Source organism: Streptomyces sp. NPDC047017 (assembly GCF_040644175.1).
Lineage (GTDB): Bacteria > Actinomycetota > Actinomycetes > Streptomycetales > Streptomycetaceae > Streptomyces.
This window is the reverse complement of sequence record NZ_JBEYVW010000012.1, coordinates 228,001-273,104: the sequence shown is the minus strand read 5'-3', so window position 1 is coordinate 273,104 and position 45,104 is coordinate 228,001. Positions and strand designations below refer to the sequence as shown.

General features: G+C 71.8%; 47 protein-coding genes and 1 pseudogene (1 of these 48 running past the window's edge). 35 read left to right on the top strand and 13 right to left on the bottom strand.

Going from position 1 to position 45,104, the window contains the following annotated elements:
- Positions 1–267: 267 nt before the first annotated feature.
- Together ABZ858_RS21640 and ABZ858_RS21635 are read right to left on the bottom strand one after the other, a co-directional pair.
- Positions 268–1,287 (bottom strand): hypothetical protein, encoded by a 1,020-nt coding sequence (locus ABZ858_RS21640; protein WP_361380830.1) that lies wholly within the window; start codon positions 1,285–1,287, stop codon positions 268–270.
- 311 nt (positions 1,288–1,598) lie between these two features.
- The gene (locus tag ABZ858_RS21635) at positions 1,599–2,264 is read right to left on the bottom strand and encodes a TetR/AcrR family transcriptional regulator (protein WP_361380827.1); all 666 of its coding nucleotides are present in this window, start codon (positions 2,262–2,264) and stop codon (positions 1,599–1,601) included.
- Between the two features lie 70 nt (positions 2,265–2,334).
- Between ABZ858_RS21635 and ABZ858_RS21630 the strand changes: the two genes are divergently transcribed.
- On the top strand, positions 2,335–2,997 hold the full coding sequence (locus ABZ858_RS21630) for a class I SAM-dependent methyltransferase (protein ID WP_361380824.1): 663 nt from the start codon (positions 2,335–2,337) through the stop codon (positions 2,995–2,997).
- Between the two features lie 197 nt (positions 2,998–3,194).
- Positions 3,195–3,338, top strand: coding sequence for a hypothetical protein (locus tag ABZ858_RS21625; protein ID WP_361380821.1), 144 nt, complete (start codon positions 3,195–3,197; stop codon positions 3,336–3,338).
- A gap of 427 nt (positions 3,339–3,765) precedes the next feature.
- Here the strand turns inward: ABZ858_RS21625 and ABZ858_RS21620 are convergent, their stop codons facing one another.
- Both ABZ858_RS21620 and ABZ858_RS21615 read right to left on the bottom strand, forming a co-directional pair.
- Entirely contained in the window at positions 3,766–5,022 is a 1,257-nt protein-coding gene (locus ABZ858_RS21620) for an acyltransferase (protein WP_361380813.1), read from the bottom strand.
- Positions 5,023–5,213: 191 nt separating this feature from the next.
- Positions 5,214–6,131 (bottom strand): LysR substrate-binding domain-containing protein, encoded by a 918-nt coding sequence (locus ABZ858_RS21615; protein WP_361380810.1) that lies wholly within the window; start codon positions 6,129–6,131, stop codon positions 5,214–5,216.
- A 207-nt stretch (positions 6,132–6,338) separates the two neighbouring features.
- Here ABZ858_RS21615 and ABZ858_RS21610 point away from each other — a divergent pair, with 207 nt between their 5' ends.
- From ABZ858_RS21610 to ABZ858_RS21600, 3 genes are all read left to right on the top strand, one after another.
- Entirely contained in the window at positions 6,339–7,076 is a 738-nt protein-coding gene (locus tag ABZ858_RS21610) for an acetoacetate decarboxylase (RefSeq protein ID WP_361380807.1), read from the top strand.
- Between the two features lie 86 nt (positions 7,077–7,162).
- Positions 7,163–8,140: a 3-hydroxyacyl-CoA dehydrogenase NAD-binding domain-containing protein gene (locus ABZ858_RS21605; RefSeq protein WP_361380804.1), complete on the top strand. Its 978-nt coding sequence runs from the start codon at positions 7,163–7,165 to the stop codon at positions 8,138–8,140.
- 44 nt (positions 8,141–8,184) lie between these two features.
- Positions 8,185–9,687, top strand: coding sequence for a CoA transferase (locus tag ABZ858_RS21600; RefSeq protein ID WP_361380801.1), 1,503 nt, complete (start codon positions 8,185–8,187; stop codon positions 9,685–9,687).
- A gap of 124 nt (positions 9,688–9,811) precedes the next feature.
- Here ABZ858_RS21600 and ABZ858_RS21595 read toward each other — a convergent pair whose 3' ends face one another.
- A complete protein-coding gene (locus ABZ858_RS21595) occupies positions 9,812–10,744 on the bottom strand; it encodes an alpha/beta hydrolase (RefSeq protein WP_361380798.1) in 933 nt (310 codons plus the stop codon).
- 120 nt (positions 10,745–10,864) lie between these two features.
- On the opposite strand from ABZ858_RS21595, the gene ABZ858_RS21590 reads away from it, so the two are divergent.
- Complete coding sequence (locus tag ABZ858_RS21590; protein ID WP_361380794.1) at positions 10,865–11,455, top strand: TetR/AcrR family transcriptional regulator; 591 nt, start codon at positions 10,865–10,867, stop codon at positions 11,453–11,455.
- Between the two features lie 141 nt (positions 11,456–11,596).
- Positions 11,597–11,876, top strand: a pseudogene (locus ABZ858_RS21585) (IMP dehydrogenase); the annotation flags it as partial.
- Between the two features lie 58 nt (positions 11,877–11,934).
- Here ABZ858_RS21585 and ABZ858_RS21580 read toward each other — a convergent pair.
- On the bottom strand, positions 11,935–12,390 hold the full coding sequence (locus ABZ858_RS21580) for a MarR family winged helix-turn-helix transcriptional regulator (protein ID WP_361380791.1): 456 nt from the start codon (positions 12,388–12,390) through the stop codon (positions 11,935–11,937).
- Between the two features lie 63 nt (positions 12,391–12,453).
- Here ABZ858_RS21580 and ABZ858_RS21575 point away from each other — a divergent pair, with 63 nt between their 5' ends.
- A complete protein-coding gene (locus ABZ858_RS21575; protein WP_361380788.1) occupies positions 12,454–13,212 on the top strand; it encodes an alpha/beta fold hydrolase in 759 nt (252 codons plus the stop codon).
- Between the two features lie 159 nt (positions 13,213–13,371).
- Here ABZ858_RS21575 and ABZ858_RS21570 read toward each other — a convergent pair whose 3' ends face one another.
- Positions 13,372–14,175: an HAD family acid phosphatase gene (locus ABZ858_RS21570; RefSeq protein ID WP_361380786.1), complete on the bottom strand. Its 804-nt coding sequence runs from the start codon at positions 14,173–14,175 to the stop codon at positions 13,372–13,374.
- Between the two features lie 405 nt (positions 14,176–14,580).
- Here ABZ858_RS21570 and ABZ858_RS21565 point away from each other — a divergent pair, with 405 nt between their 5' ends.
- From ABZ858_RS21565 to ABZ858_RS21555, 3 genes are all read left to right on the top strand, one after another.
- Entirely contained in the window at positions 14,581–15,513 is a 933-nt protein-coding gene (locus tag ABZ858_RS21565) for a hypothetical protein (protein ID WP_361380783.1), read from the top strand.
- A 357-nt stretch (positions 15,514–15,870) separates the two neighbouring features.
- Positions 15,871–16,551, top strand: coding sequence for a trypsin-like serine protease (locus tag ABZ858_RS21560; RefSeq protein ID WP_361380780.1), 681 nt, complete (start codon positions 15,871–15,873; stop codon positions 16,549–16,551).
- A gap of 306 nt (positions 16,552–16,857) precedes the next feature.
- Positions 16,858–17,163 carry a cupin domain-containing protein gene (locus tag ABZ858_RS21555; RefSeq protein ID WP_361380777.1) on the top strand — a complete coding sequence of 102 codons (306 nt, stop codon included), beginning with the start codon at positions 16,858–16,860 and terminating at the stop codon, positions 17,161–17,163.
- Between the two features lie 110 nt (positions 17,164–17,273).
- Here the strand turns inward: ABZ858_RS21555 and ABZ858_RS21550 are convergent, their stop codons facing one another.
- A complete protein-coding gene (locus ABZ858_RS21550; RefSeq protein ID WP_361380774.1) occupies positions 17,274–17,987 on the bottom strand; it encodes a DUF4232 domain-containing protein in 714 nt (237 codons plus the stop codon).
- A 432-nt stretch (positions 17,988–18,419) separates the two neighbouring features.
- Between ABZ858_RS21550 and ABZ858_RS21545 the strand changes: the two genes are divergently transcribed.
- From ABZ858_RS21545 to gvpJ, 3 genes are all read left to right on the top strand, one after another.
- Positions 18,420–19,040 carry a GNAT family N-acetyltransferase gene (locus ABZ858_RS21545; protein ID WP_361380771.1) on the top strand — a complete coding sequence of 207 codons (621 nt, stop codon included), beginning with the start codon at positions 18,420–18,422 and terminating at the stop codon, positions 19,038–19,040.
- 139 nt (positions 19,041–19,179) lie between these two features.
- Positions 19,180–19,731 carry a hypothetical protein gene (locus ABZ858_RS21540; protein WP_361380768.1) on the top strand — a complete coding sequence of 184 codons (552 nt, stop codon included), beginning with the start codon at positions 19,180–19,182 and terminating at the stop codon, positions 19,729–19,731.
- Between the two features lie 192 nt (positions 19,732–19,923).
- The gene (gvpJ, locus tag ABZ858_RS21535) at positions 19,924–20,319 is read left to right on the top strand and encodes a gas vesicle protein GvpJ (protein WP_361380845.1); all 396 of its coding nucleotides are present in this window, start codon (positions 19,924–19,926) and stop codon (positions 20,317–20,319) included.
- Between the two features lie 99 nt (positions 20,320–20,418).
- Here the strand turns inward: gvpJ and ABZ858_RS21530 are convergent, their stop codons facing one another.
- The 3 genes from ABZ858_RS21530 to ABZ858_RS21520 form a co-directional block, all read right to left on the bottom strand.
- On the bottom strand, positions 20,419–21,336 hold the full coding sequence (locus ABZ858_RS21530; protein WP_361380765.1) for a DUF4097 family beta strand repeat-containing protein: 918 nt from the start codon (positions 21,334–21,336) through the stop codon (positions 20,419–20,421).
- A gap of 76 nt (positions 21,337–21,412) precedes the next feature.
- The gene (locus ABZ858_RS21525) at positions 21,413–21,751 is read right to left on the bottom strand and encodes a DUF3140 domain-containing protein (RefSeq protein WP_361380763.1); all 339 of its coding nucleotides are present in this window, start codon (positions 21,749–21,751) and stop codon (positions 21,413–21,415) included.
- A gap of 258 nt (positions 21,752–22,009) precedes the next feature.
- A complete protein-coding gene (locus ABZ858_RS21520) occupies positions 22,010–22,558 on the bottom strand; it encodes an SRPBCC family protein (protein ID WP_361380760.1) in 549 nt (182 codons plus the stop codon).
- Between the two features lie 378 nt (positions 22,559–22,936).
- On the opposite strand from ABZ858_RS21520, the gene ABZ858_RS21515 reads away from it, so the two are divergent.
- On the top strand, positions 22,937–23,926 hold the full coding sequence (locus tag ABZ858_RS21515) for an aldo/keto reductase (protein ID WP_361380757.1): 990 nt from the start codon (positions 22,937–22,939) through the stop codon (positions 23,924–23,926).
- A gap of 325 nt (positions 23,927–24,251) precedes the next feature.
- Here ABZ858_RS21515 and ABZ858_RS21510 read toward each other — a convergent pair whose 3' ends face one another.
- Positions 24,252–24,872, bottom strand: a complete 621-nt coding sequence (locus tag ABZ858_RS21510; RefSeq protein WP_361380755.1) for a TetR/AcrR family transcriptional regulator — start codon at positions 24,870–24,872, stop codon at positions 24,252–24,254.
- 46 nt (positions 24,873–24,918) lie between these two features.
- On the opposite strand from ABZ858_RS21510, the gene ABZ858_RS21505 reads away from it, so the two are divergent.
- The 4 genes from ABZ858_RS21505 (at position 24,919) to ABZ858_RS21490 (ending at position 29,456) form a co-directional block, all read left to right on the top strand.
- Positions 24,919–25,674: an SGNH/GDSL hydrolase family protein gene (locus ABZ858_RS21505; RefSeq protein WP_361380752.1), complete on the top strand. Its 756-nt coding sequence runs from the start codon at positions 24,919–24,921 to the stop codon at positions 25,672–25,674.
- Entirely contained in the window at positions 25,671–27,497 is a 1,827-nt protein-coding gene (locus tag ABZ858_RS21500) for an acyl-CoA dehydrogenase (RefSeq protein WP_361380749.1), read from the top strand. Before ABZ858_RS21505 ends, ABZ858_RS21500 begins: the two co-directional genes overlap by 4 nt.
- A 301-nt stretch (positions 27,498–27,798) precedes the next feature.
- On the top strand, positions 27,799–28,578 hold the full coding sequence (locus ABZ858_RS21495; protein WP_361380746.1) for a hypothetical protein: 780 nt from the start codon (positions 27,799–27,801) through the stop codon (positions 28,576–28,578).
- A 104-nt stretch (positions 28,579–28,682) separates the two neighbouring features.
- Entirely contained in the window at positions 28,683–29,456 is a 774-nt protein-coding gene (locus ABZ858_RS21490) for a transcriptional regulator (protein ID WP_361380743.1), read from the top strand.
- On the opposite strand, the gene ABZ858_RS21485 is transcribed toward ABZ858_RS21490, so the two are convergent.
- Entirely contained in the window at positions 29,447–30,913 is a 1,467-nt protein-coding gene (locus tag ABZ858_RS21485) for a cytochrome P450 (RefSeq protein WP_361380740.1), read from the bottom strand. The genes ABZ858_RS21490 and ABZ858_RS21485 overlap by 10 nt on opposite strands.
- Before the next feature lie 273 nt (positions 30,914–31,186).
- Between ABZ858_RS21485 and ABZ858_RS21480 the strand changes: the two genes are divergently transcribed.
- From ABZ858_RS21480 to ABZ858_RS21405, 16 genes are all read left to right on the top strand, one after another.
- Positions 31,187–32,758, top strand: a complete 1,572-nt coding sequence (locus ABZ858_RS21480; RefSeq protein WP_361380737.1) for an acyl-CoA carboxylase subunit beta — start codon at positions 31,187–31,189, stop codon at positions 32,756–32,758.
- Positions 32,759–32,986: 228 nt separating this feature from the next.
- Positions 32,987–33,244, top strand: a complete 258-nt coding sequence (locus ABZ858_RS21475) for an acyl carrier protein (RefSeq protein ID WP_361380734.1) — start codon at positions 32,987–32,989, stop codon at positions 33,242–33,244.
- A gap of 69 nt (positions 33,245–33,313) precedes the next feature.
- Positions 33,314–34,555, top strand: coding sequence for a beta-ketoacyl-[acyl-carrier-protein] synthase family protein (locus ABZ858_RS21470; protein ID WP_361380731.1), 1,242 nt, complete (start codon positions 33,314–33,316; stop codon positions 34,553–34,555).
- A complete protein-coding gene (locus tag ABZ858_RS21465) occupies positions 34,552–35,763 on the top strand; it encodes a beta-ketoacyl synthase N-terminal-like domain-containing protein (protein WP_361380728.1) in 1,212 nt (403 codons plus the stop codon). Before ABZ858_RS21470 ends, ABZ858_RS21465 begins: the two co-directional genes overlap by 4 nt.
- Entirely contained in the window at positions 35,760–36,785 is a 1,026-nt protein-coding gene (locus tag ABZ858_RS21460) for a beta-ketoacyl synthase N-terminal-like domain-containing protein (RefSeq protein ID WP_361380726.1), read from the top strand. The genes ABZ858_RS21465 and ABZ858_RS21460 overlap by 4 nt, the downstream gene beginning before the upstream one ends.
- Entirely contained in the window at positions 36,782–37,651 is an 870-nt protein-coding gene (locus ABZ858_RS21455) for an alpha/beta fold hydrolase (protein WP_361380723.1), read from the top strand. Before ABZ858_RS21460 ends, ABZ858_RS21455 begins: the two co-directional genes overlap by 4 nt.
- Positions 37,648–38,658, top strand: a complete 1,011-nt coding sequence (locus ABZ858_RS21450) for a thioesterase family protein (protein WP_361380720.1) — start codon at positions 37,648–37,650, stop codon at positions 38,656–38,658. The genes ABZ858_RS21455 and ABZ858_RS21450 overlap by 4 nt, the downstream gene beginning before the upstream one ends.
- Positions 38,659–38,697: 39 nt before the next feature.
- The gene (locus tag ABZ858_RS21445) at positions 38,698–39,882 is read left to right on the top strand and encodes a beta-ketoacyl-[acyl-carrier-protein] synthase family protein (protein ID WP_361380717.1); all 1,185 of its coding nucleotides are present in this window, start codon (positions 38,698–38,700) and stop codon (positions 39,880–39,882) included.
- A complete protein-coding gene (locus ABZ858_RS21440; RefSeq protein WP_361380714.1) occupies positions 39,879–40,946 on the top strand; it encodes a beta-ketoacyl synthase N-terminal-like domain-containing protein in 1,068 nt (355 codons plus the stop codon). Before ABZ858_RS21445 ends, ABZ858_RS21440 begins: the two co-directional genes overlap by 4 nt.
- On the top strand, positions 40,943–41,737 hold the full coding sequence (locus tag ABZ858_RS21435) for an SDR family oxidoreductase (RefSeq protein ID WP_361380710.1): 795 nt from the start codon (positions 40,943–40,945) through the stop codon (positions 41,735–41,737). Before ABZ858_RS21440 ends, ABZ858_RS21435 begins: the two co-directional genes overlap by 4 nt.
- A complete protein-coding gene (locus tag ABZ858_RS21430; RefSeq protein ID WP_361380707.1) occupies positions 41,737–42,666 on the top strand; it encodes an alpha/beta fold hydrolase in 930 nt (309 codons plus the stop codon). The genes ABZ858_RS21435 and ABZ858_RS21430 overlap by 1 nt, the downstream gene beginning before the upstream one ends.
- Positions 42,659–43,003, top strand: a complete 345-nt coding sequence (locus tag ABZ858_RS21425) for a DsrE family protein (protein ID WP_361380703.1) — start codon at positions 42,659–42,661, stop codon at positions 43,001–43,003. The genes ABZ858_RS21430 and ABZ858_RS21425 overlap by 8 nt, the downstream gene beginning before the upstream one ends.
- A 1-nt stretch (position 43,004) precedes the next feature.
- Positions 43,005–43,412: a hypothetical protein gene (locus ABZ858_RS21420; protein WP_361380700.1), complete on the top strand. Its 408-nt coding sequence runs from the start codon at positions 43,005–43,007 to the stop codon at positions 43,410–43,412.
- A gap of 2 nt (positions 43,413–43,414) precedes the next feature.
- Complete coding sequence (locus ABZ858_RS21415; RefSeq protein WP_361380698.1) at positions 43,415–43,810, top strand: hypothetical protein; 396 nt, start codon at positions 43,415–43,417, stop codon at positions 43,808–43,810.
- Between the two features lie 65 nt (positions 43,811–43,875).
- On the top strand, positions 43,876–44,985 hold the full coding sequence (locus ABZ858_RS21410) for a beta-ketoacyl synthase N-terminal-like domain-containing protein (protein ID WP_361380695.1): 1,110 nt from the start codon (positions 43,876–43,878) through the stop codon (positions 44,983–44,985).
- A 29-nt stretch (positions 44,986–45,014) separates the two neighbouring features.
- On the top strand, positions 45,015–45,104 hold the start of the coding sequence (locus ABZ858_RS21405; RefSeq protein WP_361380692.1) for an ACP S-malonyltransferase. 879 nt of this gene lie beyond the right edge of the window; only the first 90 of its 969 coding nucleotides appear in the window; it begins with the start codon at positions 45,015–45,017; its stop codon lies beyond the right edge, outside the window.

Below are 45,104 nucleotides of genomic sequence, written 5' to 3'. Positions count from 1 at the left end.
GTTTGGGTTTTTTGTGCGCGGGCCGGCGGCCCCCCCTAACCACAACCCGGCGTCGGGGGGTCTGGGGTGCGCCTGCGGGCCCGTCCCCCCCCCCCCCCCCCCTTCCCCACGAAACAAGGGCGCCCATGCCTGCGGTGCCCGGGCCGTCAGGGGACGGCCAGGTTCTCGCTCACCTTGCTTTCCGTCCGGGAACTGGCGGGCGCCTGAGAGGGGAGCCGGCGGGTGCGGTTCGCCAGGAGCGGAACACTTGGACGCGACGGTGGCCACTCAGCCGAACACCTGTATCAGCTCTGCTCCGGGGACGAGGTAGAGGGTGACCGCGGCGAGTGCGAGTGTCGCGGGCCCGCCCGTCAGGACGAGGATGGCGAGCCACAAAGGTGTGAAGAGCCGATAGGTGGCCGCGTCTCGGCCGGAGCGTGAGGCCGGCACGAACCAGACCGTCCGGTGCGGCATCGGGGCCACCTGGGGACCGCCGATCGTGCGCACGTGCTCGACGGTCGTCGGACCGGCCTTCACGGTGAAGACGTCCTGGTACGTTTTTCCCACGGTCCGTCTGCTGGTGAACTCCGCGCGCACCCTGCCGCCCCGGCACAGCACCGCCCACACGGTCGACAACGCGGCCCATGCGACCATCCCGGCGATACACGTGAGGCCACCGGCCATGCCGCCGAGCATCAGGCTGAACAGTGCCGCCATCGGATTGACAGTGATGCTCACTGCCACGGCGTAGCAGCCGGCCGCGGCCCATGCAAGGCGCTTGAGGAGTTGTGCGCGCGTGATCCGGTCACGCCAGTGCGGCTTGACCCCCGGCACGGGTCGCGGCTGGAGGCGAGGCTTCGAGTCGGCAGCCGGTGCGGCCGGGCGCGGCGACCCGGTGCCGGGATCGGCGGCTGCCGCGCGGCGACCGTGTTCCACGACGGGAGCGGGGCGCTTGCGGCGCCAGGGTCGTGCGTCCCGCCGGCCCCCTTGCGCCCGGGAGCGACTGCTGTCCTCGGCCTGCGCGCGGGCACGGGTACGCCGGTCATCGAGCCGGGCCAGCGCCGCGCGGCCTTCTTCCAGCACGACCAGCGCCGTGCCGAGATCCGGCCGCCGCCGCTCGGACAGCCGCCCGGCGCGTTCGTACGCATCGAGTGCCCTCTCCCAGTCGCGGACGTTTTCCGGAGTGCCGTCAGCTCCGCCCGGTGTGAAGGAGTGCGCGGCGAGCATCTCGCCGAACGCCGTGATCTCCTCGGTGATCGTCCGCCGCCGCGCCACCGCGGCCACATGGCGCTCGCGTCGTACCCCCATCGATCCCCCTCATGGTCCGAGGAATCCATACTCGACCCGCGAAGCACCGCGGCGCACTGTGGATGCCGAAGCGAGAGCAACCGGTCGACCGCCGTGTTCCTGGCCCGTGCGCCTGCATCCCTGGTGGCACGCCCCTGCCCGGGAGAGCAGAGGTGCCGCAGAAGACCGCGAACTCAGCATCACCGTTGTATGGCTGGGGTGTTGAGCGTCGAGCGGGTGTGAGCGGAGACGGGTCGGCTTGAGCGCGAGCAGGCAGGGACGAAGACGTCCTCGTCGACCCCGCCGAGGACGAATCCGTTGCCGAAGCAGAGTCAGCTGCTCCCCATCTCCCCTGCGTCGGTCACGTCCGCCACGTCCGCGCGGTGCAGGAACGCCTCGACGAGGCGGTCGGTGAAAGCCTGGTCGACGGGTTCCGCCGTCACCAGGACGCGGTGGTAGACCGGTCCCACGAGTTGGTCGATCTCCGCCGCCATGTCGAGTCCGGCGGCGAGCCGGCCGCGTTCCACCGCGCGTTCCAGTGGGAGTCGGTCGCGTCGGCGCTGTTCGTCGAGGTATCCGGACCGCAGGGCGGCGGCGAACGCGGGATCGTGCTGAGCGTGCCCGATGAGGGCTTTGAAGACGGCGCCCGCGTCGGACCGAGTGCGAAACAGGGCCAGTTGGCGCAGGTGGGCGCGTAGGTCCGAGGCCAGGTCGCCGTGGTCCGGCGGGGTCAGGGCTTCGGCCGCGTCCTGGAGGAAGGCGTCCAGGAGGATGTCGTTCTTGGTCTTCCACCAGCGGGAGACGGTCTGCTTGGCGACGCCCGCACGGGCGGCGATGCCCTCGATGGTGACGCCGGTGAAGCCCTTCTCGACCAGGAGGTCGTCGGCCGCCTCCAGCACTGCCTGCCGGGCCTGTTCGCTGCGACCGTGCCGGTTGCCGTGGTGGCGTGCCGCCGGTTGCGGCCCGGCCGCCGCGGCGCCCGTACTTCCTCGTTCCATGTCTGCCTCCTGGGGCCGGAGTAGGCAAGGACCTCTAGACGTTACGCAACGGTGCGTCTAGTCTGGGTTCATGGCCCCCACCAACACCCTCGAAGACCCCCGCGTCGCCTCCGCCCTCGACCGGATGTTCCGGCACGCCGAGCAGGACGAGGCGACCAGCAGGCGGGTCCGGGCGGCGTGGCCCCAGAGTTCCGCGCCCCTCGGCCCGCAGGATCAGGCCGACGCCAATGCGGAGGTGTACATGCCGATTTCCGCCCAGGGCGGCCGCCTCCTCTACAACCTGATCCGCGCCGCCCGCCCCGCCACCGTCATCGAGTTCGGCACGTCCTTCGGCATCTCCACGCTCCATCTCGCCGCCGCGGTGCGCGACAACGGGACGGGGCGGGTGATCAGTACGGAACTGAGCGCCGCCAAGGCCGCGGCCGCCCGCCGGACGTTCGCCGAGACGGGGCTGGACGATCTGATCACCGTCCTCGAAGGAGACGCCCGCGACACCCTCGCCGCAGTCACCGGCTCCGTGGACTTCGTCCTCCTCGACGGGTGGAAGGACCTGTGCCTGCCCGTCCTGCGACTCCTCGAACCACGCCTCGCGCCCGGCACCCTCGTCGTCGCCGACGACGTCGACCTGGAGGACCTCGCGCCCTACCTCGACTACGTCCGTGACCCCCGGAACGGCTACCAGAGCGTCACGTTCCCCGTGGAGGACGGAATGGAGATCAGCTGCCGCCTCTAGACCTAACGATCGGCTCCTGTCCCCCGGCGGGCTGACAGCAAGGGCGAAGCCCCGTCCGGACCCGGGGATGTGGTCCGGCGTGAGCGCTTCCGTCACCCGCTCGGCAGAGGAGGTGAAGGTGCCCGAGGTCCGGATCGGCTCACGCCGCTACGCGACGAAGCCAGCCGCAGGTCAACACGTACTACGAGTCCCGCAAGATGTCCCACCCGCTCGTGTCCGACGAGAGCGGCCGGCCCCTCGCGCCCGATGACACGCATGTCTCCTACTTCCGTGGCCCGCGCTTCCACGACATCGCGATGGAGTTCGTCCGGGCCGCCGACGGCTCGACGCCGCCGACCTGACCGCAGAGACGGCGCGGAGCCCGGTCCTGTTCACTGACCGGGCTCTGGCGGAGCGCTGGTACGCCCGCCACCAGGAGCACGCGGTCCTCGGGCTGCTGCCGGCCAAGGAGACCCTGCACCGTCCCCGCAGGTAGCGCCCTGCCCCACCGCGCATCGCGCGCCCGACGCGGTGCGCGGCATCGTGACCGCCGCTCTCGGGCAGAGCGGCGGCGTGCCGTCGGACGTCGACGGCCACCGCGCGGGCGCGGGTCCGCAGCCGACTGCTGCGGCCAGTTACGTGGTGGCGGATGCCTGGAGCGCGGGCTACGGACGTAACGCCGTGCATCGGTCGGGGCGAGCATCTCGGCCGCCCCGCCCGCCGCGCCGAGTGATCAGGGGCACAAGAGCTTTCCATGACACGCCCCGCCCGCCGCGCGGCCGGGGCGGTCTACGGCTGGGCGGCGGGGGCGGGGTCGGCGGCCGGGAGCGGTGTCGGCTGGTCCCGCTGGGCCGGTATGGACCGGCCGGGCTGGTCGTCGTCGCGCCGGGGCCTGCCGATGCGGAGGTCCTTCAGGCGCATGGCGGGGCGCTCCACGAGGTGCCAGGACGCGGCGGCGAGCAGGAAGGTGAGGACGAGGGTGAGTGCGAGATAGGCGGCCATGCCCCAGCGGGCGTACCCGAGCAGGGCGAGGGTCTGCTGGACCAGGAAGCCGTAGATGTAGATGCCGTAGGAGTAGTCGTGCTTGGCGCCGATCCGGTGGCAGGGAGCCGGCAGCCGGATGGCGAGCCAGAGCAGGAGGTACGCGAAGGCCGGCAGGCCGACGGTGAAGAGGTAGCCGTAGTGGAGGCTGGCCAGCAGGACGACGAGCGAGGCGATGCCCAGCGGGTCGCTGACGGGTACCCGCTCGCGGTAGACCTCGATGAGCGCGCCGAGCGCGAAGGCGAATCCGAGGTAGACCAGGAACGAGGGGGTGAAGGGGGCGAAGGGCGGCAGGTGGACGTTCCGCAGGTAGTGCGCGTCGTACGGGCCGGCCCAGAAGGGGTCCGTGCTCGCCTGGCGTACGACGAGCCAGCCGAGCACGAGCGTGATGAGCAGGACGGCCCGGCGGGCGCGGGTCAGGATGCCGGTGAGGGCGAGTGCGGCCACGCCGAGGTAACACATGAACTCGTAGCGCAGGCTCCACAGCGCGCCGTCGAACGCCTCGTTGTGGACGCGCCCGGCCGCGTGCGCGTCGGCCATCACCCCGGCGATGTCGTGCTCGTTCGTCGAGACGGCCCAGTTGACCCACAGGTGGTGGAACGGGCCGTGCGGGGCGCCGTCGAAGCCGTCGAGTGAGGAGTGGAGGCGCCAGTACAGGAGCGGCGCCACGACGAAGGCGGCGACGGCCAGGCACACCCAGAAGCCCGGCAGGATGCGCAGGACGCGGTGCCAGAGGAAACGGCCGACGCTGAGGCGGCCGCCACTGCGGGTGACGAGGATGCCGGAGAGCACGAAGAAGCCGTAGACCGCGAGTTTGCCGAGGTCGGCCTGTCCGCCACTGAATGTGTGGAGATACTCCTTGCCCCCGTACCCGAGGACGCGGGCATGTGAGAAGACCACCGCCAGAGCCAGACAGAGTCTCAGCAGACCGAGACTGTTGTTGCGACCGGTGAGCAATTCGGCGACGGTGCCATGCGACCATCGCAGCGCGAAACCGCGATGCATAAAGTTCCTTGAGCCTTCCTATAGCTCGATTTTGCCCATAGAGATCCCACAGTATCCCGCCCGGTTCCCGGGCCGACTGGTTCCGGGTTCCGCAGGGGCCTCTGGCAGGGCCTCTGACATGTGATGCGGGCGACGCACTGTGCGCCATCTCACCCCGTTCCCCGTTCCAAGCCGGCCCGGGGGGCGGGTGGTCACGCCGCCATGTGGCGGGTGATCAGTTCCAGTAGGCGTAGCACGGCCGCGTCCGCTTCCGGGCGGTGCACCGCGACCAAGGAGGTTTCCAGGTAGGGCGATGCCCCGCGCAGGGGGACGAAGGCGACCTCGGGCACCCCGAAGTCGCGCAGTCGCTCGGGCAGCAGGCTGACGCACAGTCCGGAGGCGACATAGCTGAACAGGCCGGTGAGGTCGTCGGACACCGCACGGGTGCGGGGGGTGAAGCCGGCTTCGTGGCAGGCCAGTTGCACCTGGTGAGCCAGGGCCGGGAGCGCAGCGGCATCGGGCAGGACGAAGTCCTCTTCCCGCAGGTCACCCAGAGCGATCTCGTCGGCGTCGGCCAGCGGATGATCGTGCGGCACCGCCGCGGCGATGCGCTCGACGGCGAAGTCACGGCTCACGAGGTCCGCCGACAGCGGCGAAGGGTCGCGCAGGAATCCCAGGTCCAGCGTGCCGGAGCGCACCATCTCGGCGAGGGCGGCCGGCGAGTCCTGGTGCAGGTGTACGCGCAGGCCCGGAAGTTCCTCGGCGGCCGCCCTCAGAAGACGCGGCAGGTAGTGGTGGCTGAGAATGCTCACGTATCCCACCCGCACGTCACCGGCCAGGCCGCTGCCGACTCTGCGTACGCGCTCGATGGCCGCGGACTGCGCGTCGAGCAACCGCCGCGCGTCTGTGGCAAACGTCTTGCCGGCCGAGGTCAGCGACACCCCGCCCCGCCCCCGCTCGAACAATCGCACCCCCAGTCCCCGCTCCAGGCGCTGGATCGACTGGCTCAGCGGCGGCTGGCTCATGGACAGGCGTTCCGCGGCGCGGCCGAAATGCTTCTCCTCGGCCACCGCCAGAAACTGCTCCAGCAGGCGCCTGGTCAGTTGGATATCGTCAATCATATCGCCCATGAATCAATCATATATTGGACAGACCGTAGTCCCGAGGTGTCCACTGAGTCGTGTGAGTCGTCGTGGGCGCTCAGCACGCAGCGCCCCTCCCCCCGGAAAATCCGATGCGGGAGAGGTCCGCGCATTTCTGCGGAACAGCCCCCGGCGGACAACACCAGCCACTCGCTCCGCCGGCTGAGTGGGGCGTTCTTCTCCCTGGAGGCTTTGATGCAGAAGCAGGATGTCGCCCGGCTCTTCACCACCCCCGTGGATGCCCCGGCCTACGCGCCGACCCGGTACCGGTTCACCAACCGCGAGTACCTCAACATCTACTACCGCACCGACCCGGAGGCCCTGCGTCGGCTGGTCCCCGAGCCGCTGGCGATCACGGACCCGGTCGTCCGGTTCGAGATCATGCGGATGCCCGATGTCACCGGCCTGGGCGACTACACCGAGGCGGGTCAGCTCGTCTCGGTGGAGCACGAGGGTGAGGCGGGCGAGTTCCATCTCGCGATGTACGTGGACAGCGTGCCGGCGATCTCCAGTGGCCGTGAGTACAGCGCGTACCCGAAGAAGGGCGGCTCACCCTCGCTCTACGTGGACTCCGACACGTTGGTCGGGACGCTCGACCACGGGACGCTGCGGGTGGCCACCGCCACCATGGGCTACAAGCACCACGCCATGGACCTCGACGAGGCCCGGGCCGAGATCTGCTCGCCCAACTTCATGATCAAGACGGTACCGGACTACGACGGAAGTCTGCGCGTGTGTGATCTCGTCCGCACCCAGGTCACCGACGTCACCGTCAAGAGCGCCTTCACGGGCCCCGCCCGCCTGGAACTCTTCGCCCACGTGATGGCTCCGCTCTCGGACCTGCCCGTCGTCGAGATCGTCAGCGCCAGCCACATCGTCACCGACCTGACCCTCAACCCGGTCAAGCCCGTCTACGACTACCTGGCCGCCTGATCCGGCAGCGGACCGCGGAGTCGTCCTCCAGCAGCGGCGACCGGGACGGCTCTCCCTCCCCACGCCATTCAAGAAAGGCTCGAACCATGACCCCCACCCCTGAGCCCGCTCCGGACTCCTACAAGCGTGCCGCGATCATCGGCGGCGGGGTGATCGGCGTCTCCTGGGCCGGTCTCTTCCTGGCCCGCGGCATCGATGTCGTCATCAACGACCCGCGCGGTGACATCGAGGATCTGGTCCGGGCGGGCCTGGAGGAGATCACCCCCGCTCTGGCGGAACTCGGGCTATCCACCGAGAACCTCACCGCCGGGCTCTCCTTCGAGGCCGACCTGGCCGCCGCCGTGGCCGGCGCCGACATCGTCCAGGAGAACGGCCCCGAGCGCCTCGAACTCAAGCAGCGGATCTGGCAGACCGTCGAACAGAACGCCCCGGCCCACGCGCTGCTGGCCACCTCCACCTCCAGTATCCCGGCGACCGCCATCGCCAAGGCGATGACGCGGCCCGAGCGCCTGATCGTGGGCCACCCCTTCAACCCGCCGCACCTCGTGCCGCTGGTGGAGATCGTGCCCGGCGAGAAGACCTCCGAGGAAACCGTTCGCCAGGCCACGGCGTTCTACGCCGCGCTCGGCAAGAAGCCGCAGGTCCTGCGCAAGGAGGTGCCCGGCTTCGTCGCCAACCGCCTCCAGTCCGCGATCTTCCGCGAGTGCGTGTACCTCGTCGCCCAGGGCGTGGTGACCGAGCAGGAACTCGACGACATCGTCACCTCCTCCATCGGCCTGCGCTGGGCGGTCGCCGGCCCCTTCCGCACCTTCCATCTCGGCGGCGGTCCCGGTGGCCTGCCCCACTTCATCGAACACCTCGGCCGCGCCATGGAGGCTGGCATGTGGCCGGTCCTGGGCAGCCCCACCTTCGACGACACCACCGTCGCCACCCTCATCGACCAGGCGAACGCGGCCTTCGGCGACGGCACCGTCGAGGAACTCGCCGCAGAGCGCGACCGCGCGCAGATCGCCCTCATGCGCGCCCTGGGTGAGACCCCGGGCTCCGCCACCAGCCACGGCTGACCGGCCCCACCCCCACCGCACCACATCCGAGAAACGAAGAGAACATGTCCCTCCCTGACAAGTCCCTCACCGGCAAGATCCAGAAGGCGATCGCCGACCCGGCCGCCGACGACGCGTTCGACGTCCACGCTGAGACGAACGAGGTCCTCGCGGGCATCGGCCTGGAGCCGGGCGACACCGGCGGCCACATCACCTTCGAGGGCGCCGACCCGGTCGTACCGAGCACCCTGCGCCTCGGCGCGGCCTCCGGCATCGCCCTGGTCGCCAAGTCCGCCGCCGTCGCCGCCCTATGGAAGGACCGCACCGGCCGCGGCCAGGACATCCACATGGACCTGCGCAAGGGCCCGCACCGCCTGTGTCCCTTCTACGAGGGCAAGTGGGAACTCCTCAACGGCTACACCAGCGGCACCCCGTCCATCATCAACATGGCGTACGCCAACAACTTCTACCGCACCGCGGACGGGCGCTGGATGATGCCGTTCAACATCTACCCCAACATCAAGGTCGCCGCCCAGCGGCTGCTCGGCGCCGGTGACGTCCCCGAGCACGTCGAGGCCGCGATCTCGCAGTGGAACGCTCGGGAACTGGAGCAGGCCGGCGCCGAGGCCGGCTGCGTCATGCCGATGGTGCGCACGCCTCAGGAGATCCTTCAGGAGGAGCAGTACACGCAGGTGCTCTCCAAGCTGCCGCTGGTGGAGATCACCCGCATCGGTGACAGCGACCCGGAGGAACTGGCCGCCCACCCCGTCGCCCCGTTCGACGGCGTGAAGGCGCTGGGCATGGGTCACATCATCGCCGGCGCCGGTGCCGGCCGTGCCATGGCGCTGCACGGCGCGGACGTGCTGAACCTGTGGCGCCCCTGCGAGCTTGAGCACGACGTCACCTACAACACCACCGGCGTGGGCGTGCGTTCGGCGACGGTGAGCCCGTACACGAAGGAGGGCCTGGCCCTCATCCACCAGCGCCAGTCCGAGGCCGACGTCTTCTACGCCAACCGCCGCCCCGGCTTTCTGGACCGCATCGGCCTGTCCGAGGACGAGGCCATCGCCCGCCGTCCCGGCCTGGTCTACACCACCGTCTCGCTTAACGGCAGGACCGGTCCGTGGAAGGACCACCTCGGCTTCGACCAGACCGCCGGCGCGCTCACCGGGCTGCTCCACCTGGAGGGCGACGGCGACAAGCCCGCCCTGCCGCCCATCACCGTCGTCAACGACTACCTCGTCTCCTGGTTCCTGACCGCCGGCGTCGCCGAGGCCCTGCGGCGCCGCGCCAAGGACGGCGGCAGCTACCGCGTCCACGTCTGCCTGTCCCGCGTGGCCCTGTGGATCCTGTCCATGGGCATCTTCGACCAGGGCTACGCCAAGGAGATCGCGGGCACCGGCGAGCTGCACGCCTACCCGGACCCGGAACTCTTCACCGCCGAGACCCCTCTCGGCCACTATCAGGGCATCACCGATCAGGTACGGATGTCCGACACCCCCGGCGCCTACCGGCAGATCCTCGTCCCGCGCGGCTCGCAGCGCCCGGAGTGGCTGCCCACCGCCTGACCGTCTGCCCCTTTGACCGTCCTGCCGCCCGCGGTCTCGGGACCTGTCTCGCCGTCGGCGGGGCCGGACAGCTGAGTCGGTCAGAGGTACGGGTGCCGGTGCCGGCACTTGGTTCCGCCCGGTCTCAGTCGTCTTCGGTGATGAAGCCGGTCAGTGCGGCGGCGACGGCATCGGGCTGTTCGTCGGGGATGAAGTGTCCTGCGTCCGGCACGACGATCCCGGTGGCGTGGTCGGCCCACGGCCTGATGGACGCTGCCATGTCGGGGATGGAGCCGTGGCTGCTGGAGATCCCGAGAACCGGGACCGTCAGGTGCTGCTGTTCCAGCGCTTCGTGGTTCTTCCGCGCCGACTCGGCGGCGTGCCGGTAGTAGGCCAGGGATGCGCGGAGACCGCCGCCGGCGGCCACGGACGCGGCGTACTGCTCGATTTCGGCGTCGTCGAAGGTGTCGGAGGAGAGGGTCTTGGCCTTCAGGAACCAGCCGACGTACTCCCGTTCGCGGCCGGCGAGCAGTGTCTCGGGCAGGTCGGGCACGAGGTGGAAGGCGAAGTGCCAGGTCTTCCACGCCTGTTCGGGGTCGGTCGGAACGGCGTCGGGGAGTGTGATGCCCGGGATGCCGGCGTCGAGCAGTGCCAGGCCACGCAACCGGCTCTGGTGCTTCAGGGCGAGGGAGAAGGCGACCCACGCGCCGATGTCGTGGGCGACCAGCCAGTACGCCGGGACTCCGAGCGCCTTGACCGCGGCGTGGACGTGCGCGGCGACCGTGTGCGTGTCGTAGCTGATGTCCGGGCGTTCGGAGTGGCCCTGGCCCGGCAGGTCGATCGCGATGACGTGGAATCGGGCGGCCAGGTGCGGCATCACCTTGCGCCATGCCCACCAGGTCTGCGGGAATCCGGCGAGCAGCACGACGGCCGGACCGTCTGCTCGGCCGCCCTCGACCGCGTGGAGCCGGACGCCGCCCGCGTCGACCCAACGGTGGGTGAAGCCGGCGAGGTCGGGCAGCGGCAGGTCGCGGACCGGGTTGCGGGTGACGCGGGGGGTGCTTGCGGGGTCGTTCATGATTCTCCTTCACACGCCGTGATCATGTCCTCACCCTAACCCATCTTGAACTGTTTGGTTCAAGATGGGAGGATGGTCTCCACCGGGAGAAGGCAGAGCAGGGCAGGAGGGAAGTGCGGCATGGCAGGCAAGAAGCAGTTCGACATCGCCACGGCGCTCGATGCCGCGATGATCCAGTTCTGGCGGGCCGGTTACGCGGACACGTCGGTGGACGACCTGTCCCGGGCGACCGGACTCAACCGCAGCTCCATCTACTCCTCCCTCGGCGACAAGGACACGCTCTTCATGCGCTGCCTGGAGCGCTACACCACGCGTTACGGAGACAAGTACGACGCCGCGTTGTCCTGCGCCGCCGACCGGCCCCTGGCAGCCGCGCGGGCGTTCTTCGACATCACCCTGGAACGCATAGCGGACCCCGCTGTGCCCGACGGATGCCTGGTGGCCCAGACGGTCATGGCGACCCCAGCGCTGAGCCCGAGCGTCGCGGCGCGGGCACGGGAGGCGATCGGCTTCCAGCACACCCGGCTCCGCGCCGCACTGAAGGCCGGCCGACTGCACGACGAGGCGGCCGACTCCTTCGCGACCCACCTCGCGGCCGTGAACCAGTCCCTCGCCGTCATGAGCAGAGCCGGAGCGAGCACGGAGCAGCTGCGCGCCGTCATCGACGTGACCCTCGACGCACTCGCGCAGGCTCTCGACGCCGACGACTGAGAGGTGTCCGGCGAAAGCGGACTTCGCCGGCGCCGGTGACGGGCGATCGCGGTGGACGGCATGCCCGCGCGGTGCATGGCACCCTGAAGGCGGACCCGGGCCTGGTGGTGCTCGCCCGGTCCGAACCCCCCTCTTCGGCCGAACGTGATGACCACCGGCAACCACGCTGCTGCCGCCGCCGACGCCTCCCGCGGTGGCACGGTGCTGGTCGTCGGCGACGGCACAGTGGGCGGGCCTGTGCGCGGTGATCGCCGCCAAGCCGCTGGGCGCCGGGCGGGTCGTGCCGGCCGGCCGCCATGAAGGCCGTACCGGGCTGGGGCGCCGGTTCGGTGCCACCGTTGGCGTCGTCGAACACGGTGCGGAGGGCATCGCCCGCATCCGCGAGCTGACCGGTGGCGTGGACAGGGTGATCGAAGCCCTCATCCGCCCCTGACCCACCGCTCCCACCCACACCGCGAGGGACATCCCCCTCAGCGTCGTCAGCCCCCGGGCGCCCGAGTCACCGAGGGCCCGGCGGCTGCCTTCGGGGTGTCCCCGATCTTCCGCAGCAGTTCCAGCAACACCTCCCGCTCGCTCGCCGTCAGGGCTTCGAAGCATTCCGCGAGGACCGAGTCGGCGACCTCGTGCCCGGCTTCGAGCAGTCGTTCCCCTTCGGAGGTGAGGTGGTGTTCGATGCGCCGGCCGTGCCCGGGGCGGCGGTCGACGAGCCGTTGCGCCACCAGTCGTCCGGCGAGTGTGCCGAAGGCCTGCTCACTCTGGAACGTCGCCGCAGCCAGCTCCCGCGCACTGGCGCCTGGTGTGCGGCTGATCGCCCGCAGCGCGTCCCACTGCGCGAGGGTGCTGCCGACCGAGGCGAGGCGGCTGTCCAGCGCCCGGTGCTGGCGGTACTGGACGGCCTTCACGGCCCTTCCGAGGATCTGCGGTTCAACGGCCATGCCACCAGGCTAACACCACGACTAAGCTTGCTTATATAAACATCCTTAGTTACTGTCGCCGGCATGACCCAGCCGACACTCACCGCATACGGCCCCGCCGCCGGCCGCCCCGTCCTCGTCCTGCACGGGGGCGGCGGCCCGGCCACCGTCGCCCCGATCGCCGAGCACTTCTCCGCGACCTCCCGCGCCCTGCTCCCCACCCACCCGGGCTGGAACGGCACGCCCCGGCCCGACGACTTCACCCGCGTCGCCGACCTGGCCGCCGCCTACCTCCGCCTCCTGCGTGACCAGCACCTGTCCGACGTCCTGGTCATCGGCTCCTCGCTCGGCGGCTGGATCGCCGCCGAGCTGGCGACCGCCGACACCGAGGGCCTGATCAGCGGGATCGCCCTCGTCAACGCGGTCGGCATCGAGGTCGACGGCGCGCCGGTGCGGGACTTCTTCGCCCTGGACGCGCACGGGGTGGCCGAGTACGCGTTCCACGACGCGGAGCGCTTCTACGTCGACCCGGCGACCGTCCCGGCCGCGCAACGCGCCGTCATGCAGGCCAACATGGCGAGCCTGCGCCTCTACACGGGCGGCCCCGCCATGAACGATCCCACGCTCCGCCCCCGCCTCGCCGCCGTCACCGCCCCCACCCTCGTCCTGTGGGGCGAGAGCGACCGCATCGTGACCCCGGCCTACGGCAAGGAGTACGCCGCGTCGTTCAAGGACGCACGCTTCGAAGTCGTCGCACGCGCGGGGCACTTGCCCCACCTCGAACAGCCAGAACGCACCTTCGCCCTGCTCGACGACTTCGCCGCACAGACCACACACCGCTGATAGGTGATGAGTGATAGGTGAAGATGGGTGATAGGTGAAAGTGGAGGCCGGTCGAAGGACAAGACACTGCGGCAGAAGGAAGGGAGCTGACGACGCCGGTCCCCTGTCAGGCTTCCCCTGGCAGGCGCCGGCGTCCGGGGGCAGCGATCAGGGTATCGCTCAGGGAATGTCGTACATGGGGTTGGGCAGCTTGAAGCCGCGGTCGTCGTAGCCGCCCGCGTAGTCGCTGACCTGGTCACCGATGGCCTCGATGAAGTCGTAGCCCTGTGACTGCTCCAGGTACTTGCGTGTATTGGACTTGAACGGGATCGCGGTGCACGTGGTGCCGCAGGGCAGGTAGACCGGCGGGTTGCTGCGCGGGCGCAGGTACAGCCCGTCGATCGGGTAGCCGAGCCCGGCGAGCTGGTTGCGCGAGATGGCGGTGTCCTCGTCGTGGCGGCCGGTGATGAAGACGACCTTGACGCCGTGCGCGTGGGCCCACTGGGCCAGGCGCAGGACGGGGCGGATCACCGGATAGGTGTTGTCGGTGTCGGCCTTCTTGTCCGCGGCCGAGGCGTCCGCGCCGCCGCCGAAGTCGAAGTCGGCGTTGACCGGGTACGTGGAGATCGAGGTGTCGTCGATGTCGAGCATGATCGCCGGGACCGCCGGGCGGTGGTGCGCGAGCCGCTGCGCCAGGTATGCCTGGGCCTTGGCCGCTATCGCCGTCACGTCCTTGCCCCACTGGCTGTCCGCGCCGATCCGGTAGTGGCCCGTCGAGTCCTTGTGGCCGGCGTAGTAGGTGTTGATCTGCTTCTTCAGGAAGTCGAGGTTGTACGGCTCGTGGCCGGCCCGCACGCTGCCGACGGTCGGTGTCGCGGTGTCCGCCGCGGCCACTCCGCCGCAGACCAGCAGCGCGGCCACGGCTCCGGCGACGGCGGCCCTGACGCCGGTGCCGGTCCTGCGGAGTACGGAGGGTCGTTTCACGGGTTCTCCTTGTGCTGAGGGTGAGGGTGAGGGTGAGGGTGAGGGGGTGTGCTGTGCCTGGGGTGTGCTGTGCCTGGGGTGTGCTGTGTCCGGGGGCATCGGGGAATTCCCTTCGCTTCCGGGAAGCGCCGGCATTTCGGCACGGTGCCCGTGGGTTCCTGGGTTCCGCATCCGAATTCCCTTACCTTCAGGGGCGTTGGATGATCCGTTCCGGATGTTAGTAGGCTCGCCGTCACAAAAGGCCAAGGCGACGGGAGAGGGGCGAATGGCTCTTGCCGTGACTCGGGACAGGCGCAGGTCCGCCGCCGGGCGGTGGGAAAACCCTGGTCGTTCAGTCACCGGTCTTGACGGGGCCGTCGCCGGGCAGGAACATGCACTTCCCGTACCGGACAGGGGTGACGCGTCATGAACCTGCGCCCTGCGGGACAGGACTCCGGACCCGAGCGCGCCATCCGTTCCGGCCTGTTCAGCGAGGCGCTGCGCGCGGCCATCGCGGACAGCGGACTGAGCCTGCAGCGCATCAGCGTGAAACTGGGCGAACGCGGTGTCCGGGTCAGCCCGGCCGCGCTCAGCTACTGGCAGCGCGGCAGCAACCGGCCCGAGCGGGCCAGCTCCCTGCGGGCGCTGCGAATGCTGGAGGAGATCCTCGGCCTGCCGGCCGACTCGCTGGTGGTGCTGCTGGGCCCGCGGCGCCCGCGCGGCCGCTGGAGCCCGCGGACCGGCCCGCTCACCACCCATGAACTGTGGAGCAGCTCGGAGGAGTTGGACGCGGTGCTGGACCTGCTGGGGCCCGGGGCCCGGCAGTCCCTGTGGGCCGTCTCCAGCGTGTACACCCACGTCCAGGAGACGATAGGGGCCGATCGCTCCTCGCAGGGCGTGCGGGTACGCCGGGTGGTCCGCGCGGAACGCGACGGGGTCGACCGGGTGATCGTCGTGCTGCACACCGGCGATCCGCTCGCGGACGTCAGCGCGCTCGCGCCCTGCCGCACGGGCCGTACGCGGCGCGGCCCGCGGGCCGGTTACTCGGTGGTGGAACTCATCCTGGACCGTGTCCTGAACCAGGGTGACACCACGACCGTCGAGTACGTCATGCCGGCGGACGCGCAGCCGCAGAGCTACAGCCGGCACTCCCTCTACCTCCCGTCCCCGGTCCTGGTGGTCGAGGTCCTCTTCCACCCGGGGGCGCTGCCCGCCCGGTGCGAGAGCTATCACGCGGCCCGCGTCGGCGTGCCGCAGCAGGCGCTCGGGCCGCTCTGGCTGGGCAGCGGGGGCACGGCGCACCTGGCGCTGACCGAGGTCGAGGCCGGGACGTACGGCATCCGCTGGGAGTGGGACTGACCGGAAGGCCGCGAGGGTCCTCGCGGGTCTCTTTCCGCTCCCTTGCCGCTCCCTTGCCGCTCTCTTCCTGCCGGGGCGGGGCAGTACCGGCGGCGTGAGCGTCCCGGACACCCCGGACACACCGTCAAGTAATCAACTGAACGATCAGGGACGTCGGGCACCGCAATGCCATTCGCCGGGGCGTTCCGCTTCCCGGCATTCAGAGACCGGGAATTGCCGCGTGGTGAACCGTTGACGAGTACCTGCGAACAAGCTCTACATTCCGTGCCGTCCGGCACCCCGCACCGGACACCGAAACCGGCTCGACCGGAATTCCGGGAGCCGTTCGGGACGCGCGTTCAGTACGGAAGGAAATACATGTCCAGGATCCATCGCGGCGCCGCGGCCGCCGCCCTCGCGGCGGCCTGCTGCCTCACGGCGACCGGCACGGCGCACGCCATCATCGGCGGCTCCGCCGTCAAGAACATCTCCAACGCCCCCTGGGCGGCCCAGGTCCGTTTCAACGGGGGCGGCAGTCACTGCTCCGGAGCGGTCATCGCCGCCCAGTGGGTGCTGACCGCGGGGCACTGCAAGAGCAACGACGATTTCGTGCTGCTCGGCAGCGTCACCAAGGGCCAGGGCACCCAGATCAGCACCGACCGGCAGATCCAGGCCGACGGCGAGGACATCCTGCTGCTGCACCTCACCAAGCCCTACAAGACCACGTACGCCCCGTACGGCTCGTCCGGCGACCGCCCCGCCGACGGCAAGTCCGTCACCGCGTACGGCTACGGCGACACCGACAACGACGGGGGCAAGTCGACCACGCTCAAGACCTGCACGATGAAGGTGAAGGACAACGACGCGAGCGACGGCAAGAACGACCACGTCATCCAGCTCACCAAGGGCTCCGGCATCTCCGCCAGCGGTGACTCCGGCGGCCCCGTCTTCTACGGCGGCGTGATCGTCGGCACCGACAGCCGGGGTACCGACACCGTGAAGGACTACGCGGACATCACCTCGTACAGCGGCTGGATATCGCGGACCGTCGGCTCCTGACGGCTCTGGGCGCGGCGCTCTGGGCGCGGCGGTCAGGGCGCGGCGGTCAGGGCGCGGCGGTCAGGGCGCGGCGGTCGGGGCCCGGTGGTCAGACGGACGGTGACGGTCCGGCCGGGCCGAAGACGTGGGCGTGCGCGCTCCCGGACGCCTCACCGGCCTCACCTCACCTCACCTCACCTCACCGAGGAGAGGTTTTGCCGAACGGTCGACCAACGATCGTCCCTGCTCAGATAGCTTCTCGGCGTCCGCTGAAGGTGAGGAGCGGGCTGCTCCGTCATGACGGAGCAGCCCGCTGGGAGGCATGTGATGGTTCCGAACAACGTCGTGGAGACAGCGGCCGCGCTGCCGGCTGCCTGGAGTTCGTCGTCCTTCTGCCGGGTGGGAACGGCCTGGGTGAAAGTGCTGCGCATGGACAGCGGTCCGGTCCCGGAAGAGGTGCACGGGGCTGACGAGGTGCTGCTTGTGCTCGACGGACGGCTGGAACTGCTGGTGGAGGACACCGAGGTCGTCGTGGAGGGGGGCGAGATGGTCCGGGTGCCGGCGGGCGCGCGACACGCTGTCCGCCCCGGCAGCCGTGGCACGTTGGTGATCGTGGAGGAGTCCGGGGCCTGAAGGCGCTCAAGTCCCGCACTCAAGTCCCGCGTTCGAGTCCCGGGTCTTCGCTCGCTCGGTGCATGCCGGAAGACGGCCGTCGACGTCATCGTCTGCCGCGCGCACCGCCCTTACTCGTTGTGCGTGGGGAAGACCTGGACGTCGGTGTAGGCGCCCTTGATCTGTCCGGCGCCCGCGGGCCACTTCAGGGTCACGGTGTGGGTCTCGTTCGGGGGCGTCACCAGGAGGTTGGTCGGGGACGTGAGGCTCTTGCCGGTGGTGTCGATGTCGTAGGCGAGGTCGAAGATGGCGGTGTCACCGGGCTTCAGGGTGGTGATACGGGGCTCGGCCCGGCCGCGCTCGATGGGGCTGGAGGTGTGGTCGGCGTCCTTGATGTCGACGCCCGCGAAACCCGTCGCCGAGCACGTGGTCGAACCCCGGTTGACCATGGTGATGTTGATCCTGCCGGAGGTCTTGTCGGGCGCGGCGTCCCTGGCGTCGATGGCCAGGTCCTTCGTCCTGCAGAAGGTGATCTTGCCGCTGGTCCCCTTCGCGCCGCTCCCGCCGCCCGATCCGGCCTTGGTCTCCTCGCCGCCGGAGCCCGAGTTGGCGTTGCCGGAGTTGGCGTTGCCCGAGCCGGAGTTCGTGTTGCCGGACGCCGAGCCGCCGGCGCCCGAGCCGCCCTCCGGCTGCGAGCCACCGGCCGAGGACGAGGAGGACGAGGACGAGGCCGCGGAGTTCTTGGCGGCCGAGTCCGTCCCGGAGTCGTCGCCGCCACAGGCGGTGAGCGAGAGGGTGGCGGCAACGCCGATGGCGGTGAGAGCGGTGACGCGGGTGTACTTCACGGTGTTCCCCCAGCAAGAGCGGCGGTGCGGGTGGTCTGAAATATTTGTATCTCGCAACGAGTTACAGGCGGTCCACCACGACGTCTTCGTTCTGTCACAGGCGCGGCGTAGTGGTGATGCCGTGAGCGGCGGCTTCCGGCCGAAGGGCTTACCGGCTCGGAGTGACCCAGTCGTCCAGCTGGATGATCACTCCGTTCCGGGTCTTCGACCCTGCCCGCCACCCGCTCGCCACCCCCGTGGGCAGCACGCCCGGCACAGCCCACCAGGGCGCCCACAGCCCCGGCCACGCCTTCGAGTTCGGGTCGCGGTGCGTGCTCGACGGCTTCGCCGCGCTCCTCGGGGAGCGCGGCGGCACCCGCACTCAGGCCGAGGAGCGGCGGTGGAGCGGCCCCGGGTCGCCGGCCTGCCCGACGGGCGTCGTAGATTCGTGTCATGACGACTGTCGACGATCAGGGTTACGTGATCCGTGCCGCCCGTCCCGAGGACGCCGAGGCGATGAAGGTGCTCGACGGGTCCTTCACCACGCGCACCGTCTATCGCGTGACCGTCACCGAGGACGGCTTCGCTCTCCGGGAGGTGCCGGTGGAGCCGCCGCTTCGCAAGGTCTTCCCGGCGGAGGACACCGACGACGACCTCACGGCCGCGGATTCTGCGGACAGGCGCACGTTCGTCGCCGTCGGCCCTGACGGCTGTCTCGTGGGTTTCGCCGCCGTCTCCTATGATCCGTGGAACCGACGGCTGGTCATCGAGGACATCGAGATCGCGCCCGCCCATCGAGGCCGGGGCATCGGACGTACTCTGATGGGTCACGCCGTCGAGTTCGGCCGTGCGCGCGGTGCCGGGCACGTCTGGCTGGAGGTCACCAACGTCAACGCGCCGGCGATCCACGCGTACCGCCGTATGGGCTTCCGCTTCTGCGGGCTGGACCTGGCGCTCTACGACGGCACAGCGTCCTCGGGCGAACACGCGCTCTACATGAGCATGACCTGTCCGCCGCCCGAGCCGACCGGTGCCCAGGGCGGCGTGCGGGCGGATCACTCGGACAGCCGATAGCGGAGCAACAGCCGAGAGCGGAGCAGGGGACGCCGATACGGCCGTGTGGCGCTTCCGCCATGACCGGCATGGGCGACGCGGATGCCGGTGGGCGGGTCGTGGACGGGCGGGCGCGCCTTCGCCGGGTGAAGCTGGGGACGTGAGCATCACTGGCAAGCATTCCGCGAGCGTCGGGCAGATCTCCGCGGCGCTGGCCGCGCTGGCGGGCGAACCGGCGGCCGATCGGGACGGTGGTCGTGGTCCTGACGGGCCGCGGGAAGAGGACCGTCTGCGGCTGCTGGGCCGGCTGCTCGCCAGGACGGAGCTGCTGATCACGGCCGCGACCCGGCTGACCGAGGAGGGGGAGGTCGAGGACGTTCTGGGGACGGTGCAGGGGTGGGGCGAGGAGCTGGGGGCCGAGCCCGGCGTCGCGGTCAACGTCCTGACGAACAGGCTCCAGCGCACCGCCTTGCAGGTCTCCGGCCCCCAGGCCGAGGAACTGCCACCGGGGCGGGAGGCCGCCTTCGCCGCCGTGATGACGGCGGTGTACGCGCTCAGCGCCCAGCTGCACGCCGACCGCGGTGACGCCGAAGGGACCCGGCACGCCCTGAGCGGGGCCGAGGAAGCCCTCATCGACACCCTGCAAGGAATGCACGACCTGCGTATCGCCATCGGCGACGCGGCCGGGCAGGAGGACGCGGCAGGCGGCTGACGCGGCGGGCGGCTGACCGAGCGGCCGGGAGGCTCCGGGCGCCTGTGGGGCGCCTGCTCGTACACGCGTTTGGTGCGGAGGGTCGGGGACACACGAACCGGACAGCCTCCGGCGCGGCGTGGCGTGGTGCGGCACGGACGCGGGCGCGGTGTCGGCGGATCGTGCGGGAGTGATGACAAGGGGTTGGTCGTGATGACCGTGGCGGCGCGGGGTGGCGGCGGCAGCGTCGGTGGTGGCGGTGGCGGTGGTTCCAGTGGTCTCTATGACGTGCTGGAGCTCATTCTCGACCGGGGGCTGGTGATCGACGCGTTCGTGCGGGTGTCCCTCGTCGGTATCGAGATACTCAAGATCGATATTCGTATCGTGGTGGCCAGCGTCGACACCTATCTGCGGTTCGCGGAGGCGTGCAACCGCCTGGACCTGGAATCGGGGCCGCGGAAGCCGGCCGGGCTCACCGAGCTGCCCGATCGGATGAAGGGGTCCGGCGCCCAGGGGATGGCCAAGGGTGCCCTGTCGGGGGCCGTGGAGGCGATGTCGGACGCCTTTCAGCAGGCCCGCACCGAGGGCCGGGCGCGGCGGGACGACTAGGCCGGGAACGGGTGACGTGAGCCTCCGGGGTGACGTGAGCCTCCAGGAGTGATGTGATCCGCCGGGTGGAGCGGCTGCGGATCTCACGTGGCCCGTTCGTCAGCCCCGGTGGGCCTCGGTGTCGCCGTTGACGGTGCGGAGCGTCAGGCGGTGTCGGTGGTCCGTGGCGGCGGCGGGCGGGATGTCGGTGGTGGAGCGGCCGTTGACGGTACTGGTGTCGGTCGCGTACGGCGGGGCGTCGGCCGGGAGGGTCACGCGTACGGAGCCGTTGCGGGTCACGCCGTCGAGCGTGTCGGGTGAGGTCGTGCACAGCAGGTCGACGTCCCCGTTGACCGTCTCGGCGCCCACGTCACGGGCCTGCAGGCCGGTCGCGTGGACGGAGCCGTTGCGGGTCACGAGGTGCTGGCGGGCCCCCTTCGTGCCCGAGTCCTGCACGGTGACGTCGCCGTTGACGGTGCTCAGGCTCAGTTCGCCCCGTACGTCGCTCACGTCGACGCCGGCGTTGCGGGCCCGCACGGTGAGGGTGACACCGCTGGGCACGTGGACGAGCGGCATCCCGCCGCAGTTGTCCCTGGCCCGGTCGTCGCTCTCGTCGCAGGGCAGGTCGAGGGTGTGCGTGTTCCCGTCCCCGGACCAGCGGGCGAGGGTCGTGTCGTCCACCGTCACGCTGTCGTCGTCCGTCCCCACGACCCGTACGCCGCCCTGGGTGGTGATGACGAGACGGCTGCCGCTCGCGAGAGTGGCCTTCTCGAACGTCCCTCGGCTCTCGCTGGGGGCGGCCCCGGGCAGCGCGGGGTCGCCGCCGTCGTGATGGCAGGCCGTCAGGGCGAGGAGCGGAAGCAGCGCGCACCCGGCCCAGGTCGCGCGGCCGCCGTGACGGGACTTCCGTCCGGGGCCCGGGCGGGCCGGGCTGCGGGTCGGCCGGCTGGTCAGGCCGCTGGTCGGGCCGCTGGTCGGGCCGCTCCACGATGTCGATATCGATGGCGATGGCGATGGCGATGGCGATGGCGTCGTCATGGGACGCGTATGCCCGGGAGGGGCGAGTTCACGGCGTTCCCGGCTGCCCCGTCGCGGTGGGCTCCCCGCCTCGCCGTCACCCGCCGGACAGCGGGTCGTGGCCCCAGTTCATGAGGGAGTGCCGCCACCGGGTGTCCCGTACGTCGCCGGACGGGCGCTGGGCCAGATGACGGTGGACGTAGCCGACGACCTTGCGCATGTGCCGGTAGTCGTCGTCCGAGAGGTCGCTCTGCTTCGTCCGCAGGATCTCGGTGATCCGGCGGCCGGAGGCGTGCCCGGTGGACTCGCCCCCGCCCTGGTGCTGACCGGCGCCGCGCGACTCGTCGGACTCCAGCCACTTGTCCAGCTCGGCCGGTGTCATGTTCACCAGTTCGCGGAACTCGTCCCAGGTCTCTTTCCGCTCGGTGTCGTCCATGCCGTCTCGTTTCCCGTCCGGTGCGGTCTGGGCGCGGTGCGGAGCGCCGTGCCGTTCGCGGTGCCTCGGACCGCCCGTGTCCCCGTGGCGGCGGGTCCGCGGTTCCATCGTCGGGGTGGGCTGTCCGTCTCGCAGCTTCGCGCCCGGCGGGGCCGGCGTACGGCGTCGGCTCGCGGCGCGGCGGCGGTTCGGCGCGGCGACGGTTCGGCGCGGCGGCGGTTCGGCGCGGCGGCCTCACGTCACCGGCTTTCCGGGCGGTCAGGAGGTGGCGGGGCGGGTGCCGTCCGTGGTTCCGGGCCCGGCGCCCGCCTCGCGTTCCAGTTCCCGCTTGAGGTTGCGCAGGGTGATGTGGATGTTCTTCGCCTGGAAGTCGGCGAAGGTGCTGCCCGCGGTGGCGATCCGGTCGAAGACCTGAGCGGCGAACGCCGGCCACGAGCGCCGGTCGTCGGTCCAGATCTCGGTCACGCGGGTGCCCGTGCCTTCCGGTTCGAAGCGGTACTCCCAGGTGGCGATGGGGCCGCGCAGACGCGGCCGGTCGCGGCCGATGGCGTGCACCCGGAAGGCGAAACGGCGGCCCGGCTCCGCCGCCGTGACCGTGCAGCGGGTCACCCAGCGGAAGCGGCCACGCCGGTTGCGGCCGACGAACGTGGTGCCCGCGACGGCCGGTTCCTGGTCCGAGGTGTCCGTCGTCCCGAGGTTCTCCGGGCTCCACCGGCCCATGTCGCCGGGGCGGCTCACCGCCCGGTAGGCGAGTGCGGGCGGGACATCGATGACGATGCTGTCGCTCACGGTGAACAGTCGGGGCATCCTGCCGCCTCCCGGTCGGGGACCAAAGGTCTTCCTACTGGCGAGTAGCCATCATGGCACGCCCCTGCGGGCGGCGGGCGACGCCCAGGTCAGGACACAGGACAGCAGCAGCACGGCACCGGCGGCGGCCATGATCACGGCGGATGATTGTCCAGCGTCGCTGGTCAGCCCGGCTCGCGCCCGGGTTCGGTCCTCGCCATGGCGCCCGGCTGCGGCTTGACTTCGTGCGCACTCCAACTCGTAGCGTCGTGGACGTCCGGCGCGCGAGGGCGGCCCCGGGGCCGCCTGCCACAGGATGCCGGTGGGCGGAAACCGTCGCTAGATGGAAGCAGGCCCTCGCGCCGGACGGCCGGCGATCAAGAACGCGAAAGGACCCTCATGCAGGAGCGCAGTCTGCGGGACCTCCAGGTATCGGCCATCGGGCTCGGATGCATGGGCATGTCCGCCTTCTACGGCACCACCGACCAGGACGAGGGTGTCGCGACCATCCGGCGGGCCCTCGAACTGGGCATCACCTTCCTCGACACCGCCCAGCTGTACGGCCCGCTCACCAACGAGTCGCTGGTCGGCGAGGCGATCAGGGGGCACCGCGACGAGTACGTCATCGCCACCAAGTTCAACTACCGGATGGACGACGCCGTACCGGGCGACATGAGCAGCATCGGCCGCCAGGACGGCTCGGCCGAGCACGTGCGCAGTTCCGTGCACGGCTCGCTGGAGCGGCTGGGCACCGACCACATCGACCTGTACTACCAGCACCGCGTCGACCCGGACGTGCCCATCGAGGAGACGGTCGGGGCGCTCGGTGAGCTGGTCGCCGAGGGCAAGGTGCGGCACATCGGGCTGAGCGAGGCCGGCGCGGAGACGATCCGGCGGGCGCACGCCGTGCACCCCGTCACCGCCGTGCAGAGCGAGTACTCGCTGTGGTCGCGGGACGTGGAGGCCGAGGTGCTGCCGGCCTGCCGGGAGCTGGGCATCGGCTTCGTGCCGTACTCGCCGCTGGGCCGCGGCTTCCTGGCGGGCCGCTTCAGCTCCCCGGACGAGCTGGACGAGAACGACTTCCGCCGTAGCAACCCCCGCTTCACGGACGCCAACCTGGCGGCGAACCTGCGGCTGGCGGCGAAGGTCAAGGAGATCGCCGCCGAGAAGGACGTCACCCCGGCCCAGCTCGCGATCGCCTGGGTGCTGGCGCAGGGCGAGGATCTGGTGCCGATCCCGGGCACCAAGCGCCGCACCTACCTGGAGCAGAACGCCGCCGCGGCCGACATCGAGCTGACCGGGGAGGACCTGGACCGCATCGACGCGGAGCTGCCCCAGGTGGCGGGCGAGCGGTACGACGAGGCGGGGATGCGGGCGGTCAACCGCTAGGGCCCCTCGCTCCGTCCGGATCATGCCGGGCCGGGCCGGGGCCGGGCCGGGGCCGGGCCGGGGCCGGGCCGGGCTCAGGAGGTCGCGGGCGGCACGCTAGGCGGACCTGTCCTCGTCGGCGGCTACGAGGACGGGTCCGCGGCCGAGTTCCGCGAGCGCGCGGCGAGGACCTGGAGGGCGCATCGGCCACCAGGGTCGTCGCACGGCATGGCATGGCATGGCATGGAATCGCACGGCATCGCATGGCATCACACGGCGCCTCCCGGTCGTGCTCTCCGGCGCCCGAGCCTCACGGAGGGGCACCCCCGCCCCCTCCCCCGGCGCGTCAGGTCGCCGCCGACACCGAGCGTTCCGCGGCCAGGGGCTGGTCGCCCGAGGCGACGGCGAAGTCGCGCAGCAGCCCCTGCAAGGTCTCGTCCGCGCCGTGCCGGCCCACGAAGTAGCCGGCGGCCCGCAGTTGGGCCAGGCCGTGCATCTGGCACCACAGCTGCCAGGCGAGCAGGGACGAGTTGCCGTCCCGGAAGCGGCCGGCCGCCATGCACCGCCGGATCGCGGCGTGCGGGATCCGCAGAACGTCCAGGCCCATGACCCGGTCGTCGGCGGTGAACTCGAACCCGGCCAGCCGGGAGCCGCCCAGCATCACCGCGTACACATCGGGTTCGGCGCGGGCGAACTCCTGGTAGGTGACGCACAGCCGGGCGAGCGCGGTCACCGGGTCGTCCCCCCCGGCGGCCTCCACCACCAGGAGCCGTTCGCTGAACCGCGCGAAGCCCTCTCGCATCGCCTCCCGGACCAGCTCCGGCATGGAACCGAAGTGGGTGTAGACCGCCATCGTGGAGGCCCCGGCCGCCCGGACCACCCGGCGCACGGTGAGTGCGGCGGGTCCTTCCTCGGCCAGGATCCGGGCGGCCTCGTCGAGGAGTTTGCGGCGGATCGCGGTTGACACACCGGCATCATAACGCTGTTATTGGAGGCGTGGTCATAACAGCGTTATGGGGGTGCGCATGCTGATGGCGATGCTCAAGGAGAGGGTGCGGGCGGACCGGCCCAGACTGCCCGACGCGGCCGGCGACGCAGGCGAGACGGCCGGCGAGGGGCCCTCGCTGCGCCTGCTGCTGCTCGGCGACTCCACCGCCGCCGGAGTGGGCGCCGAAGAGCACCGGGACGCCCTCGTCGGCCAGGTCGCCACCGCGCTGACCGCGCTCACCGGCCGCGCTGTGAGCTGGCGGGTGGCCGCGCGGTCGGGGGCGACCGTGCGCGGCCTGCGGGCCGTGCTGCTCGGTCAGCTCACCGACCCGCTCCGGCGCTGGCAGCCGGACCTGATCCTCCTCTCGGCCGGCACCAACGACGCCATGCGCGTACGGCGGCCCGGTGCCTTCCGCCGGGACGTCGAGCGACTGGTCCGTGACATCCGGCTGCGCCTCGGCCACGACGTCCCGATCGTCTTCGCCGGACTGCCGCACCTGGACGTCCACCAGGGCCTGCCGCACCCCGTGCGCACGCCTCTCCACTCGTACGTCCGGCTTCTCGACCGGCAGTTCAAGCTGGTCGCCGCACGGGGCGCGGTGCTCTTCCACGTACCCGCGGGCGGACCGCCCCGGTTCGCCGGGGGCTGGCTGGCCGCCGACCGCTTCCACCCGTCGGTGCCCGGATACCGGGGCTGGGCCCGCAACCTCGCCGCGGGCATCGCGACGCTGCTGGAGACCGGCGTGTGCCGCGGTCCGGAGCAAGGGAGTGCGAAGCCGTGAGCCACTACAAGTCGAACCTGCGCGACCTGCGCTTCAACCTCTTCGAGGTCCTGGGCCGCGACGCCGTCTACGGAACGGGCCCCTTCACCGACGTCGACGGGCCCGCGGCCCGGGACATCCTGGCCGAGATCGGCCGGCTCGCCACCGACGACCTCGCCGACTCGGCGACGGACGCCGACCGCAACCCCCCGGTGTTCGACGCCCGGTCCGGTACCGCGCCGCTCCCCCCGTCGTTCCGGAAGGCGTACGACACCTTCATGGACGCCGAGTGGTGGCGCCTGGGCCTGCCCGCGGAGCTGGGCGGGACCGCCGCGCCGCCCTCCCTGTACTGGTCCTTCGCGGAACTGGTCCTGGGCGCCAATCCGGCCCTGTGGCTCTATTCCGGCGGCGTGAGCTTCGCCCGCGTGGTGCACGAGCTGGGCACCGAGGAACAGCGCGCCGTCGCCCGGCTGATGGTGGACCGGCGGTGGGGCGCGACGATGGTGCTCACGGAGCCGGACGCCGGGTCCGACGTCGGCGCGGGCCGCACGAAGGCCGTCCGGCAGGAGGACGGCTCCTGGCACCTGGAGGGCGTGAAGCGGTTCATCACCAACGCCGAGCACGACCTGTCCGAGAACATCGTGCACTTCGTGCTGGCCCGCCCCGAGGGCGCGGGTCCCGGCACCAAGGGCCTGTCCCTGTTCCTCGTGCCCAAGTACGACTTCGACCGGACCACCGGTGACCTGCGCGAGCGCAACGGCGTCCACGTCACCGCCGTCGAGCACAAGCTGGGCCTCAAGGCGTCCAACACCTGCGAGATGACGTTCGGCGCCCGGGGCGCGGCGAAGGGCTGGCTTCTCGGCGAGCGGCACGACGGCATCCGGCAGATGTTCAGGATCATCGAGTTCGCGCGGATGATGGTCGGCACGAAGGCGATCTCGACGTTGTCCACCGGCTACCTGAACGCCCTGGAGTACGCCAAAGAACGCGTGCAGGGCCCGGATCTGGCCAGGGCCGCCGACCGCACGGCTCCCCGCGTCACCATCACGCACCATCCCGACGTCCGGCGCTCGCTGCTGCTGCAGAAGGCGTACGCCGAGGGGCTGCGGACGCTGGTCCTCTACACGGCGTGCGTGCAGGACGGCATCGCGCTGGGCGAGGCGGCGGGCACCGACACGTCCGCCGCCCGCGCGCTGAACGACCTGCTCCTGCCCCTGGTGAAGGGCTACGGCTCGGAGCGCGCCTACGAGCAGCTCAACCAGTCCCTGCAGATCCTCGGCGGCTCCGGCTACCTGCAGGACTACCCGCTCGAACAGTACCTGCGCGACGCCCGGATCGACACCCTCTACGAGGGGACCACGGCGATCCAGGGGCAGGACTTCTTCTTCCGGAAGGTCGTCCGCGACCAGGGGCGGACGCTCGGTGCCCTCTTCGCGGAGATCAAGGGCTTCCTCGCCGCCGGGGCCGGCGGCGGGCAACTCGCCGGGGCGCGTGCGGAGCTGGCCGCGGCGGTGCTGGACCTGGAGGCGATGACCGCCGTCATGCTCGGGCAGCTGGCCGACGCCGCGCAGGACGTCACGTCCGTGTACAAGGTGGGCCAGAACACCACCCGGTTCCTCATGGCCGGCGGGGACGTCGTCGTCGCGTATCTGCTGCTGCGCGCCGCCGCCGTGGCGGTGGAGAAACTGCCTGCGGCCCGGGACGGGGAACGGGATTTCTACGCCGGAAAGGTGGCCGCGGCGGCATTCTTCGCCTCGGAGGTGCTTCCGGCGGTGGCCGTCCGGCGCAAACAGGCGGAGAAGACGGACAACTCCCTGATGCGGCTGCCGGAGGGCGCCTTCTGAAGGTTCGCCTCTCCCCCGGCCGGCCTTCACCACGGGTTGGCAAGAACCTGCAATCTTCTTGCTGGTCGTGGCGTCCGGATCAGATAGTGCAGGGAGTTGGTGCAACACATTGCTGACTCACCGGTAACTGACTTGCGGGTAGTACCGGTGAGATCTCAGCTGGTGGTACCGGGGGGTATGATCGGCATCACATTCCGCGGGGCCGCGGCCCCGCGGAATGTGATTTGCGGCGGGGGAGTTGCGCATTGTGGCGGCGGAAAACACCGAATCGCGGCGGCAGGTGCCCGAACCGGAGGATTCCGTGGATGGGGCGCTGAACCAGGCGCGGGCCCTCATCGAGTCGGTGGAGGCCGACCGCCGGTACCGGGCCCGGCCTGAGCGGTTCCTGTCGACGCGCGACGAGGCGGTGCTCCGGCGGACCCTGGCGCGGCTCGCCGGCGGCGACGTCCCCGGCATCGGCGTCCTGCTGCCGGACAACGGCTCCGAGGACGAGGTCCTGCGCGTGGCCTCCGCCTGCCGCGCGGGCGCCCGCGACGACACGGTGGTGCGGCTGCTGTGCGCCCCCGCGGTCAGCCACCTGGAGCCCGTACGGGACGCGGTGGGCTCGCTCGGTCCCAGTGAACTGCGCACGTCACAGGGCGCGTTACGGGAGGCGGTCCTGCTGCCCGGCAGGATCGCGGTCATCTGGCCGGACCTCGGCACCGAGGCCCGGCAGGCCCTGATCGTCCGGGACGTGGCCGTGGTCGGGGCGCTGTCCGGCCTGTTCGCCGTGGCCTGGGCCAACGGGTCCCCTCCGGCCGACCGGCCGCACCAGGGCGACCGGGCGCGCAGCGAGGTGGGCCGCCGCATCCTCGCGTCCCTGATGGCCGGGCAGATCGACGAGGTGGCGGCCCGGGCCCTCGGCATGCCGCTGCGCACCTACCGGCGGTACATCGCGGAGATCATGCGCGAGATGGGGGCGCGCTCGCGGTTCCAGGCCGGCGCCCGAGCCGTCGAATTGGGACTGCTTCCGCCCGAGGCAATACGCTCGGTGGGCCAATGCGATGCGTCGGAGCTGCCGGGACGGATGACGGCGGACTGACTCGGTATACGCGGTGAAGACAATTCCACGGGGGACACATGCACGAGGAGTACACACCTGTCGATCCGCTCGGCAGGGGGGACGGTTCTCGTCCGGACGCTTCGATGGACGGACCCGACGAGTTCGGGGAGGCCCTGGCGGACATTCGCCGGCTGATCGACACGGCTGTCGACCGTTATCGCGTCATGTCATTGCGCAATCAACTGATAGAGCCCCTGGAACCGGGTTACGGGCCGTTGCGGGAGGCCATCGTCGGGGTGATCGCCGAGGCGGAGCGCTCCGTGGACGTGGTGATCGCGGCGGAGGCGGTACGGACCGAGCAGCTCTGCGCGGACCTCCAGTCACTGCTGCTGGCCATGGACAAGCACATCCAGGTGCGTGTCCTGTGCAACCAGGCCATGCTCGACCAGGGCCTCGGCCAGGTGCAGCAGGGCGAGGGCTCCCTGCTGGAGATCAGGGTGGCCAGGATGCCCTTCCTGGAGGCGGTCGTCGCGGACGGCCGGGTCGCGGTGATGCGCACCCAGCTGGGCGGGCGGGCCTCCCTGGTCCGGGCCAAGGTCGTCACCGACACGCTCCTGGCCCTGTTCGGCAGCGCGTGGCGCACCGCCGAGCCGCTCGGCTCCGGGATCGACCTGGGCCACTGGGAGCGCAGCACGTTCGCCGGGCGGATACTCAAACGGCTCTACGCCGGGGTCACCGACGAGGTGGCCGCACGGGAGTTACGCATCTCGGTGCGCACCTACCGGCGGTACGTGGCGGAGATCCTGGACGCGCTGGGCATCAAGTCGCGGTTCCAGGCGGGCGTCCTCGCGGCCGAGGCGGGCCTGCTCCCGAGCCCCCGGGACCCCGTCCGCAGCCCGGCCCCGTCTCAGCCCTGAGCCCGCCCGTCAGGGCACCCCCGGCCCCCGACGGCGCCCTTCGTCCCGACGGGCCGGTCCGGCGTCCCGGGCGACCGGGCCGGCCGGGACGCCGGACCGGCCGTCGGGGATGCGGTGGTGGTGTCGGGGCCGGGGCGCGTGGGGTGTGCGCGGTGCTCGACCCGCATGCGCAGGCCGCCCTCGGGGCGCAGGGTGACCATCGCCTCCTTGACCGGGGCGGGGCCGGGCAGGGTGTGCAGGCGTACCCGCTGGGCGAGCGTGGCCAGCACCACGTGGCTGTTGAGGAGGGCGTGGTGGTTGCCGATGCAGACGCGGTGGCCGGCCCCGAACGGGAGAAAGGCGTGCCGGGGCAGCCGGGCCTCGCGCTCGGGGCAGAAGCGGTCCGGGTCGAAGCGCTCGGGGTCGGGGAAGTAGTCCGGGCGCCGGTGCAGCACATAGGGGCTGAACACCACCGCCGCGCCGGCCGGGAGCCGGTGGCCGAGCACCTCGACTGCCTCGGTGGCCTGCCGGGTGAACATGTACACGGGCGGGTACAGGCGCAGCGTCTCCTTGAACACGCGCAGCGCGTACGGCAGCCGGGGCAGGTCGTCCGGGGTCGGCAGCCGGCCGCCGAGCACCTCGTCCACCTCGGCGGTCAGCCGCTCGTGGACCGCGGGGTGTTCGGCGAGCAGGTGGAGGCTCCAGGCGAGGCCCATCGCGGTGGTCTCGTGGCCCGGCATGAACATGTTGAGGGCCTCGTCCCGGATCTGCCGGTCGCTGATCGGGGTGCCGTCCTCGTACCGGGACTCCATCAGCAGGCCGAGCCAGTCGTCCGGTCTGCTCGTCGCCGCGCGCCGGTCGGCGAGGAGGGCGTAGAAGGTGTGCTCCAGGCGTCGGATCGCCCGCCGGTAGCGGAGGTTGGCCGGTGTGGGCCACTCGATGGTCAGCGGGATCAGCGCACTGGCCTGGGAGTCGAAGCCGCGGATGGCGTCGGTGAGGGCGTTGCCCAGCGCGTCGGCCTCGTCGAGGAGGTCGCGGCTGAACAGATGGTGGCCGACGACGCCGAGGACCAGCCGTACCATCTCGCGGCGCACGTCCACCACGTCGCCGTCGGCCCAGCGCCGCGACACGGTCCGGGCGACGCGCGCGGCGATGTCCGCCGAGGGCTTGACCGCCGCGTCGTGGAACCGGGGCTGGAGGATGCGGCGGTTGCGCTTGTGGTCCTCGTTGGTGGCCGTCAGGAGGCCGTCGCCGAGCAGCGGCCGGGCGAAGGAGCGGAAGCGGTCGGTCTTCTCGAAGAGCCGGCCGTTCCTGACGAGGATCTCGTGCACGAGTTCGGCCGAGTTGGCCAGGTACAGGTCCTGGCCCGCGATCCGGTACACGCCGAGGTCTCCGCAGGTCTCGAACGTGCGGGAGAAAAGGGCGAGCCGGTCTTTCCTGAACTCCCAGGTGTTCCCGACGACGGTACGCCCTTTCATCCTGGGCACCGTCGGGTCCGGCTGGGCGGGAGCGGCTCGGGACATGGTCACGCCTTCCGTCATCGGTCGGACTCAACGGAATTGAAGTGACCGGGAAAGCGGGTGGCAAGTGCCGGGCAGGTAACTGCCAGGCGGACAGCTTGTTGACACCTCGGGAAATCTCCGGCGGGCCCTGGCGATTTCGGCCCTAGGGTCTTTCTCCGGTAGTCATGGGCGCGCTGTGCCTTCTTCACCGGCGGCCCGATTCCGATCCAGCACCGGGGGGAACCCACCATGAATCCAGCACGGACCGACGGGACTTCGGGCACCCGCCTGGCAGAGCTGCACGACCTGCGGGGCGAGGTCCTGCGGGGGCCGGGCGAGCGGGCCACCGAGGCACAGCACGCCAAGGGCAAGCTGACCGCCCGGGAGCGCATCGACCTGCTGCTCGACGAGGGCTCCTTCCACGAGGTCGAGCCGCTGCGCCGGCACCGGGCCACCGGGTTCGGGCTGGAGCAGCGGCGGCCGCACACCGACGGCGTGGTCGTCGGGTGGGGCACCGTCCACGGCCGGCGGGTGTTCACCTACGCGCACGACTTCCGGATCTTCGGGGGCGCCCTCGGCGAGGCCCACGCGCAGAAGATCCACAAGATCATGGACATGGCCCTGGCGGCGGGCGCGCCGCTGGTGTCGCTCAACGACGGTGCGGGCGCCCGTATCCAGGAAGGGGTCACGGCGCTCGCCGGATACGGCGGCATCTTCCAGCGCAACACCCGCGCCTCGGGCGTGATACCGCAGATCAGCGTGATGCTCGGCCCGTGCGCGGGCGGCGCCGCCTACTCGCCCGCCCTGACGGACTTCGTGTTCATGGTCCGTGACACCTCCCAGATGTTCATCACCGGACCCGACGTGGTCAAGGCGGTGACCGGCGAGGAGATCACCCAGAACGGGCTCGGCGGCGCAGACGTGCACGCGGCGGTGTCGGGCGTCTCCCACTTCGTCCACGACGACGAGGAGACCTGCCTGGAGGAGGTCCGCTACCTGCTGTCGCTGCTGCCGTCGAACAACCGCGAGCTGCCGCCGGGCGCGCCCTGCGACGATCCGCCGGACCGGCGCTGCGAGATGCTGCGGGATCTGGTGCCGGCCGACGGCAACCGCCCGTACGACATGGGCCGGGTGATCGGGGAGATCGTCGACGACGGCGAGTTCCTGGAGGTCCACGAGCGCTGGGCCACCAACGTGATCTGCGCGCTCGCCCGCGTCGACGGCCAGGTGACCGGCATCGTCGCCAACCAGCCGCAGTCCCTGGCCGGGGTCCTCGACATCCACGCGTCCGAGAAGGCCGCCCGCTTCGTGCAGCTCTGCGACGCCTTCAGTATCCCGCTGGTCACCCTGCTCGACGTGCCGGGCTTCCTGCCGGGGGTCGGCCAGGAGCACGGCGGGATCATCCGGCACGGCGCCAAGCTGCTGTACGCCTACTGCAACGCCACCGTGCCGCGCGTCCAGCTGATCCTGCGCAAGGCGTACGGCGGCGCGTACATCGTCATGGACTCCCGTTCCGTCGGCGCCGACCTCTCCTACGCCTGGCCGACCAACGAGATCGCGGTGATGGGCGCCGAGGGCGCGGCGAACGTCGTCTTCCGCCGTGAGATCGCCGCCGCGGACGACCCCGGGGCCGTGCGCGAGCAGAAGATCAAGGAGTACCGGAGCGAGCTGATGCACCCCTACTACGCGGCCGAACGCGGCCTGGTCGACGACGTCATCGACCCGGCCGAGACCCGCGAGGTGCTCGCCGCCGCGCTCGCCGTGCTCCGCACCAAGCACGCCGACCTCCCCGCGCGCAAGCACGGCAACCCGCCGATGTGACCCGACGGCTGTGCCCCGGTGGCCGTCCGGGAGGGCCATCAGCAAATTGCCAGTCGCCCTCCCCCGGCCGGGAAACGCCCGGTGAATGGCAGCTAGTTGCAGGACGGCTTGTACGGACGTTCGGGTGCCGAATAGCGTGATCAACAGCGCGGGAGATTCCGCGGATTCCTTCTCCGTCAACTCTGTCGAATCAGCGAATTCGTTGATTCGGGGAAAGTGAGGCCTGCCGTGGCAGCCACCATTGCCGAGCGCCAGGAGACCATCAAGGAGATCGTCTGCGACATCCTGGAGATCGACCCGGACGAGGTGACGCCGACCAGCCGCTTCAAGGAGGAGCACGACGCGGACTCGCTGCGTGCGATCGAGATCCTGGCCTCGCTGGAAAAGGAGTTCGGCACGGTGATCAACCAGTCCGAACTTCCCCGGATGGTCCATCTCGAAGGTGTCTACGAAGTGGTCTCCGAGGCCGCCGGCTGGAAGAACTGACGCGCGACGCCGCGTCCGCGGACGAGTGACCTGAAGCGCGGCCGGGTGCCGCCAGATCTCGGGGTGGATATGTCTGATATACCGGCGAACAGGGTGGTCATCACCGGGCTCGGTGCGGTGTCCAGCATCGGTCAGGGAGCGGACGAGTTCCTGGCCGGGCTGCGCTCGGGTCGCAGCGCCGCGAAACCGATCACCGCGTTCGACACCACGGGGTTCGAGCATGCCAACGGCTGCGAGATCACCGACTTCGAACCGGCCGACCTGATCAGCAACTTCGACGCGGAGGAGCTGGGCCGGGCCAGCCAGTTCTCGGTGGCGGCGTCCAGGATGGCGGTCGCCGACGCCGCCCTGGAGGAGGCCGACCTGCGGGCCCGCCGCTGCCTGATCTCGATCGGCACCACCGACGGCGAGTCGCGCGACCTGGACCAGCTGGTCCAGACGGAGGTCGAGGCCGGCCCCGAGCGGATGGACCGCACGGTCGCCGCCCGCATCCCCGCGGGCCGGCTGTCCGCGGCCGTGGCCCGGGAGTTCCGGCTCACGCGGGTCGAGGCGGTGACCCTGCCCACCGCGTGCGCGGCGGGCAACTACGCCATCGGCTACGGGTACGACGCCATCCGGTCCGGCGAGGTCGAGTTCGCTCTCTGCGGCGGCGCCGACGCGCTGTGCCGCAAGACGTTCACGGGCTTCTACCGGCTCGGCACCATCGCACCGGAGCGGTGCCAGCCCTTCGACGTCGACCGCAAGGGCATCCTCACCGGCGAGGGCGCCGGCGTGCTGCTCCTGGAGAGCCTGGAGTCGGCCCTCGCCCGCGGCGCGCACATCTACGCCGAGGTCCTCGGCTACGGGCTCAACTGCGACGCGTACCATCCGGTCGCCCCGAACCAGGACAGCGTCGCGCGGTGCATGCGGCGCGCGCTCGACGGCGCGGGTGTGAAACCCGCCGAGGTGGACTTCATCTCCGCGCACGGCACCGGCACCAAGGCCAACGACGTCACCGAGGCGGGCGCCATCCGCCAGGTGTTCGGCGAGCGGCCGCCCCGGACCGTCTCCATCAAGTCGATGATCGGGCACAGCATGGGGGCGGCCAGCGCCCTCGCCTCCGTCGCGTGCGCGCTGGCGATCAAGGAGGGATTCATTCCCCCGACCATCAACCACGTCACGACGGACCCCGAGTGCGACGTCGACTGCGTGCCCAACGAGGCCGTCGACGCCGACCTGCGGGTCGTGCAGAACAACGGGCTCGCGTTCGGCGGCAACAACTGCGTCGTGATCTACGGCAAGTACGAGACGAGCGAGGCGGCGCCGCGGTGACGGAACAGAACCCGGTGGCACCGGGCACACCGCCCTGCGACGTGATCGGTCTCGGCGCCGTCAACAGCGTGGGCGACGGCGTCGGCGACGTCTTCGACGCGCTGTGCGCGGGCCGCGACGGCCGCGCACGGCTGCGCGGCTTCGACCGCGACCGGTTCCGGGCGCAGCACGCCTACGAGATCGACGACCGGCCCGCCGACGGCTTCGACGCCCCGGGCCGGGCCACCCGCTGGCTGGTCCGGGCGGTCGAGGAGGCCGCCCGCGACGCAGGGCTCGGCACCGATCTCGCCGCGGTGCCGGTCCTGGTCGGCACCGGTCTGCGGGAGCTGCGGTCGGCGGAGCTGGGCTGGCGCGACAAGGCCGCCTTCGACGTGGCGGACCTGCATTTCGGGCCGGCGCTTCGGGAGCACTTCGGCGCGGTGCGCACGTACACGGTCTCCAACGCCTGCTCCGCCTCGCTGTACGCCCTGGCGATGGGCTGCGACCTGCTGGCGGCCGGGGAGGCGGAGCACGTGGTCGTCGCGGGCGTCGACACGCTCACCGAGAGCATGTACGGCCTGCTCGACCGGGTGCACATGGAACCCCCGGACCGGGTCCGGCCGTTCGACCAGGACCGCCGGGGCGTCCTGATGGGCGACGGCGCCGCGGCGATCGTGCTCCGCCGCGCCAGGGACGCCGGTGACTCCGAGGACGCCGGTGACTCGGGACGGGCCCAGGCTCCCCTGGTCCACGGGCGGGTCCGTTCGGTGTACGTCAACTGCGACGCCTACCACGTCACCGCGCCCGACCCCGGCGGAGTCGCCGCGGCGGTCCGCGGCGCGCACCGGCAGGGTGGTGTCACGCCCGCGGACATCGATCTGGTGCTGCTGCACGGCACCGGGACCCTGCTCAACGACGAGGCCGAGGCGGTCGCGATCGGCGAGGTCTTCGGGCCGCACACCGCCGGTCCGCTGATGACCGCGGTCAAGTCCATGACCGGGCACACCTCGGGCGGTTCGGGCCTGCTCGGCCTGATCGTCGCCCTGCGCGCCCTGGCGTCGGGACGGGTGCCGCCGACCGTGGGGCTGCGCAAGCCGATCGACGAGGCGGCGGATTTCCGCTTCGTCCAGGACACCGAGACCGCGGCCGAGTTGAGGATCGCCCAGGTGAACGCGTTCGGATTCGGCGGCGTCAACGCGGTCGCCGTGGTGGAGAGGGCGGGGCGGTGAACCCGGCGGCGATCGTGGTGACCGGTGTCGGAACGGCACTGCCCGGTGTGGCGGCGCCCGCGGACCTGCTGCGCACGGCGCCCACCGGCGGGGAACCGCCGGTGGACCCCGCGGCCCTGCTCGGCAAGCGCGGCCTGCGCTACAAGGACCGTGCCTCGCAGCTCGCCCTGTGCGCCGCCCGGGACGGGCTGCGCTCGGCCGGCCTGCTGTCCGGGGACGGACCGGCGCTCACCGTGCCGGGCGAGTCGGTGGCGGTGGTGGCCAGCTCCAACCTGGGCAACCTGGACACCGTCTGCTCGGTGGCGGACGGCATCGGGGAACTCGGCGTCGACGGCATCAGCCCGATGGGACTGCCGAACGCGTCCAGCAACGTGATCGCCTCGTCCGTGGCCATCCGGTACGGGCTGCGCGGGCCGAACCTGATGGTCTGCAACGGCGCGCCGTCCGGCCTGGACGCCGTCTTCTGGGGCGCGGCCACCGTCGCCGCCCGCCGGGCCGACCGGGTCCTGGTGATCGGCGTCGAGACCGACAACCGCTACGTCCGCGGCCTGCTGGGCGAGGCGGAGGGCCGGCTCCTGGACGGCGCGGTGTCGCTGGTCCTGGAGCGGTCCGACGCCGCCGCCGAACGCGGGGCCGGCACCCTGGCCGTCCTCGGCCGGTCCACCCGGCAGACGGGGGTGGACGCGTGCGTGGACCGGCTCGTCGCCGAGGACGGCGCCGCACCCGGCGTCTGGTTCGTCCCCGAGGGCCACGGCGAGCCGGACACGCGCCCGCCGCGTCCGGACCACCGGATTCCGGGCGACGGGAGCGGGCGGATACCCGCCGACGTGCCGCGCGTCGACCTCAGCGCCGTTTTCGGCCGCGCCTCCGGCGCCCTGGGCGTGCTCCAGTGCGCGGCGGCCGTCGGCTGGTTCGCCGCGGCCCGGACAGGCCCGCGCCGGGCCGCCCTGGTGACCACGGGCACCGACCGGGACGACGCGGTCGCCTCGTACGTGCTCACCCCGCCGGGGCCGGCCGCGTGAGCGCCCGGACCGCGCCCGTGGCGGTCACCCTGCGCCGGCCGGGCCGCGGGGACGCCCCGCTGCGGGTGCTGTTCCTGCACGGCCTGGCCGGCGGGGCGGGCGTCTGGGACGACTACCTCGCCCGGGCCGCCGACCACGGCCACGAGCTGTGGACGGCCGAGCTGCCGTGGCGCTCGGAGGAGGTCCCGGACTGGGCCGTGCGCTCACCGGCGCACTGGACGGCCCAGGCCCTGGGCGGCGTACCGGGCGGACCCGACGTGGTCGTGGCGCACTCCTTCGGGGCCGGGGCACTCCTCGCGCTGCTCGACGGGCAGGGCGTGGACCCGGGCGCGCGGGCACCGGACGAGGTGGACGCGTTCACCTGGCACCGCCTGCGGGGTGTCGTCCTCGTGTCGCCGTTCTACCGGGCCCGGCCCGAGCAGTTCGACTGGGAGACGATCTCCTACTACGTCAACGACTTCGACCGGATCCTGGCGGACGGGCTGCGCGTGCGGTCCGGCGGCCGGATCACCGGCGAACTCCGCCAGGACATGGCGCTGAAGGTGCGCGAGCAGGTCGGGCCGTACGGCTGGACGAGCTTCTTCGACACCTATCTGCGCACCCCGTACCTGCGGACCGAGCGCCTGGCCGGGCCCTTCCTGGTGATCGGCGGCGAGGCGGACTTCGCCGCGCACCCCGCCGACGCCGAGGCGCTGGGCGCGGCGCTGCCCGACGCGAGCGTGAAGGTGCTCGGCGACTGCGGCCACTTCGCGATGACCGAGCAGGCCGGCGTGTTCGCCGAACTGACCGACAGCTTTCTTGATTCCGCCGCGTCCCGGCCCCGGCCGGGCGCGACCGACGAACGTGCGAGGGAGAACGACCGATGACCGTGACCGCCGAGGCCGTCAAGGCACTCGTCCAGACCGAGAGCACCGTGCGGCTGCGACCGCGCTACGAGGGCTCCAACATCAACACCTGGATCGGGTTCAAGCACGTCAACTATCTGGTCGAGGAAGCGGTCCTGGAGCACTTCCGGGCCGCCGGCCTGGGCTCCCGGTTCCTGTTCGAGCAGCACGGCCTGGGCCTGGACCTGGCCGACCTCGACACCCGCATCCTGCACGCCTTCCACCAGGACGACGAGGCGCGGGCGGTGGTGGTCCCGAGGACCAAGGACGACGACGGGCACCTGAGCTTCGCCGTCACGCTCTTCGTCGAGCGGGACGGCAAGGAGCTGAAGGCCGTCACCTCCAAGGTGAAGGTGGCGCTGCGCGTCGACAGCTATCTCGCGGCGGCCGAGGTGCCGGCGGAGCTGTCCCGCTTCGCCACCACCGGGATCGGCGGGTTCGCGGAGTTCGGCGAGCACCACGGCGCCGAGGTGACCGAGGCGGCCACCACCGCGCTGTCCGCCGGGCGGGGCACGACCGGGGACGACCCCGTCCTCGCCCGCCTCCTCGCCGGACGGAACGCCTTCGGCTGGAAGTGGCGGATCCCCTACCCGTACTGCCACTTCAACGAGCGTTTCGCCATGTCGGGTTACCTCCGCCAGGTGGAGGAGGTGGTGGACCTCTTCCTCGCCGACCGGGGCGTGTCCATCAAGACGCTGCTCGACGACCGCAAGTGGATCCCGGTGGTGCCGCACTCGCGTGTGCAGTTCCTCGGCGAGGCGCTGATGGAGGAGGACCTCTACACCGTGTTCACGGTCGAGGAGGTCTTCAAGGACCTGACCTACACCGCCCGTACGGACTTCTACGTGGTCCGCGACGGCCGCCTGGTGCAGACCGCCACCGGCCGGATCACCCACGGCTACGCCGTGTTCGGCGACCGCACCGACTGGAGCCTGGTCGGCTTCGACGACCGCGTGGTGCGGGCGTTCAGCGGCCACCCCGCCGCCTGACGGCGCCCCGCCCGAACCCGTATCCCTGAGAGGGACCCGATGAACGACGTGCTGATCACCGGACTGGGCGTGCTCTCCCACCTGGGCAGCGGTCTCGACGCCTTCTGGGCGGGCCTGACCGCGGCGCGGAGCGCCCCTTCGCGGGTCCCCGACCCGGACGCGCGGATGGACCTGCCGCTGATGTACGCGGTGCCGGAGGCCGACCTGCCCCCGGTGCCCGGCGACCTCGGCGGGCTGCCGCCGGGCGGTGGCTCCAGGCTCGCGATCGAGGCCGCCCGGCAGGCGGTGAACGACGCCGGCCTCGGCGGGGTGGCCCCGGACCGGATCGCGGTCGTGATCGGCACCGGGATGGGCGACTCGGGGCTGCACGAGCGGTGGCGGACGACGGGCCGGCCCGAGGGCGGTCACTGGGCGCCGGTGTTCTCGGTGGCCTCCGCGGTCGGCGCCTGGCTCGGCGCCGAGGGCGCCAACGTGAGCGTCAGCAACGCCTGCGCGGCCAGCGGGTTCGGGCTGTCCCTGGCCGTCGACCTGATCCGCACCGGCGAGGCGGACGTGGTCGTCGCGGGCGGCGCCGAGGCGTACTCCCGGGTGGCCCTGGCCTGCTTCAACCGGCTCGGGGCGATCGACCCGGAGCGGTGCCGCCCCTTCGACCTGCACCGCAGGGGCACCCTCTTCGGCGAGGGAGCCGGGGTCATGGTCCTGGAGTCCGCCGCCCACGCCCGGGCCCGCCACGCGCCCCGGGCCTACGCCAGGGTGGCCGGGGCGGGCTGGAGCTGCGACGCCCACCACGCGACGGCGCCGGAGCCCACCGGGACACAGATCGCCCGGGCGATGCGCGAGGCCCTGGCCGAGGCGGGGGCCTCCCCCGACGAGATCGGCTGCGTCGTGCCGCACGGCACCGGCACCGAACTGAACGACACCGTGGAGAGCCGGGTCCTCGGCGAGGTGCTCGGCGCCGGACCGGACCGGGTGCCGCTGTACAGCCTGAAGGCGCTGCTCGGCCACACCGGCGGAGCCGCCGCCTCGCTCGCCACGGTGGCCGCGGCCCAGATCCTCTACCGCGGCGCCGTGCCGCCGAACGCCGCGCTCGGCGAGCAGGACCCGGAGTGCAAGGTCTGGCTGCCGACCCGGTCGGTGCCACCGAGCGGAAAGTACGCGCTGGTCAACGCCTACGCCTTCGGCGGCAACAACGTGTCCCTCGTTCTGCGGGAGGCCGGGATATGACCACCGCGCGGCAGTCGGCGCACACCGGACAGGACCTGATCGTCTCGGGGCTCGGAGTGGTGACCCCCTGGGCGGACACCCCGGACAAGGCCGCGCGGGACGGCCGGCCGGCCGTCCCCGAGGGCTGGTTCGACCACCGCGAGCGGCTCGGCCGGCGCGGCTACAAGTACCTGCCGTCCGCCACCCAGTACTTCCTGGCCGCGACCAAGCAGGCCCTCACCGACGCCGGGGAGCCCCAGGGGGGCGCCGGGTCGGGCGTGCTCGGCGCCGAGGAGCGGCGCGGGGCGGCGGTGGGCACCAACAGCGCAGCCGCGGCCCTGCACGAGGAGATGGACCGCACGGTGGTGGCCGAGGGCGCGGGCGCGCTCAGCCCGGCCACGGCCCCGTACTTCTCGATCAACCTGTTCGGCAGCAGGCTCGCCACCGAGCACGCGCTCAAGGGGTTCAACCTCACCCTCACCTCGCCGCGTGTGGCCGGTCTCGAAGCCCTGGAGTCCGGGGCCCGGTCGGTGCGCCTCGGCCGGGCCTCCTGGCTGCTGGCCGGCGCCACCGAGGAGGCCCTGCCGGACGCCCACGCCGGCGCCGGACTGTCCGAGCGCGGTGCCGTGGCCCTGGTCCTGGAACCCACCGACGTGGTCCAGGCACGCGGGGAGCGGGGCTACGGGCACTGCGCGGTACGCAGCTGCTTCCTCCCGCCCCGGACCGCCGCCGCCCCTGAGGGCCCGGACCGGGCGCGGACCCGGATCGACGCGGCACTGGCCGCCCTGGGCGCGGGACCGGTGCCGGAACAGCGGGTGATCGCGGTGCTCGACGACTCACCGGTCGCCGCCGCGGTCGCCGCCGCGGTGGGCCCGGGAGCCCGCCTGGTCACCGCCGGGGCGGGTGCTCTCGAACCGCTCCTCCAGGTCGCCGGGGCGCTCGCCGCGCTGTCCGGTCCCGTCACGGTCGTCACCGCGGCCCGCGAGGGCAACCTCGCCGTCGCCCTGCTCACCCCGCCGGACCGCCCCGGCGCCCGCCGCGGCCGGGCCGCCCGAAGGAAAGAGAACGAGGAAGGACAGCGATGACGACGTCACTCGAAGGCACCTGGAACCTGATCCTGGGCGCCTCCAGCGGAATCGGGCTGGCCAACGCCAAGGCACTGGCGGCGGAGGGCGCCCACATCCTGGGCGTGCACTTCGACACGGCCGAGGGGCAGGAGAAGACCCGGGCCACCGTCGAGGAGCTGCGCTCGATGGGTGTGGAGGCGCACTTCCACAACGCCAACGCCGCCAGCCCCCGGTCCCGCGCCGAACTGGTACCGCTCTTCGCGGAGCTGACCGCGGGCCGCCCGCTGCGGGTCCTGCTGCACTCGCTGGCCTTCGGCAGCCTGCTCCCCTATCTGCCGGCCGACGGCGGACCGGCCCTCACCCAGCGCCAGATGGACATGACGCTCAACGTGATGGCGCACTCCCTCGTCTACTGGACGCAGGACCTGCACCGCGCCGGACTCCTCGGCGAGGGCTCCAAGATCTACGCGATGACCAGCGCCGGGGACCAGAAGGTCACCGCCAACTACGGGGCCGTCTCCGCCGCCAAGTGCGCCCTGGAGTCGCATGTGCGCCAGCTCGCCCTGGAACTGGCCCCGAGCGGGGTGGCGGTCAACGCGCTGCGCGCCGGCGTGACCCTCACCCCCTCCCTGGAGCGGATCCCCGAGCACTCCTCCCTCGTCGAACTCGCGTCCCGCAACAACCCGCACGGGCGCCTGACCCGGGCCGAGGACGTCGCCGACGCACTGGTCACCCTGTCACGCAGCACCTCCTCGTGGCTCACCGGGAACGTCATCGGCGTCGACGGCGGAGAGGCGCTGACCACCTGATGCGTGCCGTCCTCTCCGCCCTCAGAGCCGCGGCCACGGCCGTGCCCCTGGCGGCCCGGCACGCGCACGAGCTGTACCACCCGCCGCCCGCGAAGCCCGGCCGCACCCCGCGGCACAAGGGGCTGCCCCTGCGGGAACTGAGCCTCACCACGAGCCGGGACGGTATCGCGCTGCACGGCTGGGTGGTGCCCGGCGCCGGACCGCACACGGTGGTGGTCTGCCACGGCATGGGCCGCACCATGTCGAGCACGCTCGGGCACATCGAGCTGCTGCACCGGGCGGGCTGGCACGTGGTCGCCTACGACCTGCGCAACCACGGCGACAGCGGGCGGGACCGGTGCTACGGCAGCATGGCCGAGCGCTACACCAGCGACCTGGCGGACGTCCTGCGGTGGGTGGCCGCGGACCTGGAACTCGGCGCCGGGCGGATCGCGCTGTACGGGTTCTCGTTCTCCACCTGGGTGGCCCTCAGCGTCCTCACCCGGCTCGACCGGCCGCCGGTGGCGCTGGTCTGCGACAGCGGGCCGATGGCCGACATCGGGTCGGGGCTGCGCCACTTCGCCGGGCTGCGCAGGGCGACGCTGCCCGAGGCGCTGCGCGGCGGCGCGGGCCACGCCGTCTACCGGTTCTGCTTCAGCGCGCTGTGCCGGCACATGCTCGCCGTACGGAACTGGCCGCCGGACCTGTCCCGGACCGGCACGCGGCTGATGTTCGTCGCGGGAGGCCAGGACCCGGTCGTCCCCGAAGCGCGGATCGCGCCGGTCGCGGACCACTACCCGGACGCCGAGCGCTGGACCGCGCCCAACGCCCTGCACATGAACGCCCTGCGGTTCGACCGCGAGGAGTACCAGGACCGCGTACTCACCTTTCTGACCGGGGCGTTCGCCCACTCGACCGCACGGCGAAGCGAGGCTGCCACGGATGGATGAGTACCTGCTGATCGAGTCCCAGGGCCCGTGGGGCGGCCCCGGGGCCGAGCGGTTCGTCGACGACGCGGGCCGGCTGCGCGCGGCCGGGCACGACGTCGCGCTCCTCCTGATCGAGAACGGCGTGACGGCCGCGCTCGCCGGGCAGGGGGACACGGGCGCGCCGGCCCGCTCTCTGCGCGGCCTCCTCGACCGCGGCGGGCACGTCTGGGTGGACGCCTTCTCACTGGCCCACCGTGCCCTGGTGCCGGAGCAACTGCTGCCCGGCGTACGCACGGTGGAGATGGACGAGGTGGCCGCCCGGCTGCTCGCGCCCGGCGTGCGGGGAGTGTGGCACTGACATGGCCAAGCAACTGCCCCGTGCCGACGTGCTGCTCGCCCTCATGGGTACTCCGCACATCAGCGACATGGTCACCAGCGCCCTCCGGCTCGCCCAGGCGCTCCTGGAGCAGGGCGCGACCGTGCACGTCTGGACGTGCGGGCACGCCACCGGACTGACCAAGCGGTCCCTCGGCGAGACCAAGCCGCGCAACATCATCAACTGGTCCCAGGACTACCCGTCGAGCGCGGCCCTCGCCAAGGACCTCCTCGACACCTTCCCCGACCACCTGGCCTGGTACTCCTGCCGCTTCTGCACCCAGGAGCGCGGCTCCGAACCGCACATCCCGCAGATCCGGGTCCGCCCGCCGTTCAAGTTCGACGAGCATCTGGAAGCCGCCGACAAGACCCTGTTCCTGGGGGTGTTCTGACGATGAGCGGAACCGCACGGCGCCTCCTGATCATCGAGCGCGCCTACCGCGGCTGTCTGGAGACCCAGTTCGCCGACGTGCTGTACCTGGCCCTGGAGCTGAACCGGCAGCAGGGCGGATGCGACATCCTGCTGCGCGGACTCGCGGTCACCTGCGCGGCCGCCGACTCCCGGCCCGTCCCGGCCGTCGTCGTGGGCCGGCACCGGCTCGACACCCTGCCCGACCCCAGGGACTCCGTGCGGACCCTGCTCGGCAACGGGGCGACGGTCTGGGCCGAGGAGGCGGACCTGGCCCTGTTCGAGACGGGCCCCGGGTGGCTGCAGCCCGCGGTGCGCCGGGCCGGCCCCGCCGATCCGCTCCCGGACTGGTCCGCCTACCGCGGCGTCCACTTCCTGTGACCGCGGGCGGCGCCCGCCCCGAACCCCGCCCACCGAACCCGACGTGAGTGAAGGAATACCGACTCATGACCACCTCCACCGCCGTGCGCGGCCCCCTCATCTCCGCCTGGTCGGTCGTCTCCCCGTTCGGCCTGGACGCCGCCGACTTCACCGCCGGGCTCGACGCGGGACGGGCGGCCGCCGAGGCCCTCGGCGACGACTGGCGGGTGCCGGTCAAGAGCGCCTGCCTGGTGCCGGGATTCAGCAACCGCGAGGTCCTCGGCCGCAAGGGCACCCGCTCCATGGACCGGGTGACCGGCCTGGCGGTGGCCGCGGTCGGCCGGCTGCTCGGGGACGCCGCGGGCGAACGCATCCCGGGGGTGGCCGAGGACGCCGCCCTGGTCCTCGGCACCAACACCGGCAGCGCGCAGAGCATCATGGACTTCACCCGGGACTCGCTGGTCCAGGAGAAGCCCTTCTTCGTCGACCCGGCGCGCTTCCCCAACACGGTGATGAACTGCGCGGCCGGCCAGTCCGCGATCCGGCACCGGCTGCGGGGCCCCAACACGACCGTCGCCGGTGGCCGCGCCAGCGGCCTGCTCGCGCTCAACTACGCGCTGCGCCTGAAGAAGTCCGGCCATGCCGACACCGTGCTGTTCGGCGCGGTCGAGGAGTTCTCCCCGGCGCGGGCCTGGCTGGAGTGGCACACCTGGGACAGCGAGGAGCGGGCGGCGCAGACCGTCCTCGGGGAGGGCGCCGCCGTCCTGCTGCTGGAGTCGGGCGAGGCCGCGGCGGCCCACGGACGCGACGGCCTCGCCGAGGTGCTGGGCCTGGAGTTCGGCGTGTACCACGATCCGGGCTCCGGGCCGGAGGTGCTCGCCGCGTGCGTACGGCAACTCCTGGATCGGACCGGCGTCCGGCCCGAGGAGGTGCGCCACCACGCCGACTCGCACCCGGGCGCGCAGCGCGCGGAGGCGGAACGGGCGGCCCTGGCCGAGGTGTTCGGCGCGGACGGGCCGCGGCGCCTGCCGTGCGCCGAGCTGATCGGCGACACCAACGCGGCGGCCGCCGCGTTCCAGATCGCCGCGGTGCTCGCGGTCGCCGAAGGCCGCCGGGACGTCCGGGGACAGGTCGCCCTGATCACGTCCGTGGACCGCGACGGCGTGGTCGGCTGCGCCCTGCTCCGCCTGTGCTGACCGGCGTACGGACGAGGAAGGCGAACGCGATGGACGAGACCGGGGCGCAGGACGCCGCGATGACCACCGACGCCGACGCGACCGCGCTGCTCTTCCCGGGGCAGGGCACCCAGCGGCGG

Excerpts from the sequence above, each read along its gene's own strand:
- ABZ858_RS21420 (WP_361380700.1), top strand. The coding sequence starts at position 43,005 with ATGGCCAAGCAACTGCCCCGTGCCGACGTGCTGCTCGCCCTCATGGGT.
- gvpJ (WP_361380845.1), top strand. The coding sequence starts at position 19,924 with ATGACCGTGGCGGCGCGGGGTGGCGGCGGCAGCGTCGGTGGTGGCGGT.
- ABZ858_RS21640 (WP_361380830.1), bottom strand. The coding sequence starts at position 1,287 with ATGGGGGTACGACGCGAGCGCCATGTGGCCGCGGTGGCGCGGCGGCGG.
- ABZ858_RS21575 (WP_361380788.1), top strand. The coding sequence starts at position 12,454 with ATGACCCAGCCGACACTCACCGCATACGGCCCCGCCGCCGGCCGCCCC.
- ABZ858_RS21580 (WP_361380791.1), bottom strand. The coding sequence starts at position 12,390 with ATGGCCGTTGAACCGCAGATCCTCGGAAGGGCCGTGAAGGCCGTCCAG.
- ABZ858_RS21630 (WP_361380824.1), top strand. The coding sequence starts at position 2,335 with ATGGCCCCCACCAACACCCTCGAAGACCCCCGCGTCGCCTCCGCCCTC.
- ABZ858_RS21625 (WP_361380821.1), top strand. The coding sequence starts at position 3,195 with ATGTCCCACCCGCTCGTGTCCGACGAGAGCGGCCGGCCCCTCGCGCCC.
- ABZ858_RS21525 (WP_361380763.1), bottom strand. The coding sequence starts at position 21,751 with ATGGACGACACCGAGCGGAAAGAGACCTGGGACGAGTTCCGCGAACTG.
- ABZ858_RS21545 (WP_361380771.1), top strand. The coding sequence starts at position 18,420 with ATGACGACTGTCGACGATCAGGGTTACGTGATCCGTGCCGCCCGTCCC.
- ABZ858_RS21635 (WP_361380827.1), bottom strand. The coding sequence starts at position 2,264 with ATGGAACGAGGAAGTACGGGCGCCGCGGCGGCCGGGCCGCAACCGGCG.
- ABZ858_RS21480 (WP_361380737.1), top strand. The coding sequence starts at position 31,187 with ATGAATCCAGCACGGACCGACGGGACTTCGGGCACCCGCCTGGCAGAG.
- ABZ858_RS21600 (WP_361380801.1), top strand. The coding sequence starts at position 8,185 with ATGTCCCTCCCTGACAAGTCCCTCACCGGCAAGATCCAGAAGGCGATC.
- ABZ858_RS21595 (WP_361380798.1), bottom strand. The coding sequence starts at position 10,744 with ATGAACGACCCCGCAAGCACCCCCCGCGTCACCCGCAACCCGGTCCGC.
- ABZ858_RS21590 (WP_361380794.1), top strand. The coding sequence starts at position 10,865 with ATGGCAGGCAAGAAGCAGTTCGACATCGCCACGGCGCTCGATGCCGCG.
- ABZ858_RS21445 (WP_361380717.1), top strand. The coding sequence starts at position 38,698 with ATGAACGACGTGCTGATCACCGGACTGGGCGTGCTCTCCCACCTGGGC.
- ABZ858_RS21425 (WP_361380703.1), top strand. The coding sequence starts at position 42,659 with ATGGATGAGTACCTGCTGATCGAGTCCCAGGGCCCGTGGGGCGGCCCC.
- ABZ858_RS21470 (WP_361380731.1), top strand. The coding sequence starts at position 33,314 with ATGTCTGATATACCGGCGAACAGGGTGGTCATCACCGGGCTCGGTGCG.
- ABZ858_RS21435 (WP_361380710.1), top strand. The coding sequence starts at position 40,943 with ATGACGACGTCACTCGAAGGCACCTGGAACCTGATCCTGGGCGCCTCC.
- ABZ858_RS21615 (WP_361380810.1), bottom strand. The coding sequence starts at position 6,131 with ATGGGCGATATGATTGACGATATCCAACTGACCAGGCGCCTGCTGGAG.
- ABZ858_RS21555 (WP_361380777.1), top strand. The coding sequence starts at position 16,858 with ATGGTTCCGAACAACGTCGTGGAGACAGCGGCCGCGCTGCCGGCTGCC.
- ABZ858_RS21565 (WP_361380783.1), top strand. The coding sequence starts at position 14,581 with ATGAACCTGCGCCCTGCGGGACAGGACTCCGGACCCGAGCGCGCCATC.
- ABZ858_RS21485 (WP_361380740.1), bottom strand. The coding sequence starts at position 30,913 with ATGAAAGGGCGTACCGTCGTCGGGAACACCTGGGAGTTCAGGAAAGAC.
- ABZ858_RS21605 (WP_361380804.1), top strand. The coding sequence starts at position 7,163 with ATGACCCCCACCCCTGAGCCCGCTCCGGACTCCTACAAGCGTGCCGCG.
- ABZ858_RS21410 (WP_361380695.1), top strand. The coding sequence starts at position 43,876 with ATGACCACCTCCACCGCCGTGCGCGGCCCCCTCATCTCCGCCTGGTCG.
- ABZ858_RS21440 (WP_361380714.1), top strand. The coding sequence starts at position 39,879 with ATGACCACCGCGCGGCAGTCGGCGCACACCGGACAGGACCTGATCGTC.
- ABZ858_RS21450 (WP_361380720.1), top strand. The coding sequence starts at position 37,648 with ATGACCGTGACCGCCGAGGCCGTCAAGGCACTCGTCCAGACCGAGAGC.
- ABZ858_RS21560 (WP_361380780.1), top strand. The coding sequence starts at position 15,871 with ATGTCCAGGATCCATCGCGGCGCCGCGGCCGCCGCCCTCGCGGCGGCC.
- ABZ858_RS21620 (WP_361380813.1), bottom strand. The coding sequence starts at position 5,022 with ATGCATCGCGGTTTCGCGCTGCGATGGTCGCATGGCACCGTCGCCGAA.
- ABZ858_RS21530 (WP_361380765.1), bottom strand. The coding sequence starts at position 21,336 with ATGACGACGCCATCGCCATCGCCATCGCCATCGCCATCGATATCGACA.
- ABZ858_RS21430 (WP_361380707.1), top strand. The coding sequence starts at position 41,737 with ATGCGTGCCGTCCTCTCCGCCCTCAGAGCCGCGGCCACGGCCGTGCCC.
- ABZ858_RS21610 (WP_361380807.1), top strand. The coding sequence starts at position 6,339 with ATGCAGAAGCAGGATGTCGCCCGGCTCTTCACCACCCCCGTGGATGCC.
- ABZ858_RS21490 (WP_361380743.1), top strand. The coding sequence starts at position 28,683 with ATGGACGGACCCGACGAGTTCGGGGAGGCCCTGGCGGACATTCGCCGG.
- ABZ858_RS21415 (WP_361380698.1), top strand. The coding sequence starts at position 43,415 with ATGAGCGGAACCGCACGGCGCCTCCTGATCATCGAGCGCGCCTACCGC.
- ABZ858_RS21520 (WP_361380760.1), bottom strand. The coding sequence starts at position 22,558 with ATGCCCCGACTGTTCACCGTGAGCGACAGCATCGTCATCGATGTCCCG.
- ABZ858_RS21515 (WP_361380757.1), top strand. The coding sequence starts at position 22,937 with ATGCAGGAGCGCAGTCTGCGGGACCTCCAGGTATCGGCCATCGGGCTC.
- ABZ858_RS21505 (WP_361380752.1), top strand. The coding sequence starts at position 24,919 with ATGGGGGTGCGCATGCTGATGGCGATGCTCAAGGAGAGGGTGCGGGCG.